Annotated in this window: 37 protein-coding genes (2 of these 37 running past the window's edge); 4 read left to right on the top strand and 33 right to left on the bottom strand. The window is 47.2% G+C overall.

What is annotated here, in order from left to right:
• The 13 genes from BC351_RS06950 to BC351_RS07010 form a co-directional block, all read right to left on the bottom strand.
• Window positions 1–521: the 5' portion of an ABC transporter substrate-binding protein gene (locus BC351_RS06950; protein WP_079410019.1), read on the bottom strand. 460 nt of this gene lie to the left of the window's left edge; only the first 521 of its 981 coding nucleotides appear in the window; it begins with the start codon at window positions 519–521; its stop codon lies beyond the left edge, outside the window.
• 705 nt (window positions 522–1,226) lie between these two features.
• Window positions 1,227–2,063 carry a carbohydrate ABC transporter permease gene (locus BC351_RS06955; protein WP_079410021.1) on the bottom strand — a complete coding sequence of 279 codons (837 nt, stop codon included), beginning with the start codon at window positions 2,061–2,063 and terminating at the stop codon, window positions 1,227–1,229.
• Between the two features lie 15 nt (window positions 2,064–2,078).
• Window positions 2,079–3,017, bottom strand: a complete 939-nt coding sequence (locus tag BC351_RS06960) for a carbohydrate ABC transporter permease (protein ID WP_079410023.1) — start codon at window positions 3,015–3,017, stop codon at window positions 2,079–2,081.
• 71 nt (window positions 3,018–3,088) lie between these two features.
• Window positions 3,089–4,423, bottom strand: coding sequence for an ABC transporter substrate-binding protein (locus BC351_RS06965; RefSeq protein WP_079410025.1), 1,335 nt, complete (start codon window positions 4,421–4,423; stop codon window positions 3,089–3,091).
• A 375-nt stretch (window positions 4,424–4,798) separates the two neighbouring features.
• Window positions 4,799–5,920, bottom strand: a complete 1,122-nt coding sequence (locus BC351_RS06970) for a GntR family transcriptional regulator (protein ID WP_079410027.1) — start codon at window positions 5,918–5,920, stop codon at window positions 4,799–4,801.
• Between the two features lie 280 nt (window positions 5,921–6,200).
• Complete coding sequence (locus BC351_RS06975) at window positions 6,201–7,502, bottom strand: ABC transporter substrate-binding protein (protein ID WP_079410029.1); 1,302 nt, start codon at window positions 7,500–7,502, stop codon at window positions 6,201–6,203.
• 80 nt (window positions 7,503–7,582) lie between these two features.
• Window positions 7,583–9,163, bottom strand: a complete 1,581-nt coding sequence (locus tag BC351_RS06980; protein WP_079410031.1) for a response regulator — start codon at window positions 9,161–9,163, stop codon at window positions 7,583–7,585.
• A gap of 10 nt (window positions 9,164–9,173) precedes the next feature.
• Complete coding sequence (locus BC351_RS06985) at window positions 9,174–11,018, bottom strand: cache domain-containing sensor histidine kinase (RefSeq protein WP_079410033.1); 1,845 nt, start codon at window positions 11,016–11,018, stop codon at window positions 9,174–9,176.
• Between the two features lie 35 nt (window positions 11,019–11,053).
• A complete protein-coding gene (locus tag BC351_RS06990) occupies window positions 11,054–11,866 on the bottom strand; it encodes a carbohydrate ABC transporter permease (protein WP_079410035.1) in 813 nt (270 codons plus the stop codon).
• Window positions 11,867–11,879: 13 nt separating this feature from the next.
• Window positions 11,880–12,800, bottom strand: coding sequence for a carbohydrate ABC transporter permease (locus BC351_RS06995; RefSeq protein WP_079410046.1), 921 nt, complete (start codon window positions 12,798–12,800; stop codon window positions 11,880–11,882).
• A 97-nt stretch (window positions 12,801–12,897) separates the two neighbouring features.
• The gene (locus tag BC351_RS07000) at window positions 12,898–14,211 is read right to left on the bottom strand and encodes an ABC transporter substrate-binding protein (RefSeq protein WP_079410048.1); all 1,314 of its coding nucleotides are present in this window, start codon (window positions 14,209–14,211) and stop codon (window positions 12,898–12,900) included.
• Between the two features lie 550 nt (window positions 14,212–14,761).
• A complete protein-coding gene (locus BC351_RS07005; protein WP_079410050.1) occupies window positions 14,762–16,405 on the bottom strand; it encodes a 3-keto-alpha-glucoside-1,2-lyase-like domain-containing protein in 1,644 nt (547 codons plus the stop codon).
• A gap of 342 nt (window positions 16,406–16,747) precedes the next feature.
• On the bottom strand, window positions 16,748–18,319 hold the full coding sequence (locus BC351_RS07010) for an FAD-dependent oxidoreductase (protein WP_079410222.1): 1,572 nt from the start codon (window positions 18,317–18,319) through the stop codon (window positions 16,748–16,750).
• Between the two features lie 206 nt (window positions 18,320–18,525).
• Between BC351_RS07010 and BC351_RS07015 the strand changes: the two genes are divergently transcribed.
• A complete protein-coding gene (locus BC351_RS07015; RefSeq protein WP_079410054.1) occupies window positions 18,526–19,290 on the top strand; it encodes an ABC transporter ATP-binding protein in 765 nt (254 codons plus the stop codon).
• Window positions 19,291–19,323: 33 nt separating this feature from the next.
• Here BC351_RS07015 and BC351_RS07020 read toward each other — a convergent pair whose 3' ends face one another.
• The gene (locus BC351_RS07020; protein WP_079410058.1) at window positions 19,324–20,229 is read right to left on the bottom strand and encodes a LysR family transcriptional regulator; all 906 of its coding nucleotides are present in this window, start codon (window positions 20,227–20,229) and stop codon (window positions 19,324–19,326) included.
• A gap of 118 nt (window positions 20,230–20,347) precedes the next feature.
• Between BC351_RS07020 and BC351_RS07025 the strand changes: the two genes are divergently transcribed.
• From BC351_RS07025 to BC351_RS07035, 3 genes are read left to right on the top strand one after another with little or no spacing between them, the layout of a single operon-like run.
• Window positions 20,348–21,394, top strand: a complete 1,047-nt coding sequence (locus BC351_RS07025; protein WP_079410061.1) for an aliphatic sulfonate ABC transporter substrate-binding protein — start codon at window positions 20,348–20,350, stop codon at window positions 21,392–21,394.
• A 26-nt stretch (window positions 21,395–21,420) separates the two neighbouring features.
• Window positions 21,421–22,413, top strand: coding sequence for an Ldh family oxidoreductase (locus BC351_RS07030; protein WP_079410065.1), 993 nt, complete (start codon window positions 21,421–21,423; stop codon window positions 22,411–22,413).
• Between the two features lie 30 nt (window positions 22,414–22,443).
• Window positions 22,444–23,229, top strand: a complete 786-nt coding sequence (locus BC351_RS07035) for an ABC transporter permease (protein ID WP_079410069.1) — start codon at window positions 22,444–22,446, stop codon at window positions 23,227–23,229.
• 1,157 nt (window positions 23,230–24,386) lie between these two features.
• Here BC351_RS07035 and BC351_RS07040 read toward each other — a convergent pair.
• From BC351_RS07040 to cydD, 19 genes are all read right to left on the bottom strand, one after another.
• Window positions 24,387–27,191, bottom strand: a complete 2,805-nt coding sequence (locus BC351_RS07040) for a discoidin domain-containing protein (RefSeq protein WP_079410073.1) — start codon at window positions 27,189–27,191, stop codon at window positions 24,387–24,389.
• Between the two features lie 88 nt (window positions 27,192–27,279).
• Window positions 27,280–30,393 carry a glycosyl hydrolase family 95 catalytic domain-containing protein gene (locus tag BC351_RS07045; protein WP_079410078.1) on the bottom strand — a complete coding sequence of 1,038 codons (3,114 nt, stop codon included), beginning with the start codon at window positions 30,391–30,393 and terminating at the stop codon, window positions 27,280–27,282.
• Between the two features lie 12 nt (window positions 30,394–30,405).
• Window positions 30,406–31,278: a carbohydrate ABC transporter permease gene (locus tag BC351_RS07050; RefSeq protein ID WP_079410081.1), complete on the bottom strand. Its 873-nt coding sequence runs from the start codon at window positions 31,276–31,278 to the stop codon at window positions 30,406–30,408.
• Window positions 31,279–31,290: 12 nt separating this feature from the next.
• Entirely contained in the window at window positions 31,291–32,172 is an 882-nt protein-coding gene (locus BC351_RS07055; RefSeq protein WP_244208911.1) for an ABC transporter permease, read from the bottom strand.
• Window positions 32,173–32,346: 174 nt separating this feature from the next.
• Window positions 32,347–33,987: a type 2 periplasmic-binding domain-containing protein gene (locus BC351_RS07060; RefSeq protein ID WP_079410087.1), complete on the bottom strand. Its 1,641-nt coding sequence runs from the start codon at window positions 33,985–33,987 to the stop codon at window positions 32,347–32,349.
• A gap of 528 nt (window positions 33,988–34,515) precedes the next feature.
• Window positions 34,516–36,873, bottom strand: a complete 2,358-nt coding sequence (locus BC351_RS07065; protein WP_079410224.1) for a helix-turn-helix domain-containing protein — start codon at window positions 36,871–36,873, stop codon at window positions 34,516–34,518.
• Between the two features lie 138 nt (window positions 36,874–37,011).
• Complete coding sequence (locus BC351_RS07070; RefSeq protein ID WP_244208907.1) at window positions 37,012–38,136, bottom strand: alginate lyase family protein; 1,125 nt, start codon at window positions 38,134–38,136, stop codon at window positions 37,012–37,014.
• 25 nt (window positions 38,137–38,161) lie between these two features.
• Window positions 38,162–39,289 (bottom strand): glycoside hydrolase family 88 protein, encoded by a 1,128-nt coding sequence (locus BC351_RS07075; protein ID WP_144028308.1) that lies wholly within the window; start codon window positions 39,287–39,289, stop codon window positions 38,162–38,164.
• 17 nt (window positions 39,290–39,306) lie between these two features.
• Window positions 39,307–40,341: a zinc-dependent alcohol dehydrogenase gene (locus tag BC351_RS07080; RefSeq protein WP_079410091.1), complete on the bottom strand. Its 1,035-nt coding sequence runs from the start codon at window positions 40,339–40,341 to the stop codon at window positions 39,307–39,309.
• Window positions 40,334–41,323, bottom strand: a complete 990-nt coding sequence (locus BC351_RS07085) for an SGNH/GDSL hydrolase family protein (RefSeq protein WP_079410094.1) — start codon at window positions 41,321–41,323, stop codon at window positions 40,334–40,336. The genes BC351_RS07080 and BC351_RS07085 overlap by 8 nt, the downstream gene beginning before the upstream one ends.
• A gap of 562 nt (window positions 41,324–41,885) precedes the next feature.
• The gene (locus BC351_RS07090; RefSeq protein ID WP_079410097.1) at window positions 41,886–43,337 is read right to left on the bottom strand and encodes a sulfatase family protein; all 1,452 of its coding nucleotides are present in this window, start codon (window positions 43,335–43,337) and stop codon (window positions 41,886–41,888) included.
• Between the two features lie 44 nt (window positions 43,338–43,381).
• On the bottom strand, window positions 43,382–45,025 hold the full coding sequence (locus tag BC351_RS07095) for an ABC transporter substrate-binding protein (RefSeq protein WP_079410102.1): 1,644 nt from the start codon (window positions 45,023–45,025) through the stop codon (window positions 43,382–43,384).
• A 13-nt stretch (window positions 45,026–45,038) separates the two neighbouring features.
• Window positions 45,039–45,932, bottom strand: coding sequence for a carbohydrate ABC transporter permease (locus BC351_RS07100; RefSeq protein WP_079410106.1), 894 nt, complete (start codon window positions 45,930–45,932; stop codon window positions 45,039–45,041).
• A gap of 15 nt (window positions 45,933–45,947) precedes the next feature.
• Entirely contained in the window at window positions 45,948–46,922 is a 975-nt protein-coding gene (locus BC351_RS07105) for an ABC transporter permease (RefSeq protein WP_079410110.1), read from the bottom strand.
• Between the two features lie 96 nt (window positions 46,923–47,018).
• Window positions 47,019–48,824 carry a cache domain-containing sensor histidine kinase gene (locus BC351_RS07110; protein WP_079410113.1) on the bottom strand — a complete coding sequence of 602 codons (1,806 nt, stop codon included), beginning with the start codon at window positions 48,822–48,824 and terminating at the stop codon, window positions 47,019–47,021.
• The gene (locus BC351_RS07115; RefSeq protein WP_079410117.1) at window positions 48,824–49,846 is read right to left on the bottom strand and encodes a response regulator transcription factor; all 1,023 of its coding nucleotides are present in this window, start codon (window positions 49,844–49,846) and stop codon (window positions 48,824–48,826) included. Before BC351_RS07115 ends, BC351_RS07110 begins: the two co-directional genes overlap by 1 nt.
• Before the next feature lie 211 nt (window positions 49,847–50,057).
• The gene (locus BC351_RS07120; RefSeq protein WP_079410120.1) at window positions 50,058–52,265 is read right to left on the bottom strand and encodes a glycosyl hydrolase family 95 catalytic domain-containing protein; all 2,208 of its coding nucleotides are present in this window, start codon (window positions 52,263–52,265) and stop codon (window positions 50,058–50,060) included.
• Window positions 52,266–52,623: 358 nt separating this feature from the next.
• The gene (locus BC351_RS42090; RefSeq protein ID WP_158082004.1) at window positions 52,624–52,875 is read right to left on the bottom strand and encodes a hypothetical protein; all 252 of its coding nucleotides are present in this window, start codon (window positions 52,873–52,875) and stop codon (window positions 52,624–52,626) included.
• A 1,525-nt stretch (window positions 52,876–54,400) separates the two neighbouring features.
• Window positions 54,401–57,671 carry the 3' portion of a thiol reductant ABC exporter subunit CydD gene (gene cydD, locus BC351_RS07140; RefSeq protein ID WP_079410132.1) on the bottom strand. Its footprint extends 503 nt past the window's final position, so the window shows 3,271 of its 3,774 coding nt (coding positions 504–3,774); the start codon falls outside the window, past its right edge; it ends in the stop codon at window positions 54,401–54,403.

The raw sequence follows: 57,671 nt of genomic DNA on the forward strand, positions 1-57,671 counted from the left end.
TCCACCTTCTCAGGAATACCAAGCAGATCAGCAACAGTTCGCAGTGTCGCTGCAGGGTTCGTAGTCACATCGCGAGTCAACCGATAGGTTGGAGCAATCTTCGAATACATTTCGTAGCCCGCTTGATCTATCCCCGCATTCAAAATAATTAAATCGAGATTCTGCTCAATCAGCGGCTCGAAGCTGCCAGTGATATCGAACAATGGAACATCAGCATCCGGCATCCCCAAATAATCCTGCTTCCCCCACGATGGATGATACCACTGCACCATCGGCTTCACGCCCAGTGCCAACATATAATCCTCCAAGTAAATGCCTGCCACTCGCTTTGGATTAATGGGAATTTTCACTTCACCAAAAGCATCCTTGACTATTCTTGTCCCACTGTCTGACTGTTTATTGGCTCCCGCGTTCATTGATTTCCCCTGCTTATCGCTGCAGCCTGCCAAACTCACCATAATAACAAGGAGCACGACCAGCCAATGCGTCCCCCGTATGTGCCCTTTTAATTGCTCTGCCATTCTTTGTGCCAACTCCCTCAGCTAATGTCGGTTATCATGCAATGAATTTTATCAGTAATAATGATAATCGTTATCATTACATGCATAGCCCATTATAACCTGCCGATTAGGCTGACTCCATACACATTTTCAATATCATTTTGCACAAACGCAACGATACTGTCTCAAAAGTAACATTGTTGAAATGCAAGTCAGTTTTAATCAGTAGACATCGGCAAAATCCCTCCTTTTGTTCAAATGGTTGGGTGGTGCCTCCATTTTGTCAAAGAGAGATATCCTTGTGGCCTCTTGGAAGGCGTTTTTTGGCATTTCACTGGATAAACTCCAGTCAAAGTTGCATTTCCTCCTTCCAAACCCGATAACACTGTATTAATTCCAGTGGAATTGGGGTTTGCGGCCTCTAGGAAGGCGCTTTTTGCATTTCACTGGATAAACTCCAGTCAAAGCAGCATTTCCTACTTCCAAACCCGATAACACTGTATTAATTCCAGTGGAATTTGCCAACAGGGTTGGGGTTGGGGTTGGGGTTGGGGTTGGGGTTGGGGTTGGGGTTGGGGTTGGGGTTGGGGTTGGGGTTGGGGTTGGGGTTGGGGTTGGGGTTGGGGTTGGGGTTGGGGTTAGGCGGCACCCGGCGAGCCTCTAAAACAGAAGAGGCTGCCTCATAGTCATTTTCGACTTTTGAGACAGCCTCGTTGATTTAATGATTTAACCTTTTATACCACTAAAGGTGATTCCATTAATGAACGTTTTCTGGAGAAAAAAGAACAAGATAATAACGGGTAATGTCATCAAGGTTGAGACGGCCATTAGCAGGCCCCATTCGGTACCTTTTTGGCTTTGGAACTGCTGTAATCCCAGTGAAACTGTATAGGATGGCTCATTGGTTAAATAAAGCAGTGGACCAATGAAATCGGTCCAACTTCCCATAAATTGAAACAGCGCCACAGCTAAAACGGCAGACTTGGCTAATGGGAACATAATTTGCAAATAAATCCGGAACTCACTGGCACCGTCTATGCGGGCCGCTTCGCGAAGGGCATCGGGCAGCCCAAGAAAAAACTGCCTTAGCAAGAAAATGTAAAACGGCACACCAAAAAATTGCGGAACAATGAGCGGAAGAGATGTCCCAACCCACCCTATTTTAGTGAACAAAAGGAAAAGGGGGATCATGGTAACTTGTCCGGGAATCATCATAACCGCAAGCGTAATGAAAAACAGCACGCCGCGACCGCGCCACTCCAGCTTGGCAAAACTGTAGGCTACCAAAGGACAAGATATGATCACACCAAGCGTACTACCAATTGTAATAACCGCCGTATTTCTCAAATATGTCCAGAAAGGGATGTATTCTACCGCACGGGCATAGTTGCTCCACTGAAATGGATGTGGAATCCACTCTGGGGGAAACGTAAAAATCTGTGTGAGCGGTTTAAGAGAAGTTGAAACCAGCCAGATAAAAGGAATAATGAAAAAGAATGCAGCAATAATGAGACATAAATGGGCTAAAGTTCGGTTTATTCTTTTAGCAACTAGAGGATTCATTCTTTATTGCCTCCTTTATTTCCCTTGATAATGAACCCAGCGTTTAGATGAGACGAAAATTAACGCAGTTAATGCCATAACAATTACAAACAAGATCCATGCCATGGCGGAAGCATAGCCCATTTTAAAATATTTAAAACCATTTTCGTATAAATACATGACGTAAAATGTCATGGAGTTTGCTGGGGTTCCTTGGCCTTTAGTCATCGTGTACGGGAGGGTGAACTGTTGGAACGCTCCAATCGTTCCCATGACCAAATTGTAGAAAATAACAGGAGTTAGCAATGGTACTGTTACTGTTTTCGTTTTCTGAAACCAACTAGCCCCATCGATTTCCGCAGCTTCGTAGTACTCATCGGGAATGTCTCCTAAACCAGCAAGATAAATGACGACTGCATGACCAATCCCCCACAGAGACATAAGGATGAGGGAAGGTTTAGACCACGATTCACCACCCAGCCATGGGGGGCCATCGATCCCGATACTTGCTAACATCCCATTGACCAAACCGAAGTTTGGATGCAATAACCACATCCATAAGACAGCCAAAGCCACCTGCGGCACAAGGGTAGGCAAGAAGAAGATCGTTCTGTATACGGACATACCTTTGATCTTCAGATTTAACATCATAGCGAGTGCCACACCAAAAAATATGCTTAACGGTACAAAAAAGACGGCAAAATAGATCGTGTTGTAGATAGATTTCCAGAACAAGGGATCATGAAAGAGATCCTTATAATTATTCAAGCCCACAAATTCACCAGGTTGCAAAATGCTATACGTCGTGAAGCTGAAGTAGATCGAGGCAAACATTGGAATTGCATAGAAGAAAAGGAGACCTAGAGCCCAAGGTGAGGCAAAGATCCACCCAATTACGTTAGTCCGACGAAATGATCTTTGTTTTCTTACGATCGTAGTAGCTAATACAGGAATAGAATCAGCTTGCTTTTCCATTTACGTCCTCCCTCCGAATCTTATACACGAATAGGCAAGGAGAGAGTAGCTCTCCCTGCCTATGGCGTATCTTATTTATTATATTTTTCCAATGCTTTATTTACGGTCTCCGTCACTTTATCTAGATTCTCCTTAGGGGTGCCATTGCTGCGAGTAGCCTTTTCCGTTGCGGAAGCCAATTCATTCCAGAGCAGTTGCCCTTCAGGTATAACCGGACGGTTATGCGAATTAGGAAGAATTCTAACGAATTCTTTCATAATTGGATCGTCCTTGTATCCGAATTTGGCGTTAACTGAATCGATAACTGACATACCGGAATTGGCGTTCAGCAAATATTGCCCTTCTTCTTTGCCTAGAAATTCAAGGAACTTCCAAGCAGGTTCTGTGTTCTTAGCCCCTTTAGGGATAATTAAAGACATACCGCCGGACCACGTTGTGAAGTCAGTTCCTGTCGGTGTCGGTATCGGTGTAACGCCATAATTCAGATCCGGTTTAAATTTCTTAATACCCGCTACCGTCCAGTTTCCACTAATCTTCATACTGATTTGGCCGGTGATGAAGGGGTCCATTTCATCCGCCCCTGCTGCGCTTGTGAAGCCAGCAATATCCTCGACATTGTATTTTTTACCAAAATCGGTCATCCACTGAAGTGCTTCTACGACCTTAGGATCATTGGCAGTGATTTTCCCTGTTGATTTATTTTGGAAATCTCCTCCGAACGACCAGCCCCAGCCGTACAGCCAGCCTTGTGAATACCATGGAATAAATCCGATCCGTTTGAACCGTTTGCCTTCCTTACTGGTCAGTTTCTCTGCAGCCGCTTCGAGCTCGGCAATGGTTTTTGGCGGATTGTTCGGGTCAAGCCCAACTTCTTTGAATTGATCTTTATTATAAAAGAGTAAGCGAGAGTCCGTACCTAACGGAATGGCATATAACTTGCCTTTATAACTGGACTCATCCCAAGCAAATGGATAATACGAATCCTTATTAATTCCAGCTCCAGCGGCCATTGCGGATAAGTCAGTCAATGAATCTTGCGCAGCCCAAGAACCGACTTTAAAACGGTCAAAATAGGCAATGTCTGGCGGATTACCGCCTGCGACCGCAGTAAGCAGCTTCTGATCGGAGCCCTCAGAGGACTCTGTATATACCAATTTGATTTTGATCGTAGGATTTTTCTCTTCAAATGTTTTCACAACTTTATTCATATTTTCTAAATCGATGGATGTAAGACCATGCCACATCGTGACAGTAGATACACTACCTTGTCCCCCTTTAGCATCTGTAGCGGAGCTGGTTGAAGTCGTGCCACCAGTGGTTGGAGTCGATGAGCAAGCGGTTGCAAGAATTGAAATAGAGAGTACAGATACCCATGTCGGAAATACGATCTTCCGTGATTTTCTCATGCATAATTCCCCCTTAAGGTAGGTTTTATTATTTCAACTTAACTTCCTGTGAAGCCTAGCTCACATCCTGTAAGGATCAGATGCGCATGAGCTCAAATGAAATTTAATCTTACGTACCACTATGTATGTATGCGTTTACATTGCGTTGAGAAAACCCACCCCATCCCCACTAATTAGTATGTTTGTATATACTAAGTATATTAATATACACATACATACCACGTCAACTTCAATTTCGCGACATGAATTTCCCAAAAACTGCCTGTTTTAGCTTTCTCCAAAGGATTCATGTCCGTATATTGCATAAAAACAAAAATAAAAAAAACATAGCGTAACCCATGTTTTTTTCAACCGCTATTGCGCTGCCGTTGCCGGTTATTTTTTCACAACCATTCGATGTTCGATAATTCGCTGTTCGGGAACGGCTTCTCCGCTTAACTGCGAGACGAGCAAACGCACTGCTTCTTCGCCCATTCGTTTCTCATCTTGTTGAATATGCGTGAATATCGGCTTCCCAAAGTGATCGTTCAATGAGTCGAAGCATACGATGTCGTAATCGTCCAGTGATCTTCCTAACGCGTCAATTACCTGAGCTAGCATTGTTGCGACCAAATATTCCGAGACGACGAAAGCTTTTACGTCAGAATATTGTTCCAAAAAGTGCTTAACTGTATTTTTGTCGCTTTCGCTTGCCGTTCCATGCATATTTATGGGGAGAATCCCCTTTAAATTCGTCAAGCAATAATCCTCATTTAGCTTCAAGCCTTCTTGGGTAAAGGCTAAGGTATAGCCCAAAAGCCTTTCTTCCAAAGTTGATGTATTCTCCACTGGCGGAGACAAAAAAGCAATTTGCTCATGACCTCTCTCGATCAAATGAAGTGTGAGCTCCTTGGCGGCTTTTTTATTGTCCGTGTAAACCGAGCAAACTGGAATTCCTTTCAAGTATCTGTCGACTAATACGACAGGAAACTTGTCCAATACAAGACGAAGCAGTCCCTCATTATAATGTTCGCCATGGATGGGCGTCACAATTAACCCCTTGATGCCTAGACTGCCAAGCAGTTGGATAGCGCGTTCTTCTTCTTCTCTGCTCCCCCAAGTTCGTTTGATAATCAGATCATACTTGTGCTCAGCGCTCTGCTTTTCCATCGAACGAAGCAGTTGCAAGCCAAATTCATCGGAAAAATTCGAAATAATGAACCCGATCAACTGTCTGCCGTTTTCTTCGGGCATCCGAATTATTCGTTCCTCCCAATGCCGCTTTTGCTCCAATTCCCCAGCAGTACCATGCGCCACGAACGACCCTTTTCCCTGAATGCGTTTGATGACCCCTGCTTCAGCCAGCTTTTCCAGCGCTTTTTTGGACGTGATGCGGCTGACACCAAACTGTTCGGCTAGTTCTTTTTCAGAAGATACACGGTCTCCTGACTTCAATTTCCCTATTTGAATCTCTTGAACAATATGCCTATAAAGCTGTTCATATAAATGTACTTCCATCTGATTCACCCTAACGCCGTTTTGTTAATATACTAAGTATATCATTTCATAGATGATTAGCAATGCTAACAAACTAATTCCGTCATTTTCTTTGGAAAATTGCACTGCACAATCAACACAAAAAGTGCTTTTGCCAATAGACAACGTTTCAGCTTTTTAACAAAAGCAAAACACAACTATTACAAAAACACTCTTATGGCTGCTGCTATTTCGATAATGCTATTATAGTGACTTATGGCCTATAAAGCAAGGTAAGGATTCCCTGAATAAGACCAACGAACTAATTAGCTATAATATCGTTGATCTTCTTCTCCAGCATGGCAAGTCCTGCTTCAGGATCCAGCCCGCCCAGAACGATGCTTTGGAGATCCTCCGAAAGCGTTGTAAAGATCGTCGCATACTTGTCGGTTTGCGGCGCAAATTTAACATGATGCTGATCTTCGATAAAGAGCTTCCTATAGGGCAGTTGTTGATACTCCTCGCTTTGCAGAACAGCTCGATTCGCCGGCACATGTCCCGCAAGCCCCCAGGTCTTGCTGCCAACTTCAGAGAAATACTTCATGAAGACCATTGCTGCACGCTGCTTCTCCTTCGTCACATAGGCAGGCACCACTAGCGTATGCGAGCTTCCCCAATGCGAGAAACTGCCGAATATGGGAGGAAGGGGCATCATGCCGACCGGCAATGACTTCTCGCTGAGATGGTGACCTGCTTCCCACACGCCTCCGAACCATAGCGCGGCTTTCCCCTCGTGGAAGGAGTCCCATGGCGTTTTATCGTTTAAATCGGACAAATGATTCGCGTAAAGCTGCTGATAAAATTTCAACACGCTGAGCGCTTTCTCGTTATGGATGGCTGCTTTCGACATATCGGAATTAAGCAGTTCACCCCCTGCTTCATAATATAAATTCAGGAATGGTTCCTGAAAGTATGGCGTGTTCACTGCGAAAGGCTGAACACCGGGTACTTTCGCTTGAATTTGCGTCAGCATGCGAATGAAACCCTCCGGCGACGCCTCGCCAAGTTTCGGCGTGTCATCCTCATTCAACAAACCAGCTTTTTTCAGAATCGCCTTGTTGTAATACAGCATGTGAAAATGCGTATCAAGCGGTACAGCGTAAGGTTTGCCATTAAAGCTCACACTCCGTAAATTGGACTCCTCGATTTCTTTGAAATCGAATCCGTTTTCACCTGCCAAACCGTCAAGCGGCACAATCTGCTTCGCCTTAACGAACGGCGACATCCGATCGACATGGGCAACTGCGACATCCGGTCCCTTCCCAGAAGAAAGTGCTGTACTCAATTTCACGTAGTATTCATTGGATTCCAGCCGAAGCTGTTTGACGAAAATCTCCCTCTGCGAGACATTGAAGCGTTTAACAATTTGCTCGACGAAATCCCCCTCCCCACCGCCGAATGGATTCCAAAACGAAATCTCCATAGGAGCTTCATTGCCGATTGATGCTGCTTTATTTTTGGCCATTTGCTCGGCACTGCCATCAGGGTTTGTCGAACAACCTGAGACCGTGAGCGCCAGCATAACGATAAAGGATAGAGGCAGAGCCCGGTACTTCCTGAACATAACAGTTCCCCCTCTCTCTCTCTGTTTAACCAATACTAATTTTAGTAAGCGCTTGCAAATATGGATGTGAAAGGAATCGACTAGACGTCGCCTCTAGTCCGATTCCGATATTCCGATGGGGAAACCCCCGTAATCTTTTTAAACACTTTAGAGAAATATTTCGGGTCCTGAATCCCTACCAAATGACCGATGTCCGCCGTTTTGAGCTCGCCTGTTAGCAGCGCCTTCGCTTTCTCAATGCGGATGCGTGTTAAGTGCTCCAAAAAGCTTTCACCCATTTCTTTTTTGAACAGGTTGGCAAAGTAATTTTTACTTAAATGAACTAGCTGGCTGATCGATTGCAAGGAAATTTCCTGATGATAGTACATCTGTATGTATTGGGCTGCCTTAATAATCCCGTTGCGGTCACTGTTATATACGTGAATCATGTGCTGGACAAGCTCCTCGAAAGCCTGGAGAAACCACGCTTTACTCTGCTGGATCGTCTCCAATTTGGCTAGCTGGTCAAAATATTGCTTTTTCAGATGGAGAATATTGTGCTGATCGCTGGAAACGTCCGACCAAAGGGTCGTCAACATAATTAGGAGCTCCAAAGAGATGATTTGTACCATGTCATAATCTTTGCGGGAAGTGAGATGCTCGAATATTTCTTCCAAATAGGCTTGCAGTTCCTCGGATTGAAACGCATAGACCATCGAATGTATGTGATTCGTACTCACCTTGATAGGCTCGGTTTGCTGATTCTGCACAGGAACGTAATCCACACCATAGACAATCACCTTTCCGCTGCCGATAAACATTTTATACTTAGCGGCGGTCATAGCTTGCTCATGCGCATTCTGCAAATCTGACCAAGCCATGATGCCTCTGCTGACCCCAATGGTACAAAGCATCTCATAGTGATCTACCAGATACGTAAGAAGCGATTGCGCAATTTCCCTCACTGCCTTCAAGTCTTGAGCTTTCCTCGAAAACAAAAGCACATTCATTTCGCCTAGTCTATCTGGGAACACTTCGTAGCTAGCCCCATATTCCGCCGCCACAATGCGATCCAACGCACTTCGTATATAGGATTGCCCTTCCGTGATACCCAGCTGAAAAGCATTTTTCCCAATATGCAGCACATAAAGCGGCAGCTTGGCATCCAGAAGTCCCAAACTTTCAATAGCGCTCTGCACGCTTAACTGTTCTGTCCCTGTACCTTCGACAAGATCCAGCAGCAGCTTTTCTTTCCATAATGGCTGGGCGCTTGCCGATTGCTTCTCTTCCCTGTTGGGAGACGCCTCTTCTATGGCTTCCTTCACCTTCATCAAAGCTTGTTCGAAATCTCGCGGCATCATATCCGACTTGATTAAATATTCCGAAACCCCATAGCGGATCGCTTCCTTGGCATATTGAAAATCCTCCAAATTGCTGAGAATCAGGATTTTCATGTGGGGGCTAAATTTACGCACTTCTGAAATTAAACCAATCCCGTCCATTATTGGCATTTTGATATCGGTAATCAGAATATCCGGCGGCTCCTGGCGGATGAACGCAAGGGCTTCTTGCCCGTTGGCTGCTTCCCCAATAACGGTTAACCCCATCTTTTCCCACTCGATCATAGACCGAATCCCATACCTGACAATATATTCATCTTCGACAATCACGACGCTAAACATGAATCTCCACCTACTCCATATAAGGAAGCCGAATACCGATTCGCGTACCGGTTCCAAGTTCACTTTGAATGTCTAAGCCATACATTTTACCACAGATCAGTTTGATGCGTTCATCCACATTCGATAAACCGATGCCACCGAGCTTTTCACCCGATGTCTCTTGATGTGTACGAAGGCTCTTTACAAGCGATGGCTCCATCCCGCAGCCGTTATCCGCTACTTCAAACCTGATGCCGCCCCCGGGATGCAGGCTACAACGAATATGAATCTCACCGCCTGATTCCCGCTCGGTAAACGCATGGAGAATGGCATTCTCCACAATCGGCTGCAAAATCAGTTTCGGCGTTCGGAGTGTGCGAACATCTTCTTCCAGATATACGAACGTTTCAATATGGAAGTTGAATCTGAATTTTTGAATGCCCAGATAACACTGTACATGTTCAATCTCTTCTTCAACCGTAACCGTCTCTTCGCCTTTGCCTAAACTGATACGGAGCAGTCTGGATAACAGACTAACCATTTCTGCGGCATTATTCGCTTTCTGCAACAAGGCTGTCCATTTAATAATATCCAGCGTGTTATATAGAAAATGAGGGTTGATTTGTGCCTGCAGTGCTTTCAACTCTGCTACGCGTTTATGGTTCTGTTCTTCATAGACCGCTTTAAGCAGCTCATCAATTCTGGCAACCATATAATTAAAATTCTCGCCTAATATATCAAATTCATCATTGCGCCGTTTGGCCTTGAATCTAACGCTAAGATCTCCCGACATTACCTGGCGCATCAGACGGATCATTTTCAAGATTGGATTAGAAATCGAATTCGCCAAAAATATGGCCGTTAAGATCGAAAACAGAATACAGATCAACGCAATAATCATAATAATTTGCAACAGACGATTGGTATCTTTATACAACGATGATTCCGAGATGACATTGACCACAATCCAATCGTTCGTATGCAATTTCTTATAATTGACAATCAGCCGCTGACCGTCATGCTTGAGCGGAAAGGCCAACTCCTCCGAAGGCTTACGAAATATTTGGCTGTAACCGCTTTCTCCCAACACCTGTTTGACACTCTTGCCAAGCAGTTGGCTGTCTGGATAAGAAATAATTTGTCCGCTTCCGTCAATAACAAAGCTTTGGATATCCATGTTGCTCTTCGTCGTCTTATCACCGATTTCTTTGAGCACATCTTCGCGAATGTCCAACACGGCAATAATGCCTACCGGACTATCATCTGAAGTCTTATAAATTTGTTTGGCCAAAGAGAACACATGGACATTCTGTGAATTCAAACTGTCTACATACGTACCCAGACGGGTTGGAAACCAGCGAAAATTGCTCCCGTCCTCCAACGTCCGAAGGAACGGTGAAACTTTCTCATTCGAGCGGTCGTTCCAGCGATAAATCCCTTTGATGTAATGCTTCGGAGACAGGAAGGAGATCGACTGCAAATCCTGATTAATCGCAATGATCGTTGAAAGCTTCGTCGTAAGTGAAAGAGAGTCCAAATCATACTGCGCAGCATCTGTTCGATCTAGGACTCGCAGCATCGAGACAATGTCGTTGTTGCCTACGACCTGCATCATCATATCTTTGTATATCCCAAGTCGGGTGTCGATATTTTCGGCTGTTTGCCTCAATAATTGTTCCGAGTACTCCGTCACCTTCTTGTTAATCGTTGATTTGGAAATCGAAAATGACATAAAACCCATGGCGAGCAGCGGCGTTAAGGAAAACAGAAATAAAAGCAGCATCCATTTGTAGCGTATGCTGCTCGTCCATATATTCATCCATGAGATGTAGCGATTCCACTTCGATTTGTTAGTCTTCCCTGCTGTTGGGGTCATCGCAACAACCCTTTCTACGTTAGAGGATCTTTCCTTTACCCTTTAATTCCTGACATTGCCACACCTTGCACGATATGACGCTGCAAAAGCACGAAAACCAGAATAGTGGGTATCGCTGCAATCGCGCTGGCTGCCATAATGAGATTCAAGGACATCGTATTATTCGACAAAAAGGTTGGCAGTCCTGCTGAGAGAATCATATTCTCTTGCGAGGTAATCGACAAATACGGCCACAGGAAATTGTTCCACGATAAGATGAAGTAAAAAATACCCACAGAGACCATCGCCGATTTCGTAAGCGGTAAGCAAATCCGCGACCACAGCCCAAAATTCCTGCAGCCGTCAATTTGTGCTGCCTCTATGTAGTCCTTTGGAACGCCATCCATGAACTGCTTTAGCAGCAAAATACCTATGGGATTCGTCAATCCTGGGAGAATAATCGCCCAGATGTTATCGATGAGTTTCAGATGCAGCGTCGTTTCATACAGCGGAATGAGGATCGCTTCCGTTGGAATAAGCAAGCCTGAAACAATGAGCAGAAAGAACAACCCTTTGGATTTAAATGCTAATTTGGAAAAGGAAAAGGCTGCCAATGAGCTGAAAAATAAGGAAAGAATCGTTGTTATCACGCCGATCGTGAAGCTGTTCCAAGTCCACCTCAATATTTGCGAATCTTTCAACACTTTAGCATAATTAGCCATATTTAGATCAGTGAATTTCAACCAGTCCTGAAGTGTGTATACATAGACACCGTCCGGTTTAAGCGACACCAGCAGCATCCAGATCAGGGGAAAAATAAAGACAAGGGCAAGCACCACGGCGATGACGTTAAGTGCGATTGGTTTCATTGTTCATCCTCCGTCAATCTTTACTCTCTGTTAATTTAAATTGAATAACGGCAATCAGCAGCATGATCACGCAAAATACGATCGACTGTGCGGAAGCTAGACCAAACATATCCTTTTTGAAACCCGTGACATAGATATATCGAATCATCGTATTCGTGGTGTCGCCTGGACCACCGCCAGTCATGATTTGTACTTGCCCGAATAGCTTCAAGCAAGAAATAATTTGATAGAAAACTTGTATTTTCATGACTCTCGACAAGCCTGGCAGTGTAATATGCCGAAACTGCTTCCAAGCTCCCGCGCCATCTATTTTCGCAGCTTCATAATGATCCGTAGGTATTTCTTGTAATCCTGCCAGGAACAAAACCATGACGAACCCGACTGTCCACCAATCGGTCGCAAGCGTGATTGCCCACCAGACAAAGTGTTTATCCGTAAGCCAGTGAATATCTCCGGGAAGCCCAATGACCTTCAGAAGCGCGTTAATCGGCCCATATTTGGAGTCGAACAGACGAAGCCAAATAAAGCTGATAACGGATACGGACAGCACGTAGGGCAGAAAAAACATAGAACGTATTGCCGTGCGAAACCGAATATTTTGATTAATGATAAGCGCCAAAATGAGTCCTAGCACGATGACCGTGGGTGCACAGATAAGAACAAAATAAAAGGAATGCCACACATACAAGTAAAAGTTTTGATCGGTGAAAATCTTCTTATAATTGGCGAAGCCGACATACTTCTGCATGCCCTGAATGCCCCACACATGCAAGCTCATCCAAGCTCCGCGACACACCGGCCAGAGATAAAATATGGCAAACGGAATGAGGAACGGCAGCAGATAAAGGATAGCTTTCAATTCAGTAACGAAACGTAATGAAAATGGTTTGCGGAGGATCAATGTCCTTTCGCGCTCTCTCACATTAATCTCCATGGTTATTCTCCTTGTATCTTTATACAAAGCACGGGTGAAGCTGCCGTCTTCCTAAACCGGAAGCCGCACCCGCTTCTTGCTGATCTTGCTGATTAACTTAATTCGCAATAATATCGTTGATTTGCTTCTCCATCAACTTCAGGCCTTCTTCAGGCGTTTGCTTGCTGAAAATAATATTTTGCAGCGACTCTGATACCGTCGTAATAATTGTCGTATATTTATCGGTTTTTGGCGCGAACTTCACCGTTTTTTGAGCTTCAATAAAGAAGTTGCGATACGGCAGTTTTTTGTACTCATCGCTGTTGGTAACCACGCTGTTGGCCGGTACATGTCCTGCTTGGCCCCACGTTTTTCCGCCAATTTCCGAGAAATACTTCATGAACTTCGCAGCAGCTTCTTGTTTCTCAGGCGTAACATAGGATGGAACGACGAGCAAATGAGAACTTGCCCAATGCGTCTGACTGCCAAAGATAGCCGGCAGCGGCATGGCGCCAATGTTGAGCGCTTTATCATTCAGCAAGAGTCCGGCTTCCCACACGCCGCCGAACCAGAAAGCCGCTTTCCCGCTGTGGAACGAATCCCAAGGGGTTTTGTCATTCAAATCACTGTATTTGTTGTTGTACAGATCCATATAAAATTTCAATACGTTAAGCGCTTTATCATTGTTAATAGCTGCTTTATTTAAATCCGCATTCAACAAATCGCCGCCCGCTTCATAATACAAGTTCAGGAAAGGCTCTTGGAAATAAGGGGTATTCACCGCAAGCGCCTGCACATCGGGTACTTTGGCATGAATTTGGGCCAATGTTTTCTTGAATCCATCCGGCGTAAGATCGCCCAGTTTAGGCGTTCCATCGTCGTTCAACAGCTCCGCTTTTTTCAACAAGTCCTTGTTGTAATAAAACATATGGAAATGTGTATCTAACGGCACGGCATAAGGTTTGCCATCATAAGAGACACTTTTGATATTGGAATCCGAAATCTGTTTCAAATCAAATCCGACCTTTGTCGCTAGTTGGTCGACCGGTACGATTTGCTTCGCTTTTACGAACGGAGAAATGCGGTCAACGTGAGCCACGGCCACGTCAGGCCCTTTGGAGGAAGATAGAGCTGTGCTGAGCTTCGCATAATACTCATTGGATTCTAGGCGGAGCTGCTTGACAGTCACTTCCTTTTGAGAATCATTGTAGCCTTTAATAATTTGATCTACGAAATCACCTTCGCCACCGCCAAACATATTCCAAAATGTAATTTCAACAGGACTGGTCGATTTGCTCTCTGCCGCTTTGGTTGTCTCTTTCGCTGAGGCACCCGTTGTATTGGTTGCGCTTTCTTTTGTGCTCGAGCAGCCTGAAACTACCAACGCAAGCGCAACACTTGCCGTTAGCATACTAGTTAACTTTTTTTTCATTGTCTTTACAACCCTCTCTCTTGCTGAATTATGATTTGCGAAAGCCTTTCCATAATCGTGTAAGGGCTTCCTTGGTTATTACTTTACATCGATTAGCGCTCTCCCTAAACCGATAAAAAGATTATCTTTGGGAACAAATTTAAGGTCTGTCCGAGACAAGCATGTGCCAAAAGTAGACGATCTTAAGATAAGGTGTCAAAAGTAAGATTAAGCAGATTTCAGGTTGCAAAGCATGTGGGTCCAACATACCTAGCAGCAGGACACGGGTATTCTTCTCATTGTAGTTTGTCCAATGAAATCAGCCCTCAAAGGGCTGGGTGCAAGCTTTCATTGGAATTCATGCAGTGGAAACTTCCATTAAACCTCAAAATGTCTGCTTTTTCAGATAATCCATTGGAGTTTTTCCAGTGAAACCGACTTTCAAGCTCTTCGAACTAGCTTGTATTGGAATTAATCCAGTGGAACGAGCTTTCACTTCGTCCTTTCTAATAAAAAAAGACCGTCAGGGACTAATATGTCCTGACAGTCTTTTTGTATATTTCGGTATGAATCAATTCACTTTGATATTATCAAAGCTCACACTATTGCCGAAGCCGCCGCGAACTCCAATCGTGCCGCTTGCATAAGCAGCATCATTGAAGCTGATCTTCGCTGTTGTCATATCGCCAACATATACTTTGATATTCCCGTTGTTCACAACGACCTTCATATGATACCAGGTATTCGTCGCGATCGGGGTGTTGACCAAGCTTAGCTGCGTCCAGCTGTTGTTGAAGCGTCCCAACCAGACTGAGCCCGTTGAATCAATACCCGCTCCATATCCGAGCAGGCTGTCGGCTCCCGTTGACGGATTCGTCACGTTGAAGATCAGGCTTCCCTGCCCGGCATTATTGAGCTTAATATCCCCTTCCAGCGTATAGTTGCGGCCAGACGGGTACGGCGTCAGAATCGATTTATCTGCGCTGCTCGATGTCAGATTGTACGTTCCGCTGCCCACGTTCCATGTTCCGCCAAAGCGAACCCAACCGTTATCGTTCGCAGAAAAATCGTTGGTGTACGCCGTAGTCAGTGCGCCAAATCTGATTTGCACATTGTGCCCGCCAACACTGCGGTCTACGGAATCAATAAAAGCAATTTCATTGGATGCCGTCTGATAGATGGCTCCCCATAACGTGTTGCCAAAGGCTGAGGGATCATTATTGTACCAAGTATTTCCATAATCATTGCTCATGGATATCACATTCGAATTCGAACTAAGCACGAGCCTTCCGTCCGTTAAGGAAATAAGGTAAGGTCCGCCATGCTGATTCGTCGACACTTGCGTACCAATGCCGCTTGCCCATGTCTTGCCATCACTGCTTTTTTTGTAAAATATATTGCAGTTCTGCGTGCCGCACACTTCAAAAGATACGATGTACTGGCCATTGGCCATCTTCGTCCATACAGGCATGCCAGGGCGTGCACCAGCATTGCCAGGATCCCACGCCACATAAATTTCACTTCCCCAACTTGCGCCCCCGTTGGTAGAGATTTTCTCCGAAATAATTTGACTGTACGACGGATTCTCGGTTACGTGCTTCTCATTCGCATACATGACAGCCAATGAACCGTCATCTAATAATCCCATATGCGGTTCGTAGACCCCTTTGTCCGGATTGCCGAGAGAGCCTGGCGCACCGTTTTTTTCATCGATCGTGCTCAAGTAGCTCCAGTTGCTTCCTCCGTTCGTGCTTTTGTACACTTTCAGTTGGTACGACTCTTGCCAGCGAACAGAACGCATCGCAAGTAAAATATCGCCATTCGGCAGTTGGGCGAACTGGCCGTTATCCAAGTCCCGTCCATCCTCCCAAAGTGTGGCCGCTAAGCTCCATGTCCGGCAGTTGTCCGTACTGCGAAACACCTGCTGACGCGTACCTCCCCATGACACTTTGGTGTAGCCATTGTTATCATAGATCGCCGCGACAGCAAGCCAGTCGCCATTAGCTAGTTTGATCATCCGCGGATATTCCGAGCCAAACGTACCAGGACTAATGCCCCTAGCATCCGTGCCACCATCGGTAAATGTGTTGATGTTCGTCACCGTTACTGTAGAACCCCAAGTAATCGGACCATTGGCGGCGAAGGCAGGAACTGCACCAATCATAATCATGAGACATACCATTGCTAACAAGGCAGTTAAACTCTTTTTAAACATTCAAATTCCCTCCTAATGAACAAAATGTGTCCTACAAACTTGCTCCATTCAGCGGCCTCTGATCGTGTCCCTCCTTCTGGCAGAGATAAATGTAAGGGCTTACTTTTTATATTGTAACGACCCTTCTTCCGTACCAAAACCTATAATCTGCACACATTTGGTGAACATTGTTACGATTTCCAGCCCCTTCAGTGCTTACTTTTGCAACTAGGTGGACAATTTTACGATCCTTACACAATGTTAAGGAAGACTTTGGATACAGAACACAAAGAAGAGCTCGACCTAATAATTAGGCCAAGCTCCCTATTGATGATATTCTCTCACTTCCAGTTGGACGCCCAGTTACACGGCCCCAATCTTAGGCCATGCCAGTTCGATGCCGCTGGCCGTAAGCAAATTTTGAAGTTCTGCTAGCTTCGCAGCGTCAGCGCGAACCTCGCTGGGGGTCATGCCTTGGTTCAAACAGAAAGCAGCCGTATAACCTGCCGACTCCCCGATATTCCATTCCACCGGATGAAGCCTGTAGCAGCCATTGGTAATATGCGTGGTTCCTATATTTTTGCAGGCAGCCAGCAAGTTCGTAACCTGTTTGGGAATCAGACTCCCTAATGGAATTTGAAAAGGCAACGAAGAGATATCGAGGAAATTCCGTCCCCTCATACTCGGATGCAAATCGATCCGGTAACATCCAATACCTACGCTGTCCGGGAACTCTTCAGCCCCTTGAGCGCCTCGTATCGCTGCGCTTACATGCTGTTCCAATACCGTGAATTCCGCTTTAATCCTGCGTGATTCGCGAATATACGGTGCCTGGGCCATGCCATCGACGGTCCCGACGACGTCCGGACGCAGCCTCAGTCCTGGATAACCAACTCCGCCGTCAGGCCGTGGAGCTTCCGTCTGCAGCCAGTACAACACAGAAAAGCTCAGTTGCTTGGCTTGATGCAGATGCTTCTCGGCTAGGTGCTCAGGCACATCGTAGATATTGCCAAGAAAGTAATCGTTCTGGGCCCAGTTGACTAACGAAATATCCGACGGGTATGTCCCGGCTGTGAAATTCGCTCGATCCGCAATCCGGCGATAAATAAACAAAGGATATTTATCCGTACCGGGAAAAAGCGTTTCTTCTGTCGGTTCCAACGTCTTAGGATCAGGCGATACCCAATTCAACTGGGGATTCGGCCAGAACGGTGCTTGAAAAGAACGCCAGAACTCGTAATCTACAGGTTTATCTATGACATGATTCTCGCCTTCGAAGTAATCCATCGCAAAACAGTAAGTAAAAGCCTGTATATCATGAGGATCAGCAGGCCCCTCCAAAGCATGGGGCTCATTTGTTTCTGATTTCGATTCTGCTCCGGTTACGTATTCGACTTCCGCAAGCGGCAATACATCCCCGCACTCCGTTGCATCAAGAAAATAAGGCGCGTGGACAGTCAGCTTCTCTCCGTTTTCGCTTTTGACAGTAACCGCTTGAATCTCGTTTCCATGTCTATGTGCTTTAATGACTTTAGTACGTGTATGGATGGTGAGTTTCCCGCTGTTAACGAACGGCGCGAGCATCTGCTGCAATACGGCATGCGTGACGCGCGGTTCGGCGCACAGCCGGCTTACCCCACCGTTGCCAGGATTCAAATAGTACGCCGATCGCCCATATTCCGATAACGGATAGTGCTGACGGTAGTATTCTCTGACCTCGTCGCGGAACTTGCGATAGCTTCGCGTACAGCCGAACTGCTCAATCCATTTATGCTCATCTGGCGGCACCGCCTGACTCGTCAACTGACCGCCAATCCAGTCATATTCATCGGTCATGTATACGTTTTTCCCCATCCTACAGGCGGCAAGTGCGGCTGCGCACCCTCCTACCCCTCCACCTATAATGGAAATATCTGTGTGCAGATCTCTTGACATATTCTTCATAAGTTACTCCCTCCTTAATCCATATTTGTTTAATTAAACCTATTCAAATAGACGTAAGAAGTCTTCTTAAAGTTGCAAACCGGACTATCAATATCATTTCACCATTAATTTCCCTTGACTTTCCCCAACACTTAAATTAAGATTTCAACTCATATAACTCCAATTGTTTAAGCTCCTACACACGAGGTGAAATCAGAATGGCGAACGTGACATTTATGAATGTGAACAAAACGTTTGTGTCGAAGGAAAGTACTGTCCAAGCACTGCGCAATGTGAATTTGGAATTAAAACAGGATGAGTTTGTAGCCATCATTGGTCCAAGCGGCTGTGGCAAAAGCACAATGTTGAAAATTGCCGCTGGACTGGACGTCAAATATGAAGGTTCTGTCCTCCTAGACGGTCAACCGGTAACCAAGCCAAGCATCGAAAAAGGATTCATCTTTCAAGAACATCGACTATTCCCTTGGTTAACGGTAGAGAAGAATATAGCAGCCAATCTGTCTTTAAAAGATCCGGCCGTCCGGCAGCAAGTAAATAAAGTGATTGAATTAGTCAAGTTGTCCGGTTTCGAGAAGGCTTTCCCCAAACAGCTCTCAGGCGGAATGTCCCAACGGGTGGCAATTGCGCGCGCACTCATGCATCAGCCGCAGCTTCTTCTACTGGATGAGCCCTTTGGAGCTCTCGATGCCTTTACCCGGAACCATATGCAGGAAGCACTGCTGGACATTTGGCGCGAGCACCGGATGACGATGCTGCTTGTCACTCACGATATTGACGAAGCCATCTTTTTGGCCGATCGCATTGTCGTCATGGAGGCCAAACCCGGAACAATTAAGGAAATTATTCCGATTGAGCTGCAGCATCCTCGTACTCGCGTGTCCACCTCTTTCATGGATTATCGCAAACGCGTGCTGTACGCACTAGGCGGACATGAAGAGATGGAACCCGCTTACTCCATTTAAACCATACCGATTCGCCCCTGAGGCGGATCTTTTTTATTTTTCGAGCGAATGAATTTCGGTTAATAAATATTTCAAAAATACTTGGTGCGTTCTTGGGAAGTTCTGCTTCTTGGATCGTACGCAGCCAAAAGTTACGATATTGCTCTCATCGCTCACCAAAGGAATGGCTACAATTTCACCACTCGTTATAAGCGGATCCTTTTTAATGCTAAATTCAATGAAAATACCGATGGCTGCCCCCTCGGCGATCGTTCGCTTCAGCACCTCTTGATTGTTGGATGTAAAAATAATGTTGACCGGGCCATATTTCTCTTTAAATTGCTCCATGTAACGCTTTGAAAAACTCCCGTTTATGCTGACGAACGGTTGTGTAAGCAATTCTTTCCGGGTAACGCTGGTTTTGGAGGCGAGCCATGAATGCTTGCTTACGCAAACGACCACCCTCGATTCGAACATCTTCGTTAGCCACAATTCTTCCGTAACTTTAGGCTCATGATTCAAATAAATCAAACCCATGTCCGTTTTGTTTTGCTTAATGTCCTCGATAATATCAATGGAATCTTTCTCCGTTATTTCTAAGCGAACATAGGGATAGTAATTTTTGAAAGAAACAATGGACTTCGGTAATACGGCCATGAAATTCGGGCTCACAGACAAGCGGACTTCGCCATCGATGTGGTCATTCTGCATGAGCACGGCATCCCTGACATCTTGAATTTTCAGCAGAGCCTCATTCGCTTTCTCAATGATGATTCTCCCTCGGTCGGTAGGCATCGTTCCTATTCGCGTGCGTTCAAACAGCTCAAATCCAATTTCACTCTCCAGCCTCGCCAATGATTTACTAATCCCAGCCTGAGAAACATGCATGATTTCAGCGGTAGCAGATATCGATCCTGTCCTGGCAATATTAACAATATATTCTAGTTGCTCAATATTCATATCCAAACCCCTTTTAGCTATAACCTGAAGTTATCTTATCATAACACATAGTTAATATACTTGTTTACTCGGATATAGTAAACTTTAACTACTTCAAGATTAGAAAGGGAGATTCCTTATGAAATTATCCAAAATTGCCGTTCCCGCTTTGACACTAAGTCTTTTACTTGTTTTGTCCGCATGCGGCAGCAAGCCAAGCCCTACTGCATCCAGCAGCACTGCGCCAAGCCCTAGCTCAAGTTCACCGGCTTCGCAAAAAGAAGTTGTCGTGAACATCGGTGTTCAGCACGCCGTGGCTCCGCTAGTTCTAGCACAGCAAAAGAAATGGTTCGAAGAGGAATTTGCCAAACATAACGCAAAAGTAAACTGGCTCGAGGTGCAAGGCGGACCGCCCCAATTTGACGCCATCCTTACGAATCGCCTTGATTTGGCTGTAACGGGCAATACACCTGTTATTACTGCGCAAATGGCAGACATCCCGTTCAAAGAAATTGCCGTTGGCAGCACAGGTTCCAAAAACAATGCCTTGCTCGTTCAAAAAGGCAGCGCAATTAAAAGCGTGGAACAATTAAAAGGCAAAAAAATCGCCGTTGCCAAAGCAACCAGCGGCTACGATATGTTGTTCCGATTGATCGATAAGGCGGGCTTGAAGCCTGGAGATATTCAAACTATTCAGCTTACTGCCGACGATGCGAAAGCGGCATTCATCAGTGGTTCCGTTGATGCTTGGGCCATTGGAGAGCCTTACCTGTCTACTTCCGTGGTCAACGACGGGGCTACCGTATTAGCTGACGGCTCTAACATTAACTACATTAGCCCAGCTTTCCATGTGGCCCGTACCAAATTCGCTGAAGAGCATCCCGAGCTAGTTACAGCCTATTTAAAAGTACTGGAGAAAACCTTGCAGTGGCAAAATCAGAACTTCGATGAAGCTGTGAAAATTTACTCTGAAGGAACAAAACTCAATGCAGACGTCGTCAAATCTGTCATCAAAAATGTCAGCTTCGCAACTTTGCCGGTTTCTGATGATTTCGTAAAAGGCCAGCAAGAACTCGCTCAATTCCTACTCAATGAAAAAGCGATCAACAAACTGGTTGACCCCTCCAAAGTCGTTGATAACACTTACATAAAACAAGCTTTGGAAGATATCAAAAACAACAAATAATCCATAAGGCAGGGTGACCCTACATCATGAATACAGTAACTCTTCCTATTCAGGAGCTGAGAGAGCTTGGCAGACAAGTCCTCCTCAAACACGGAGCCACGAAGCGTGAAGCGGAAATCGTAACCGAAGACTATTTGGAAGCCCATCTAAGAGGCCGCTCCTCTCATGGCATTACCTTCTTCAGAAATGCTGTCGAGTCCTTCGAGGACAAGGGCACCTATCAAGTTGGTCCTTTCGACGGAGCTTACATGCATATCATCGGCAATCGGGACATTGGGCATATCGTTGCCCGTGAAGCCATTGATCTGGCTATCCCCTTCCTAACAGACCGCAAAATGATTACGATTGGACTAACCGATATTACCCGTTTTAATTGTTCAGGCACGATTGCCAGATATGGCGCCGAGCAAGGTGCGATCACACTCGTATTCGCTTATGGCGGGACAAGCGTAATGACTCCCCCGGGAGGAACAGCTGTTGCCGTGAACAACACGCCAATTGGTATAGCTTTTCCGCATACGGATCCATTATTTGTTCTGGATATGGCCACTTCCGAGCGTGCTTGGGGTCATGTGACATTAGCCAAATACAATGAGGAGCCCATCCCTGACACATGGGGTGTCGACCAACAAGGGTTGCCTACAACCAACCCTGCTGAAGTTAAATATTTGTCTCCTTTTGGCGGCTACAAAGGCTTTGGACTTGCGTTGGCATTTGAAATGCTAAGCGGCGCACTTGTTAATGTTCCTATTGGCTCCAAAGGACCCGGTAAGGGCAGAGGCGCGTTGATCCAGCTCATCGATCCTACCGCCTTCGGTCACACCGTGGAATCTTTCCGAGAACAAATCACTGGATTTTTGAGCGAGATTAACAACATCCCAACACTCGATCCAGACAAGTCCATCACTTATCCAGGCCAAGCCTCCGAGCAGCGCTACCGTGAGAGTCTGGCGTCCGGCGTTATTACCGTCCATCAAACTGTTATTGAGTATCTTAACAATCAACTTCGAGATGAGTAACATCAGCCTACTACTTCAGAGGACCTTCTTATGAAAACTCGCGAGAATTATAAGAAATATATGTATGGCCTCATTTTGCCTGTCATCATTTTGACCGTCTGGCAATTGGTCGGATCGCTGCACTTGGTGCCTCCCCAATTGCTTCCTACTCCCATCGCAATTATCGAAGCCTTCATCGGCTTAACGAGAGATGGTGTTTTATTCGATAACCTCTCTGTTAGTATGTATCGCGCCGTTATAGGCTTTATCATTGGCGGCGGTCTGGGTCTGCTATCAGGGCTGCTTGTAGGGTTTTTCCGCAAAACGGAGTACACCTTGGACCCCACTTTACAAATGATTAGAACTGTGCCTCATTTGGCTATCATGCCTCTATTCATTCTATGGTTCGGCTTCGGCGAATTTTCGAAAGTTTTATTAATTGCAAAAGGCGCCTTTTTCCCTCTCTATCTCAACACCTTTCTAGGTATACGAGGCATTGATTCCAAGCTGTTCGAGGTTACCCGTGTGCTCGAATTCAGTCGATTCAAGCAGATTACCAAGCTGATCTTGCCTTCCGCGATGCCCAACATTCTGCTTGGTCTGCGACTTTCGCTTGGTATGGCTTGGCTGAGCCTGATTGTCGCAGAATTGATGGGAGCCAACTCCGGCGTAGGCTACATGATCTCGGATGCGAGACAATTCGCCCAAACCGATGTTGTCTTCGTCGGAATCGTCATATTTGCTCTAGTGGGCAAGCTGACAGATTCCCTTGTCCGCAAGCTCGAGGATCGGCTGCTTCGCTGGAGAGATAATTATGATGGCGTGGATAGTAAGTAAGGCAACATGAGTTTCAGCTGATTATTAGGCCTCCCACCCAAAGCCGATTCCACTGGAGTTATTCCAGTGGAATTTGGGTCGGTGCCTCTAGGAAGACGGCTTCTTGCCTTTCACTGGATATTCTCCAGTCAAAGTTGCATTTCCACCTCCCAAAACCGATTCCACTGGAGTTATTCCAGTGGAATTTGGATTTGAGGCCTCTAGGAGGACTGTTTCTTGCCTTTCACTGGATAATCTCCAGTCAAAGTAGCATTTCCACCTCTCAAAACCGATTCCACTGGAGTTATTCCAGTGGAATTACGCAACAAGGTTGGGGTACCAGTTATATAGCTCCTGCTGATCGCGTGGATATTATCAACTGAACCTGGTTTTGCAGTACTCTACCCAGAAGTGAGGCTGTCACATAAGCCAAATTTAGTAGGTAAGCGTCGATCGATGATGGGGTTGATTACTTTCATGTGGAATGAAGGGGCTTCCAGATCAGATCAGTTCTCACCCGAGTGTAAAAGCCTGCAAAAATACAGGAATTTCCGAGCGAATTCGGTTAAAAAGTGGAAATGCCTGCAATTGTGCAGGTATTTTTGTCTTTTTCGGCCGCTCATCCAGAAAAAGCCTCAAAAGCCTGCACAAATGCAGGCTTTTGATAGTTAAGGCTACTCCAAGAGCAAAAAAGATGCATAATTGCAGGTTTACAGAAAGCAGCTGGAGCTAAACAGAGAAAGTAGGCGGCTCATCAAGAGATTATCAGAACCCATAGCAGCTATAGTGAAATAGATCCGAACGCCATATTCATACGCATGAAAGAAGATCACACGCAGAACGGCCAGAACAGCCAGTTTGTGTCAGGTATCATGTACAATTCCGAGCTGCCAGTAATCGAATAGTAAAAGTAAGTTTGGTATAGGCACGATCGAGCCTCTCCGAATCCCAATCAAAAAAGCAAAAAAGCTGTCCCTCAAGTAGGTTTATCTACTTATGGGACAGCCCCTTATTCGTGGCAGTAGCGAACCTAGCCTAGCCTGCTGCTAGGTTCGCTAACTATAGCTTTATTTCCTTACCTACTTGGATCAAGCACGAACAATTAGCACGCCTACCTTGCTAATAGATTCAAAACAGCAGCTGCCTTATTCTTAGTGCCTATACGAGCACGAGCCTCCTTAATTATACACCTTGAATTCATAGGCCGAAGCACTTCCGCCACTGTAACTGGAGCCCGTTACGGTAATTCTGACATATCTGCAAGCAGCTGAAAACGCATCGGTGGTCAACCCTTGCGTCGTATTACTCGTCCTGTCAAGAATTGTCGTATAGGTGACATCGTCATTGCTGCCTTCTATTTTGTACTGGTATGACCTAGGATAGGTTGTGCTGTTGTACCAGTAGCTTTCAAGCTTCGAAATCGCCATACTGCTGCCAAGATCGACTTTCCACCACTGCGGATACGTGTTAGTCACAGCTGCCCAGCGAGTAGAAGAAGTGTTGCCGTCATTGGCATTGCTAACGTCATTCCCTGTTTGTACGGAGCTTGCCGTAGCTGTCTTCCCTTGGGATACAATGCCCGTTGGGGTTGTCGCACTTACCAATGAACTCCATATGCTCGAGCCGGAGCTATTGCGGGCCCTTACCCCATACGTATGGGTTGAGCCTGCAGTAAGTCCAGTATGTGAATAAGGACTGCTTACGTTAGTTGCCATCACGCCGTCAATCAGAAGATCATAGCCCGCAGCGCCTGTTGAGGCATTCCAACTGACGTTGATCTGGGACACGTTGACGGCAGTGGCGGTCAAACCAGTCGGGACAGACGGTAGGTTCGGGTTTGCCGCTGCTGGGGTGATCGTCATGACTTGCGGATTGCCTGCGCCTGCGCCAAATTTCATGCCTCGAATCGCCGCTTGACCGGAAGTAAACTCTACGGCAAGTGCGCTTGCCCGATTGACCAGTCGATAGGCCGTTACTCCACTTAAACTCGTGTTCGTTGCAGCCGCAATCGCAGAGGCCGAAGAAGATGGCGTGAGGTAGGCTGGTGTTGCATTCCCAACAGGCAAAAGATACCATTGGTCACTGCCGCTTGCAGTTCCGTTGCCGCCATTTCCACTTGGGTTGGCATTGGCATCCGCTGCGCCGGAAATAACAGTTGCCCCCATCGCCCGTGTTGCTGCCGCTGTTGATCCAGCTACCTTCAGATATTTCCCTGTGGATGTGTTCTGCAATCGGTAGAAACCGCTATTTTGGGAACCATCAAATTCATCAGGAACCGGAACAAATTGCCATTGATTCGCTGCGCCATCCTGAAGAGAGTTTCCACCTATTGAGATAGTATAAGCTGCGGACGGCGAAATTGCCGTTCCGTTTTGGTCCTTCGGCGGATTGTAGGCCGAATAGTACGTCTGCCCAGCGCCAGGAGCAGCGGTAGAATAATTTTTCTGTGATCCCGATAAATCGGAGATCGTTCTAAAGGAGTAACCGCTGACTTGTTGATTCGTCAAACTGCCTGTGTCGATTTGCGACAAATAGCTGCCTACTGTAGCTGGAAGTTTGCCAACGACTTTAAACGTATCCGGAGCGCCTAAATCATCCGTCTCGTAAATGTACCCGTCATAACCTACGGATCGGTACTTGCCACTATATGCATTATAGGAAAAGGCATTCTCATATTGCGTATTGACCGGAAGGAACAACCTTTGTGTCGCCGTATTTTTGAAAACCGGGGTGCTGCCGCCTTGTTTAACTGACGTCAAATAGCCAGTCGCGTTGTTTTCTTGGCTGATCCAGATCTGACTGTTTTGGATGTAGACGGTAATCGTAGCATCCAGTGCCGGATCAGAGTAAGAGACGGATGGAATACTTGTGCCGCTGGCATTTTTTAGCGTACCGCTGACCGTATTCGCTGTGTATGTGCTGCCTGCGGGATCTTTGAAGATGAAATCTCCACTGCTTGGCACCTTCGTGTAGCCGATGTTCAGGGATGAGCCATCCATTCCTGTTCCGGTTAAGGTAAGACTATCCGTGACCGGCGTGTAGTTTACGCTCAGATTATGATCGCTGCCAGCCCCCATAGGGCTGCCGATCCAACCTGCATTCCCTTTAAGTGCGGATCGGGACCATGTCCCGTTATACCAAACATCCCATGAACCTTCGGCCATCTTGGCGCTGATTGGAGAACGGGCAAGACTAAAGTAGGTGAGTATGTTGCTATAACCAGGTTTCCAATTAATGTGATTGTTGTAAAGCGCATAGAAATAACCGTTTGCATTATCGACAAAAAGCCTTGTGCCGGCAACCCCATACGACCAAGTGGTACCTGGGAAATTCGTATTCGTCGCTGCTTCATTGCTGTCATTCCATGGTGAAGTGGCCACCTGCCCAATCAACTGCCAGGTAGCTCCTTTATCTGTTGAGTAGGTAGCCAGAACACGATTGTTATGAACACCTGTGGCAATTCGCTCATTGGTAGTCGGATTGTTCGTTGCAAAAGGAGAAAATTGATATTCGTCATTGGTTAATGCATACCAGTAACCTGTATCAGGATCAATCCAGACGCCGATTCCATCGTTGTGGTCATCCTGGTAGGGAGTTGGAATACCGTAGGTTTGATCAAGCTTATAATTGAATGTTCCAGGCCTATTCCAGTAAGAATTGTAGACGGTTGCCGCGCCCCAGTTCGTGTTGAGTGTACCCAAGTCCTTATTGATATTGAACTTGATCCAAGATCCGCCGTTATCCGCCTGCTCGTAGTTGGCTACCGAATACATCCAGTGAAACTCTCCTTCCTTGTCGACGAATGCAGAGCCGGCAATATCAGCGGTTCCTGTCGTGAGGCTTGGGACCGTTGCTTGTTGTACATAAGTCGGAAATTTCTCTGCTGCTGCCGAAGCTGTCTGTAGCCCGCCCAATGCTTGCCCGGTGAGGAATGTCAGAATAGCAAGTGATCCTGTCCATTTCGCTCTCTTTGTAATACGCATACGATTACCTCCATGTTTTGTATTTGTTGAAATCCCTCCACCTACCTTGTTCTCTACCTACAAACTCACCCCCCTTCCATGGATTCGTCTATAAATACGTATAGTTTTTATTGATAATCAGCGCATTCACTCGCCACTGAGAGCCTTTGAACGTGCTGAATCGGATTCTCACATATCCGTCCTTCCTCTGCGTTACTGGCAGCATTTCCGTTGCAAATTGGCCAGACTTCAACATTCCCTCAGGTTTCCAAGCGCTCTGCCCTACAATCTCAACTGCCGTGTAGGACGTTTCCTCTTGATCTCCTGTTATGAAAAGCAAATCGTACCTCCCCTTCGGCAGCTCTACCATTAACGTCGCATCACGTTTTCCACCGATAAAATCCCTGCGCAGCTCGTCAGGCTCTCCACGGTCTTCCGCAACAAGACCTTCCACGCTTTCCCATCCGATACCTGAATACGGTTTGAACAACGTCTCAAGTGTTATTGGGCGAAAAGTTTGACCAAGGACACCTTCCGTATGCACCTGTCTTGGCAGCACTTTGTCATAATTTTTAGCTAGCATATCCGACATCAAGCCAAAATCGAACCGGTAGACAGCCAGTCTCGATTCACGGGAATTGCCGGCATAATAGTCGAATGTGAAATGGTCGAGCGTCCTGAAATGCTGTGTATCCTGGTTTTTGCCTAGGAATACGCGCCGATGTGTATGGGCTTCATGAACAAGTGGATACGCCCTTTGCACGGGGGTGGGATTAGGTTTGAACTGAAAAAACTCCGGCAGTACCGATTCTGTATGGGGATAAATCGCGTATTCCCCGTTTTTCTCGGTATCAAACGACATACATCCATTCTCCTGAACATAATTCACTTGGCTCCAGGAATGGCCGGTCTTCTTGGCAACTAACACAGTTTGACTGCAATGAAACGGGTTGCGAATTACAGCCTTTGAACCTGCCTTGCTTCGGATATAGACCCAAGTTGTGCCGCCATTCTTCAACTCAGCACTAATCTCGAAAGCACCTACAGCCAGCAAACCTTGAAACGAACAATCGCTCCATTTCTCATATGTCTTTACTTTGTTCTTCACCTCATGCTCGTACAGCCCAATCGAACGTTCCTGCTCAGATTCACCTGACGGAAGCGCCGGAAATACATGGATCACGCCATCATAGCTTTGCAGCAGCATTTCGTTTACCGCAGCGACCATTTCTCCGGAAGCTTCCATCATGCATGGATGGTACAACGGTTCATTCGTGATGTTGCAGTAGTTCATCCAGCGTTCCGTTTCTTCTGCAAACAAGCCATTGCATCTGAGCGATAGGTCTATGCCTTGCTCATACAACAGTCTAATCGCGGTGTTGCCCTTCCCCAGTCTTGAGGCGGCACAGGAAAGCCAACCGAATTGAAACATCCCGAATTCCGTCTCATTCGCAGCATAACGAAGCGTATTCTCTGCCCTTTGCCTCCATAAGGGATCACTATATTTATCAATTTCTCCAATCGGATAAATCGGCATAAGCAGCGAAGGATGCCGCAAATGCAAGTCGGCAGGCGCCCATTCCGAATCCAGCAGGATTTCACCGTATCGTTTGGACATTGCGGTTGGATATGCTGCCAAGTTTTTCACGATTTGCATCCATTTGCGCTGATCAGCCTCCGCTTCGCCAAGCCGTTGGCCCGCTTCTATGGCTATCTTGAACAAATATTTAATGGAGCCAAGGCTGCAAGTGGAGTTACGAGTCAAAGGCCCCTGTTCCGGTGAAATATCCGGGAATACATCATATCGTCCTGTTTCAGCATTTACCTGCAAATAGCCTTCGAAAAATGTTGCGATCTGCTTAAACAGCGGATAAGCCTTCTCCCGTAAGAACTCAAGGTCCATACTGTAGCGATAATAGTCCCAAAGGAATTGCGCGCACCAAGGCCAAATGCTTACATACAACGCATGCGGATAATCCCCTCCAATGCCATCCAAACCATGAAATTGCTTCGACATTTGCTCGGCAAGCTGAACGTAGGAGAGCAGCCCCTCATTGAACACTTCCGCAGTTTCAAGGTAATTAGCCGTATAAAGCGGCCAAAATGCAGCTTGAATATTAACGTCCCAATACCACATGCTGCCCCACTTGGTTGGCTGTTTAATATCCCACAAGCCGTTCAATCCGCACGCTTGCTCGCGCATTGTTCCGCCTTGACCACTGCAGCAGGCGATTGCGTATAAATTGATGTACCAAAGCTCTTCAAGCATTGCATCCGGCAAGGTGATGGAGGAACGAGACCAGAAGCTTTTCCAATGGGCTTGATGATGCGCAACCATGTTATTGACATGCGTGAAGGGCCTATTCAATCTCATCAAAGCGGTATGAAGCAGTTCCTTGGTTTCCTCCTCCGTCACCACGGTTGTAAGCAGCGTCATGTGCGCATCCGTATCCTGGAGGGCAATTTGAAGGCGATCATTGGAATCGGCAACCATGCTTCCTTTGGCTCCGATGATCCTCATCATCACAATGAACGAAAACGGATCGTATTGCTCCTTATCTTCACCATCAGGATAGAAGGCTCCTTGGTAATAAAACGTCATGTCATCCAATTGATGATACGCCACCTGCATATCTACATATCTACCTATGGGAACAGACATCGCTACTGCTTGCAACAAGGACGCATTGGTCTGATTAATTTCCGTAATGACATAATCGCCATCTTGGGCAATCAACGTGCTCACGGCAAGCTGATCCTTCCCTTTTTCCACACGCAACTGGACAATGGCTTTTTCAATATCCAGCTCTAGGGAATAATCATCTGGTTCTGTGAGCTGCTCCGAAGGAAATAGGTGAATTTCGCCAGTTGGATAATGGGAGGCTCCGCCGGAGGATTTGCCATATTTCCTGTACATACTGCTTGTGGATAACACGTCGCCATATAGAAATATAGGGTTTTGCTCGGGATTACGGTACCGCTCTACCGCCAACTTCCTCAATTCGTCTAACGTTCGTCCATATTGAAGCGAGAAATGACCGTCTTCCCCATTCCGATACTTCTTGCTGTAACGATGAAGCTTCTGATAATAAACTTCATAATGATTGAGCGCTAGCGTCAGCTTGTTATCCTCGAAATATGCCATGCCCCCAAAATGTCCATTTCCGAGCGGCAAAGCCTCATTCCAACTGCTCGGAGCATTCTCGAATGTAACACCTCGCATAGGTATCTCTCCTTATTCCTTAATAGCCCCAATCAACACGCCTTGGACAAAATACTTCTGAAGGAACGGATACAGACAAATGATAGGCAGCGTCGAGACCATAATCGCCGCATACTTAATCGTTTCTCCGAAGGCATATTTGTCGTCGCCCCCGCCTGCCATCATCGAATCCGTATTGTTCGAGATCAGAATTTCACGGAGCACAAGCTGGAGAGGATAGGCTTCACGATTCCGCAAATAAACTAGCGCATTAAAATAGGAATTCCAATGCCCTACTGCATACCACAAAATCATGACGGCCATAACTGGCATTGAAAGGGGAATGACGATGCGAAATAGTATTTTCCAATCGCCTGCGCCATCCATTCTGGCTGATTCCTCCAAGCTGACTGGGATCCCTTGAAAGGAAGTACGCATGATAATCATATTGAACGTATTGATCGCACCTGGAATGAGAATAGCCCACATCGTATTCATCATACCGAGGTTGTTCACGAGCAGATAACTCGGAATGAGTCCACCGTGGAACACCATTGTCACAACGATAACGAACATAATGATATTTTTAAAATAAAGATTCGGCCTGGATAATACATAAGCACCTATAGCTGTCATGAACAGGTTGATTGTTGTGCCCAGCACGACGTAGACAAGTGTATTTTGATACCCTTTCATGATCATCGGGTTCTCAAACACGGCTTTGTAGGCACCGAGATTAAAGCCTGCCGGTCTGAGCATTAGCCCACGATGCTGCAGCAATGACGTCGCATCACTTATCGAAGCGAGTGCCACGTACAAGAACGGGTAAAGGGTTATCGCGCAAAGGACAAGCATCAACAGCATATTGAAGTAGCCAAATGTTCGCTCTCCACGGGTTAGTTTCATGTGCAAATCTCCTTACCACAGTTTTTTCTCGCTGATCCGTTTGACAAAGCTATTGGCCGCTACGATCAGAACAAAGCTGATCACCGAGTTGAATAGCCCAACAGCTGCTGTGAAGCTGTAGCTTGCCTCTAATACCCCTTTACGATAAACATAAGTTGAAATAACGTCCGCAGTTCCGTAAGTAAGCGGATTGTACAGCAGCAGAACCTTTTCACTGCCGACCGTCAGCATATTGCCCATTTGCAAGATAAACAAGATAACGATTGTTGGCATAATGCCTGGAATCGTAATATGCAGCGTTTGCTTCCAGCGGTTTGCGCCATCCATTCGAGCCGCCTCATACAGCGTCGGATCGATGGTCGCCATCGCAGCCAAATAAACAATCGAGCCCCAGCCGATGCCTTGCCATATGCCAGACGAAACGAATAGAAAACGGAACCAGCCTTCCTTTTGCAAAAAGTCAATCGGTTCGATATGAAAGGTACCCAGGATTTGATTAATGAGACCATTACGGCTTAAGAAATCAATCATCATCCCAGCCACAACCACGATCGATATGAAATGCGGCAAATAGGAGATGGACTGTACGACCCGTTTAAACACGCTCTGGCGAATTTCATTAAGCAGCAGCGCGAGAATAATAGCGGCTGGGAAGCCAAACAGCAGATCGTAGAGGTTGATCAAAATCGTATTTTTGATTAATCGCCAGAAGTAAATACCATTAAAAAAGCTTTGGAAATGTTTAAATCCGACCCATGAACTGCCCAGAATTCCTTTCGCTGGCGAGAAATCCTTAAAAGCAATTTGCAATCCGTACATCGGTCCATAATGGAAAATAAGGTAATACGCAATAACGGGAATAGCCATCACATAAATGGACCAATGCCGTTTCATATCAGCTCGTATGGTTTGCAGGACTGTCGGATTGCGATAAGTTTGCGTTGTCGTCACGGCATGTTCAGCTATATTATTTGCAGTACTTTGCCTCATATTCTCCCTAGCCTCTCTCTCTAGTTTCAAAAAGAAATCAGGGGATAAACCTGATTCATCCCCTGATTCAACTCTTTCTTAACGCTTATTGAAACGTTCGAGTGCTCCCTGCTGGATTTTAATCGCTTCGTCGATTCCCATTCCCTGAATCTTTTTCACATACAGATCAAAGTTGTCGAGTGGTTCAACGCCCATGATAAACTTCAAGAGCATCTCATCTTGATAGGTCTGGATGTCGGTCACAATGGAAGCGAATTTACTGCTTTCATCCTGCGTCGGAGATACAAGCGGGATTTTACGCTCAGCCGTTGGCTTCGACCAGATTTCCAAAGCTTTCTTCTGCTGCGGCAAAGCAAGATATTGCATTTGGAAATTGTCGCTTAGGACAAAAGGAGCACTCCATGTTGCGCGATTGTATTTGGCAATGGATTGTTGGATGCTGGTTCCTGCTGGAGGATTTAAAATTTCTGGCAGGAAGGTCGCTTTACCGTTCTCCATTTTGTAGCTAACGCCTTCTACCCCATAGTTGAACAGCAGGTCGCCTTTTTCCCCATACGCATAATCAAGCCATTTTACCGTTTCGATCGGGTTTTTGTTGGCTGCCGAGATCGCTGCTCCAACACCGTTATAAGCAAAATCCTTTTGTCCCCAAATCGCTTTGTCGCCAGCCTTCAAGACAGGGTACGGAGCAGCTTCCAGATCGAATTTAGGCTCCTTATCCTTCATAAGGCCAGCAAATTTGCCAATCCCTCCTCCATTGAATGAAGCCGTTGCACCCACGAGATCGGTGGTCATTTTGTTATCGAATAATTTATCGTTAGGCGCTGCAAAATCCTTATCCAGCAAGCCTTCCTTGTACCATTTATTCATGGTTGCGAGGAATTCTTTGTATTCAGGCTGAATCGGGCCGTATTTCACCTTGCCTCCATCTTGATAGAAGCTGTAGTTGATGCCCCAAGCTCCGAGGAAAGGCGCATCGGTTGCAAACAGATTTTTGTCCAAATAAATAGGAATCTCATCCGCTTTGCCGTTGCCATTGGGATCCTTTTCTTTAAAAGCTTTCAATACCGTGTACCATTCGTCGATAGTTGTCGGCATCTTCAACCCCAGCTTATCCAGCCAATCCTGGCGAATGGATGGACCGAAGAATACCCTGACCTTGTCATCACCGCGCAGGAAGGGGAACGCATAGATGCTTCCTTCATCCGTTGAAATTTGCTTCTTCCAGTCTGGATGTGCCGCAAGCAGCTTCGTAAGGTTCGGTGCATACTTGTCGATAAGATCATTAAGCTTAATGATTTTCTTATCTAAAATCGCCTTCTCCGGTCCGCCAGGGTACCGAATAACCGCGCCGCTTGTCGCTCCCCAACTTGCTTCAATGACATCCGGAAGTTCGTTGGTAGCAATCATTAAGTTGAATTGCTCTTGCGCTTGGGGAACCTCGAGCGGAGGATGCTGGAATTCAACCTTCACCCCGGTTGCTTTCTCAAGCTCCTTGTACATGCCCATTTCAGCATACGTTTTCATTTGAGATGAGGCTGCTGAGTGATTCGGTACCCAATACGTTAATTTCGTCAATTTGGGCGGCTGTGCGTCATTGCTTGACTGCGGCGCTGCCGATGAACTACTGCTTCCCGGATTATCGCCGCAAGCGGTTACCGAAATCGCCAGCGCAGATATCAATACAACAGAGCCTGCTTGCTTCAAACTTCTCTTCATGTTTCTTGCCTCCCTTTATATGAGTAACCCAATTTGGCACCGATGACTGTCATCCAGCACCTGTTCCCAAGTATGCTTATCTCGCGCCGGCATGCCTACTGCCTAGTTCTCATTTCCGTTGTATTTTACTAAGAAATCCAGGCAAGAAGAGAAATAATCAGTCCGTATTAGAAATCGTCAGTAGCCGCTGCGAATTAAGAAAAACGGCTTCGCCGCCCTGAGAGATCAGCCTCTTCGTAGCGACAAAAACCCGTTAAGGGAACTAGAGGACGCTATATAGGCAAATAGCAGGGATGCTGAGGTATTAGCGGAACTACAGGGTCTTATTTTCACGAAAACCGCTGAATTTGCCTTGAAACAGCAAAATAGCGGACTGTAGTTCCCTAACCCCCGCGATATGGATACTTTTGGCTAGAATAGCGGACTGTAGTTCCCTCCCTCTCGCACAAGGCGGCTGGAGTAACTCCGCGTTCACTCCAAAACATATAAACTCTTATATTTAAATAAAGCAGCCCCAAGAGGCTGCTTTCACTTATCTGCGCCGGTAATTTCCGGCAGCATAGTCTCCCGGTATTTGCCCGGCGTTACACCCTCGAGCTTCTTGAACGCTCGGATGAAAACGACATCATTATTGTAGCCGATCTTCTTGGCGATCTGTACGATCGTCAATTCTTTGTTTTCCATTAACTGCTTCGCTTGTTGAATCCGTTTATGTGTAATGTAATCCAGCAAGTTTTGCCCTTGGTGCTTTTTGAAAAACGTGGAGAGATATTGCGGTGTCATCTGAATACGTTCAGCAATTTGGGCAACACCAAGATTGGAGTCATCTAAGTTGTCATGGACTATGCAAACGATCTCCTGAAGTCTCTGAACACTGTGGTCGGATCGTTCCAAATTAAACGAGCGGGTCAGCGTCTCGTAAAACTCTTTTGTCTTGGTATACATCCCTTGCGCAGTTGGATAACTGAACACTTCCTTGATGGGATCGAAACCCGCGCCAAGCACCTCATCTTGATTGGTATTGGTGGAATTAATAATTTTCAAGAGCGTGCTTGTCACATTGAAAAATAGGCATCGGCCCAGCTCTGGCGTGATATGGCTGGAATCGAAGTTCATCGAATAAATTTTGTCCAACAGCTTTTCCACGTTCTCCGTATCCCCGCCGCGAACAAAGTTAATGAGCTGTATCTCAACTTCAAGCGGATAATAATAGTGCTGCTTCACTTCGAGGATATCTTGGAAATGAATCGTCGTATGTTTCCCTAGAATCAACCTATATTCAAGGGCTGCCAGTGCTTCGGGATAAGAATCGCGAATGGCTTTAGGCCCCGAATGAATCCCGCCTACGGCGATCGTCATGCCGATTTGGAATCTTTGCGAGATGATTCTGAAGAGCGAGTCAGCGATTTCCCGGATATCCGATTCGGCGAATTTCTCCCGATTGGCTGTCAAGTTAATGAGAAGTGCAATGCGATCTCGGTCGAGTTCCACGGAAAACCCTTTATGGTTGGCTGCAATCAGATCCGTACCAATATTCGAAATAATGAACCTTGCATGTGCCCATTGCTGTTCATCTTCTTCCACTAAGGCATAGCCATCCTCAATTTTGACAATTAGGACTGCAAAGCAATCGCTTATGAATGTCAAATTCATAAACTGCAGGGATTCTCCATTTTCAATCGATATGTCCACATCCATGCGACCATTCAGAAGACGTGACAAGTAGTTGGCTCGGATAAACGGGATTTGCTGCGTTAAGGCCGTGCGCAGGTTCTTCTCTTCATGAATGGAGCCTTCCATCGTTTGCCGGATAAACTCGTATTCATTCGAGGAAGGACGTTTGATCATTTCTTTTCCGCGCATAATGGCGTTTACCGTTTTCTGCAGAGGCTTATACGTGCGGTAGGCGCCGATACTGACAGCCACTAAACCGCAAATCAAGCAGAGGATGAACAGGCCGATTGACCAGCTTTGAATTTGATTAACCTGCTGCATAAAAACATCGTTGGGCATGATCGATACATATTTCCAGCCTGCTTTTTGGGAAGATGTGACGGAAACGACTTGATCCACACTCCCGAGCCGGTAATCGAACGGACCTGATCTACCTTGAATGCGCCCTAACAAATCGGAAGGAAAGGGGGCTTCGCTGTTGCTCATAATGGTATTGCCTGCGTTGTCAATAATATAAACGGAGCTATGGCTGGCTGACTCCAGCTGCGCGAACAATTGCTTAACTTGGTCGACGTCAATCAATACTGTGAAATTGCCGAGATTTTGGGATTGTGAATGAATGGGAAGTGTTTGTATATAAGTGATAACATCCTTCGGTGCCTGATCTGCCCCGCTGGATAGGGACGCTACCGGCAGGTAAGACATGTTATGCTCCTTATCCATCAACTGGCGCCATCCCTCATAGGCCATATTCTTATAGGCGTAATAGATCGAGTAAAAGGTCCGCGAGTCCGTTACCACATCCGATTTCACAATCGTATCGCTGCTTGCGAAATATACGTAGTAATCGAGGATAAAATTGCTGGTCATGCTGTGATACTTACTCATCTTGTCCCGCATGAATTGGATAAACTCATATTTGTCAGAATCATTCGAGTTGGCCGGGATTCGCAGCATATAATCCAGCTTCGGATCAAATACAACCTGCCGCATCAGCGTATCCACTTCCGACAATTTGTTATCGAGGGATAGTTTCAACTGCTCCAGCATGGCCGCATTGGACTTTGTCGTGCTTCGCTCAAGGCTTTGTTCTACTTTTGCGTACAGAAAAAGCCCCATTGCAAGCGGTATCAAAAGAATAAATAAATTGGAGGCGATTATCGTCGAAAGTGCACTTTTGCGACTGCCGACAAGGCGTAAAATAAAAGGCATTTTCAAAAAAAGATCACCTTCCCTTCCGCGTAATCGAATTTACTAGAAATTGTATCTTCTCTTCATCAAAGTTGCAATACCTGTACGCAAAGCAAAAAGGACCTTCCGCTGGCAGCGAAGATCCTTTCGGTGATACTATCATACCCACAGCAGGGGCTGGCGGATCGCGATGTTGCGACGAACTTCCATGTCCGAAGGGTCCGAATCAAGGCTGTTCCATAGTTCCATATACGCCTTACTGTCAAGCGCCAGCCCAGAGAATAACAGGGATGAAACCTTAGCCGGCCAACCTTCGAAATGCTCTACGTCCGGAGGATACGGCCAAGTGGATTTATCCTGCAAATAAGGGAACAGATAGGACAGGCCTTTGCGGATTCCACGACCATCAGGCAGCTCGAAGTTCCACAAATTATGTTCCGGCGTCGAAAGAATGTGACACAGTGTCACCATATTATCCAGCACGAAAATCGCGTAGCCATACGGTTTCGTGCGTGCTAACTCACGCGGGAAGCTGCCGTCTGGGGCCATTTGGTCAGGGAGCAGCGATTCTTTGTACCTTTGCCTGCAAAAGCGAAGCATTTCTTCGTTATTCGTAAACCAGGCAAATGCAGCCGCCTGCACAAACCAGCAAACCCCATGGTTATTAGGCGCATTCATTTCTTCGATGCCATTCTCATGTGTGCTCATCCATGTTAAATAGTCGGCAAACCATCTCTGAAGTCCCTGATACATTTCGGCGGTCATAGGAGATGAGGCTTTCAGAGCTTCAATAGCAACCGGCACATCGATCAAATGCAGGGTATCAATAATACCGATGCCTCTGCCGGAGCAAATACCGGGTATAGCTTGCGCATAGAGGAGATGCGGATTCATCTTCGTTGCTTCATCCAGGAAAAACTCCTGTAAAAACGTTACCGCTTTCTCTGCGTAAGCCTCGTTTCCAGTCACCGAATACCCAGCGGCCAAGTTCGCCACATGGGTTCTCATGCTTCGCAATAACAGCCGATGGCTGTCGAAATTATCGGGATTGCTTTCGCCATCCAGGCGTACATAAGGCAGTCCGTCTGCGGTATCGGGGTTTGGCCACCAGTAATCACCGTTCGAATAATAATCGTTCAAGCCGCCTTCGCTTTTGGCAGCTCTGGCACTCGTAATAGAAATGAGGTTTTCCTTCATCGACGCATCAGCTTGCCTGATAATCCACTTCGTGTCAAATAAGGAGAAGCGTTCATTCTGCTCGCTTGCTTTTGCTAGATTCATCATAGTCTATACCCGCTCCTTGCACTGTTTAAAATATATCATTGTCCCAGCCCATCAGCTTAGCCATCGCTTCCAAGTAGTAATAATCACCGTAAATCAACGATACGTTGACATCCTTATTGACGGGCTTGTTGCCTGTAGCTTCAAGTAAAATGCCTTCGAATTCAGGCCGGTCCAGTGTGCTGTAATTTTGCGACAATGATTGCATGATCGATTCTGCGGCTTTACGGTACACCTTTCCTTCTTCCGGGGGCAGCTGCTCTGCAATTGTCAGAAGACCGGAGGCCCCGATGCTTGCGGCTGACGTATCTCTTGGCTCACCGGTTACATCCGGCACACGGAAATCCCAATAGGCGACGCAATCATCGGGAAGACAGCTAAGATAATAATTCGCCGTACGCTTGGCGGCGTCCAAATATTTGCTGTCCCCCGTATACTTGTACGTATTGGCCATGCCATACAATGCCCAAGCCTGCCCCCGGCTCCAAGAGGAGGTCGGCGAATACCCTTGACCTCCCAAGTATTCCTTCACATCACCTGTATTCGCATCGAACACGGTAATGTGATGCGATGAACCGTCTTCGCGGAGCGTATGCCGAAGCACCGTATCCGCGTGTGCACGCGCGATTTGAGCAAATCTCGGATCGCCCGACTCCTGCGATGCCCAAAACAAGATCGACAGGTTCATCATCGTATCGATGATTGAACCTCCGGGACGGTCTGCCTGATTTTGCGCCCTTAAGAATCCTCCGGCCAAGTTAAAGCGGCCAGCTAATAGGTTCGCAGCCTGCAGCCCTCTGCGCCTGGCGTCAGTGTCACCCGTCAGCTTATATTTAATCACAGCCGTGCTTAGAAATTGAAAACCTACATCATGATGAAACCGATTCTCCCGCAAAAAACACTGTTCGATCCGCTCATCCCATGACCATGCAGTTTGACGATACGATTCTTTGCCCGTCATATCATATAAGATCCACATCATGCCTGGCCAAAAACCGGAAGTCCACCAGTCTAGGATCACATCGTCATAAACACCAGACACGGACGCATGCGGGCATTTCTCCCCCATTTGTTCCATCATCCGATCCACTTTCGCTTGAAGCTGAATCCACCATCCAGACCATGGTTCTTCCTGCATACCTGTAAAGTTAGCCATCGATCTTCGATCCCTCGTCATACGTTCGTTTCACAATCAATCATGACATGAATCGTGTCGCCTTTATGCTCATTACGCAGCTTAAACGCTTCGGCAATGTTGCTTAAGTGGACCACATGCGTGATCATTTCCTCCGTATTGACAAGTCCATCCAGCACCAGCTGCAAGCCTTTGTCGAAATAATGGCGATTATCGATATCCCGCTTCGGTTCCGTTGAGAAAATGTCGAGCCTCTTCTTATGAATTTTGAAGAAATCGACAGGCTTATGGCAAGTCCCAATGCACCCGTACATGACGATGCGTCCATTCTGGGAAGCAACATCAATCGCATCAACCATCCCGTCTCCCTCCAGCAAGCAGGGAATGACCACATCGAAGCCATCCGGGAAATCTTTGCCCACAATGTCCATCGTATTCGCGTCTGGCGACGGCATCTTATAGGTATGGGTCGCCCCGTACTTGCGGGCCAGCTCCAGCTTTTCATCGAACAAATCCGTTACCACAAGGTTCCGCGGACTATACAAGCTAACTACCTGCGTCATCACCAAGCCGCTGACGCCTTGTCCGGTGATCAGCACATTTTTGTGAGGCGAAATATCGCCAAGCTCTGCCGCATGAATAATGCCGGGAAGCACCTCAATCAGCGAACCTTCAATGAGAGGAAGCGCCTGCGGAAGAACTTTGACAGAAAAAGGGGTACAGCAAACATATTCAGCGAAGGCTCCCCAAATATAGCGAAGCGCTACAGGATCTCCCACCTTAAGACCGATGACATTGGGTCCTACTTTATCGATAACGCCAGCCACTTCATGCCCAAGCCGTGTCGGATACGAGACAAACTCGGGCTCGCGAGCCCCGCGAAATACTTCCACATCACTGCCGCATATCCCTACCCATTTCACCTTTACCCTTACTTCGCCTTCAGCAGGTTCGGGAATTAGCGCCCTTTTTAACGTAATAGACCCAATTTCCTCCACAACGGCGCACAACTGCGTACCCTCACCATCATAATCGACCAACTGCATGGGTGGAACAGACATTTTTCTAACCATTCTTATTAACCCCTATCCATTTATCCAGTATATGATTTGCCATTATTTTATTGCCTTCCGTGTTCGGATGCAGGTGGTCTGGCAGCATGCCAACATAAGCTTCTCCAAGAATATCCAGACCGTTTATATAAGTAAGATTGGAATCCCCGTAAGAAGCTAAAATAGTCACCGCTTCCTCGATTTCTTGCCTCATTGCAACCAAGTTCATCCCTACTATGTTTTCATCCGTTTCCCTGTGAGGGCAATAAATAGGCGAAAATATAAATAGGGGCGTGTTGCGATGCTTTTCCCGAATGATCGACACCATGCCAATAATAGCCGAACGAAACGTCCGGATATTTAAACTATTGCCTCCCATCACATTAATGCCGAGGCACAAGGAAATAACGTCAGCGGGAAGGTCACGGATGACGCGAGCAACCATCGGTTCCAAATGGCATTGTCCAGCAAATCCCAAACAGGTCAGATCCCAACCTTTGCTGCGTGCTACGATTGCCGGCCAAGTCAGAGCTGGACTTGCAGCTGAGCTGCACTGCGTAATCGAGCTGCCATAGGCAACCCAGCGGGGCTGATTCTTTGGCAAGGGATCGGCCGATGCCCCTTCATCGACTTTTAGTGCTTTCACAATGACGGCAGCTTCTTGTGACAAATAAATGTCAACTCTCTTCATGCTGCCTGGCAAGTTTGTAAATAAACAAATTTCTTCTCCAGCAAGAAGCGATTTGGTTGCGACTAATTCATCTTCAATCACGATGTCAAATCGTAGATCTTTATCCATTCTAGCGACATGCAGCTCCACTGAAGTCGAATCGCTTATAAAAGCAACTCGAACACCCGCTGCTTCCCCTGCCTTCTCCACCAATTTAGAGGCGTACAAGCTGAGCTGATCATGCGGCAATCGCCATGGCCGGAGTCCAGCATCCGTCGTTTCGATGGAAACGGCCCCTCGGAACCACTCTTTATTTAGTTCAATCGTTTGCATGCTTCCATTCACCTCTTTGTAAAATAGGCAAGCTAGGAAGTCCTATTCTGCCAATGCGGGACATTTTGTAATATGTGCGTTCAACTGCCTTATTCTCTCTATATAAGGGAACTGTAGGACGCTATTTAGGCAAAAAGTAGAGATTCCAGAGGGTTAGCGGAACTACAGGGCCTTATTTCCGCGAAAAGCGCTGAAATTTCCCATCAAACAGCAAAATAGCGTACCGCAGTTCCCTCAACCTCGCGATATTGACGCTTTTGACTGAAATAGCGTACTGTAGTTCCCTTTCGCGCAAGGCTGATGGGTTGCTCTGCGCAAGGCAGCTGGTTCCCTCTCGCGCGAGGCAACTGGGTTGCTCTGCGCAAGGCAGCTAGTTCCCTCTCGCGCGAGGCAACTGGGTTGCTCTCGTAAGGCAGCTAGTTCCCTCTCGCGCGAGGCAACTGGGTTGCTCTGCGCAAGGCTGCCGGATAGCTCCGCGCGAAACAGCCGAATAACTCCTGCTCACTCCAAATGTTAAATTAAAATAAAAAGCCGCGATTTCCGCGACTCTTTATGATATGGCTCAAGCCAAGGGTGCAGCAGGAATCACCGGCTTATCCTGCATGATATCGCCGCTAACTTGCATCCATGAAGCCAATTCGGAGGCAAGCCGTTCGATGACCCCGGCATTTGCCGGTTCTGCCGACAAATCTTGCATTTCCCAAGGATCGCTCAGCAGATCGAACAACTGGATTCGTTCCGTTCCTGTGTTCGTTTCTGGCGAGCGATAATATCGGATCAGCTTCCATCTTCCGTCCGTGACCATCCGCTGGACATCTCGATAAACCGAGCCCACGACAGCGCGAACGCTACCAATTTCCCCAGCAAAAATGGGACATAGACTCATGCCTTCCGTCTCCTCCGGCAGTTCGACGCCGCATAACCCGGCAACGGTAGGAAAAATATCGATATTGCTGGCCAGCGCAAGCTCCTGCTTGCCCTGAGGCACGCCTGGCCCACGGAAGATAAGCGGTATGCGCACGCTATGCTCGTAAAGGTTCTGTTTGCCCATCAGTCCGTGCTGCCCGACCGCCAAGCCATGATCCGCCGTATATACGATAAGCGTATCGTCATAGATGCCCTTAGCCTTCAGCGCTTCGATGACTCTACCGATTTGCGCGTCCATATGGCTTATCATCGCATAGTAATCGGCTATATGCCCACGAATTTCGTCTTCGTCCCTCGGCCATCTTGCAAGCTTCTCGTCCCTAACCGTCATATCGCCGGTATCGAATGGATGCTCCCGCACAAAGTTCGGTGGCAGCGGAATACCCGATTTGTCGTACATGCTTGCATACGGCTCTGGCGCGGTTCGGGGATCATGCGGCGCAGTATAAGCCACATACAGGAAAAACGGCCGATCTTCCTCGTAATCCTCGATAAAGTTAACGGCGGCGTCCGTAAACAACTCCGTCGAGAATGTATGTTCCACATACTCCTGTTCCTTCGGATAAGCACCGGTTACGTCAAAGTCGTGCACAGGCACCTGCGTATGCTCGCTCATTCCGCGAAAAGCCAGCTTATCTCCTCCCTCGAAACTTCGGGCGAAGCTTGCCTTGTCGTTATGCCATTTGCCGATCGCATGCGTCAGGTAACCGGCACTCTGCATCGTTTGCGGCATGAGTCGAACATCCGGCCGAATAACGCTCGAATGCTCCCGGTTCATCATGTCTTTGCCGATCATCGCCCGGAAGATCGGGATGCCCGTATGGACGCACGCTCTGCTCGGCGCGCAAACCGCTCCGCTTAGACCGCCGAATATATGCGTGTTGCGGCAAGATGTCCCGCTGGCAGCCAGCGAATCCAATACCGGCGTCTGCACCGTTTCATCGCCGAACGCGCCAATGGCTTCACCACGATGATCGTCCGCAATGAAAAACAACACATTAGGTTTACTGGGTGAAGCCTTACTGGGTAAAGGTTTACCGAGTGAAGGTCTTCCGTGCGAAAGCTTCTTCGTGTGCTTTTCTTTCATCTTCTACCTCACTCTCACGAGACAGGATTGCTCTTAGGATGCGGCTACTTTTTTGATTTATACTGGGTATAGGCTTGCTGATAAATTTCCAGATAGCGTTTGATGTTCATTTTGTCCAGAGTGCTCAAATAGTTGTTCCACTCCTTGTCAATGTCCAGCGATCCTGTAACCGTCTTCGCAAAAAATTCAGTGCGGTAGTCCGTAAGCGTCTTCTCGAGCGTAGAAAGCTCCTCCGCTTGTTCGTTGGTGAAGAACAATGGCGGCACAATTTTGCTCGGGTCGGTTGCGTAAGGCTCGTATTTTTTGGTTTCATTATACAAAATAAGTTCAAGCGAATTTTTCGGATCCGCTACCACGCTTAATCGCAAATCGTTGGTTCGCAGCGACGGCCCCGCCTGTGCCCAGTGGATGTTCTGCAGCTTGCCAAATGTGGCAATCGGTTTCCACTTCGCTTGCTTGCCGTTAACGCCTAGCTCACCTTGCGCCGGACGCACCCACTCCTGATCAGGACGGCCCTGCGTGCTGCGCAGCGTCGCTTCTTCTGAAAGCAGCAAGTCAGCCATACGGAATGCGGCAGCGGGATTTTTCGCCTTATTGGTAATGACGTATTGTCCTGTAGATACCGCATATGGATTGTACGCAGTTGAGCGTATGCCAGACGGTCCTTTGAGTGGCGGCACGGATACATAGTCTTTGAATCTCGGGTTATCCGCATCGACAAATACCGTTTGGTTTTGGGAGGCGATAGCTCCTGCGATCGGGATCTCCGGGTTCATGCCCATTTGTTTCAACTGGTTTCTATCCTGTGTAAACGATTGCGGAGATATTAAACCTTCAGCAAACAGCTTATGAATATACTTCAAAGATTCCTTCCACTCCGGTTGATTATAGGCAACTTGAATCTTGCCGTCCTTAACAAATTTCAAGTTGAAATCCTTCTCGATAAAAGCGCTGGTCAGAAACAGTTCCAGTGTCGAGGAAGGGCCGTTGGTAGCGCCGACAAGCGGGATTTCATCTGCCTTGCCGTTTCCGTTAGGATCTTTTTCTTTGAAAGCTTTGAGTACTTGATAAAACTCGTCCGTCGTTTCCGGCATTTTTAATCCGAGCTTGTCTAGCCATGTTTGATTAATCCACATCTTTTGACCAAGCGAGCAGTGGTAGCAATCATTCACCTGAGGGACCGAATAAATTTTGCCGTCAGGCATCGTAATCAAATCTTTGACATAGGAAACCTGCTCGAACATTTTTTTCATTTCCACGCCGTATTTATCAATATATGGGTTCAACGGAATAAATACGCCATCTTTGCCGTAAATCGACTGCTGAACCGGCGTTACGTTCATATTAAGCAGCACGTCCGGATAGTCACCGCTTGCGAGTGAAACGTTAAGCTTCTCTGCAAATGTTTTTTCCGGAGCGACTTCCCAATCGATGTGAATGTTCGTTTTCTCCTCCAGCCACTTGGTGAACTCGTTCGTTGCAAAGTTTTCGACGATGCTCGAGCCTTTGACCATGACCTTTAGCGTCGTCTTTTCTTTCGTGATCGGGAATACACCTGCTGCGGTTACTTGATCGTCACCGCCTGCTTCCGTCTTAGGAGCTGCCCCCTTTTGTCCACTGTCCGCACATGCACTTAGAAGCGCTAGAGAAGCCGTAATCGCTACTAAAACTGTTAACCCCTTTTTCATGTAAAAACCCCCTTTAGCCTTTGAGTGATCCAATCATCATGCCTTTGACAAAATGCCTTTGTATGAATGGATAGATGATGAGCACGGGCAGCGTAGACACGACGATAAGGGAAAACTTCAAAAGCTCCCGCAGGCCATCCCTTGCTGCTTGATCTGCAACGTCGGTGATCATCGACGCATCGACCTCGTTTTGCACCAAAATATCCCGTAATACCAATTGAATCGGGTACAACTCCTGATGTTTTAAATAAAGCAGTGCGTTAAAATATTGGTTCCAATGTCCGACTGCGTAAAACAAGGAGATGACAGCTATGATTGGACCTGACAAAGGAAGCACGATTTTCCGTACAAACGTAAAATCACTGCATCCATCCATATGAGCGGCTTCAAGCAATTCATCTGGAATGGTCGTTTGGAAATACGTGCGGGCAATGATCATATTCATAACAGCAAGCGCCCCCGGAATAATTAAAGACCACCTTGTGTCAATCATTCCGAGCTCTTTCACAACCAAGTAAGACGGGATCAATCCGCCTGAGAACATCATTGTGAATACGAACAAAGCCATAATGGCATTGCGTGGCATAAAATCTTTCCTGGACAGCGGATAAGCCGCAATGAGCGTAAAAAGCACATTGATCGTCGTGCCCACTACGGTATAAAAGACTGAATTCAAAAAGCTCGACATAATTAAACGATGCTTAAATACCGCTTCATAACCCGCTAGCGTCGGCTCTACCGGATACAACCAGACTTTGCCGGAAATAACCGCTGTGGATGAGCTGAAGGAAGCACTGACAATGTAAACCAGAGGATACAGAATCGTAATCGTAAAAATGAATAGGATGATGTAATTCAGAATTGTAAAAAGCCTGTCATCCGCACTTTCTCTAATGCTTCCCGTCATAGACGTGCCTCCTTATTACCACAGACTGGTTTGCCCCAACTTTCTGGCTATCCGATTGACGAGAACCAGCAGGACCAGATTAATGACTGATTTAAACAATCCAATGGCAGACGAATAGGAATAGTTGATGGCTGTTGATGCCAAGCCGACTTTGTACACAAAAGTATCAATGACCTCAGATGAGCTCATATTCAGCGGATTCTGCATCAGCAATACCTTCTCGAAGCCTATGTCCAGCACATGGCCAGTGTTCATGATCAGCAAGATAACGGCAACCGGCATAATACCCGGCAAGTCAACATGCCACATTCGCTGCACTTTATTTGCTCCATCCACAACAGCTGCCTCATGGAGCGAAGGATCGACTGCTGCAAGCGCTGCCAAATAGATGATGCAGGAAAAACCAACGTTTTGCCAAATACCGGACCAGACAAAAACGTGTGAAAACCATTCAGGTATACCCATGAAATTGATTGTCGGCAAGCCGAAATATTTCATAATCGTTTGAACGAGGCCAACTCGTGGGTCCATCATTTGCAGAATGATGCCTACCATCACGACGACAGAAATAAAATGCGGCGCGTAAGTGATCATTTGCACGGTTTTCTTAAAGAACCGAGCGTTGACGTAATTCAAGGATAGCGCAAGAATGATTGGGAACGGAAACCCTGCAAACAAACTATAAATGCTGAGCAGGATCGTATTTTTCATAATCCGCACAAACTCATACGAATGGAAAAAACGATCAAAATGCTTCAGACCTACCCATTCGCTGCCCCAAACCCCTTTGGTCGGAAGATAATTTTTGAACGCAATCAAAGCCCCATACATCGGCACGTACTTGAATATGAGCAAATAAATAATCGGCAGCAGCATAAACAGATAGAGCTGCCAATGGCTGGATGCGTTTTTCTTCAGTCTAGACAAGTAATTTTCCTTTTTACCGACAGTTGCAGACAAGATATTGCTCTTGCTAGCCGAAACTTCCATAAATCCCTCCCTCTCTCGATGTCCATGACTCGGTATGTTTGATGTCTTTCTATATGTAGCATACAAAAAATAGGGACAACCGAGCATTGTGCTGTTTTACACCGGCATGACTTTTTTTGCGCTGGACGACGGCATGCGAATCGTAACCTTCGTGCCTACGCCCAGGTCGCTTTGTATCGAAAGCCCATACTGCTCTCCGAACACCATCTGAATGCGATTATGCACATTGAGCAGCCCGATGCTGCCTTCGGATGTGGGTGGTGTATCCAGCAGCCTATCCACCCGGCTGTTCTGGAAACGCGTATTTAATTGCAGCAGGGATTCCGTTTCAATACCGCAGCCGTTATCTTCCACGGTGACATAAAAATCCGCTTCATCCTTCCATGCGTCAATAATAATCGTGTGAGTATCCTCGATCCCATAAGGAAACGCATGCTTAAACACATTTTCGACCAAGGGCTGCAGCGTCAAGCGAACCATGCTGTCCAGCAAATAATCCGTACTGATGCGAACATCAATTTCAAATTCGCGCTGGTTGCGGTATTTCATAATAGACATAAAATACAGAATGTGTTTAAGCTCGTTGGCTACCGTAATTTCTTCCAAATCGGTGCGTATGGAATAGCGCAGCATATACGACAGAGAACGAACGATGTCTTTGATTTCGCTTGATTTCTGGATAACCGCGTAACAAATAATAATTTCCAGCGTGTTGTACAAGAAGTGCGGATTAATCTGCAATTGCAGCGCTTGAAATTCGGCCAGCTGCCGTTTCATTAAATTGTCCTGATTGCGCAGCTCGGTTTCATAAACCCGCTCCACAAGCTCTTCCAGCCGGGTGACCATCGTATTGTAGCTGGTAATAAGCTGATCCATTTCATCACGGCTTCCAGTCAGAGGTACTCGGGTCCATTGGCCTTTGGCCGTCTGACGCATCCCATTTTCTAAGAGCCGCACTGGACGAACGATAGATTGACCGAAACGATAAGCTAGAAATAAGGCCAAAATCAATGTGAAGATACCTACGAGCAGCGTTGTTTGCCGCAAGTCTGAAATCGGCTTGCTCTGTTCAGCAACCGACATGCTGGCCACCAGCGTCCATCCGGAGTAATCAGACTTTCGACTAAAGAAAACCCGCCCCGGTTCCCCAGGCAGTTCAAATATTTGGTCTTTATTGGCTTCAACCGTATTGAAATGCATGCCATCAAGCTGTTTGCCGATCCGGCTCTGATCTGGATGATATAAGATTCTTCCACGATCGTTGACGATAAAAAAATACCCGGATTTTCCGAGTTTTATGCCCTTCCAGAGCGTGTTCAACTCCCCAATCTTGAGTTCGAAGCCCATAATGCCTTTAAATGATTTCGATGAGGTTCGGTCCGCCAATTTGCGAATGAGTGTGAGATGACCGTCCAGAAATCCCGACTCCTGAATCGTCAGATTCCCGTTAATATCATCGTCTTCCTTCATCTGTTCGATATATTCTTCAAAACCTTTGTAATTAAAAGGAACAATATGGATATTGAAATCCGTTGCCTTAAAACCGTTATACCCGACAATGTACGTCATGGATATTTCCGGATTGTTGATGAGAACCGGTTGAAAGACCCCCTTCATAGCATTTTCGGATGTATAAAAGCCAGTAGTCGAGTTGCTCGGAAGATCAAGAGCCTCTTTCACGACAGGAGAGATCAGAATAGAAACCGTAGCCCGCTCGTAGCTTTTCAGAAATAAATCGGTTTCATGCAAAACATTATCAACGATTTGAGTCAGCAGCCCTTCATACTGATTCTCCAATTCGTTGGACGACCGCCAATAACCGGTAACCCCCACCGTCACCAAGGTCAGCGCAATAATAATGACAAAGTAAAGGTAAACCTTGCGTACTAAGCTGTTTTTCATTACTTGATCCCGAGCAGCCCGCGATATTCGGTAGGGGAATAGCCTGTTGCCTTTTTGAAAACTCTGGAAAAGTGGGGGTAGCTTTCGTAACCGACCTCGGCTACAATGTCGATGATTTTGTAGTGCGGAACGGCAAGCAGTTGTTTGGCTTTATCGATTCGTTTGCGCATCCGGTATTGCACGAAAGTCTCGTTCGTATTTTTCTTAAAATAATGGCTGAAATAGGTCGGCGTAACACCTAGCTTGCCAGCAACCATGTCCAGTGAAAGCTCCTCCTCAAAAAGATGCTCATCGATGTACTGAATAGCCGCCTCCAAAACATTGATTCTTTCATGCTTGCGATACTCGCTCAGTCGCTGCATCCATATGCCAATTTCGGCCTGAAACCATTCATACGTAATCGTGATGACCGTGCTCTCCTCAATAAGCGGCTTTACCTCCAACCTGTACGCCCCTCTGGCATTCAGTTTCTTGCGAAGCAGCCTGACAGCGTCATATACCCGCTGGTACTGCTGAGTGTCCGTATCAACGGCGAACAACTCTCTCTTTCCTTCCTCAAGCAGTTCACTTGCCCGAACCTTGTCCAACATCCAAACCGCTTCCTCCAATTGATCGATCCACTGTTCAAAAAGGGTGAAGGAAATAAGCGCCGTTTCCCGCATGGCGAGCATTTTATCCAGCACTGGAAAAAGCTCGATTTCTGTAATAGGCTTCAGCAAATATTCCTGTACGCCGTACGACATGCATTTTTGCGCATAGGCAAAATCCCCGTAACCCGAAAGCACAACGACTTTGGTGAAGAGCTTTAGCTGCTGAATATGTCGGCAGAGCTCCAGACCGTCCATCCGTGGCATCCGAATATCCGTCAACACAACGTCAGGAGGGTTAGCCATGATGCTCGACAACGCTGACTCACCGTCTGTGAACGTGTCGATCTCACTAAACCGTTTATATTCCCAAATTAACGTTTTGAGGCCAATCCCGATAATCGGTTCATCGTCAACAATAAAGATTCTGGCCATTCGCTTGCCCCCCTGTTTAAAAAGGTTAACCACCTTTATTATTTTACATTTCCGGTTCGCCTGGATACCCCTTAAAACCTGAACAGAGTCATCAAAATCATAAATCCCCTAAGTTAATAATCCAAATGGGCATGCAAAATGAAGACAGACCATTCGGCAAGCCTGCCGAGCGGTCTGTACAACTTCGTGAGCTATGGCTAATATCAGCTCTTTATTGAATTGGCAGCCCATATAGACGCCATGGTTTGCGTCCTCCAAAATATCCGCACAAATGGCTCTCCGCCGGTACAGGCTGAATTTCCCATGAATGTGCAGCGGTATGGTTGGCGCTATAGAGCACAGCTTCTTCACCCTGCGCCAGCTCAAGCTCGTAGACGCCGCCACCCAGAGAATGAAGCTGCACCGCCGAGCTTGCGGACACACGAATGTCTCCCAGCATGTCCGTTTTAATGCGGCATGGCTGTCCGGCCAAGCTTTTGACCCTGATCCATGCCGTAGCTCCTTCGGATCGAGTCGCGCTGACCACAAATGCGCCCTCGGCTCGTAAATCATGGAACACAACTTCCTTCCATTCGGAAGGAACGGCAGGGAATACCCTGATCTCTTCTCCCCAGCTTTGCAGCAGCATATCGTGGATCGCTTCCGCGCCGGCGAGCGGCGACTCGATGACTGGACCCGCCTCCTTGTACATCGTGTTCGGTTTCAGAAGATGCATCAGCGTCTTCAAATACTTAAGCGCTTCGTCACCTTCTCCCACTGCGGCAGCGATGGAAGCGGCGCCGGTAAACGTGAAACCGCGCAAGTCTCCCTCTCTCGATAACCAATGGCGAAGCGAGCGTACGATAAGCTCTCGTTCCTCCGGCGCATCGCCACTCATCAAATGCAGCGGGAAGACAGCCATCAAATGGCTGAAATGCCGATGCCCGAATTCCAGCGGCTGGCCACCGCCAACCATAAATCCAGTCTCATCGACAGGCAGCGGCGTTAATTGCTCCAGGGTCTCTTCCCAGCGGGGCCGGCCAGGGTCCTCTAAGCCAAGGATGCTGCAAATACGCAGCAAAGTTTGGCAGCCCCAGCGCAGCAATGCCAAGTCATAGTGTGTATCTGGTACAGCTAACTGCAGGAACGAGCCATACTCGGGCGAAATCATCGGAGGCAGATGCAATTTCCCGTCATCGCCCTCTTCCAGCAGGTGCAAATAGTACTGCACACTTCGCTTCAACAGCGGAAAGAGCAGCTCCTTGAGCATAGGCGTGTCCATCGCGTGGCGGTAATGCCTCCATAAGTTATGGCATACCCACGTCAAGTTGCCTACTTCTGTGCCGACAGGGCCCACCAAATCATAGCTCATACTGCGGCCCAGCCCTGCCGAATCTTCACGGTACTGCTCAGGTACGTTGCGGATTAACTGCTCCATATTGTCGCGAAAAGCACGAACGAGCGATTCGCCCAGTTCCAGGCGGCCTGATGTATAGACAGGTGAATAGCTCATTTGCACATTCATGTTAAACCAGACACCTGCCCATGGTGTCGTCGTGAGCCATGGTCCTTGGTTGTCCATGATCATTCCGTCGGAACGGGTTGCGGAAGCCAGCTTGTACATTTGCACCCAATAAAAGCCTTCCAGCATCGTATCGGGGATGGAAACAAAGCTTTGGGGATAGTAATCATGCCACCAACTCCGGTGCGCTTCCACCCAAGCCATCCACGGCTGCGTTGCCGCCTTCCGAACGTTCGTTTCCGTATTTTGCTGTACCTGATCACTGAAACCGTTCCCTATCGAAAGCCATAACCGGCGCAGGTTTGCCCCCTCATCTGCCTGCGCTTCCATCCATGCCGTCGTACAACCTCCATCATATTCGAACCTTTGCACGCCAACCGTCAATCCATCCTCCTTGGCCTGCCTGGTAACTTCTGCCTTTGGGATAAATTGATTCAGGTTGCTGCCATCGGCGTTCTTGAGCACTGGGTCCACTTCACTGTGGGCGTACCACTCCATTCGAGCATCTTTCTCGCCTTCGCTCGTTTCCAGCTCCACTGCCAGCACCCTATCCTGGCTGTGGACGAAAGCGCGGACCTTCACCGTGCCTACCGTCGTTGTAATATCCGCCCGCAGCTCCGCATTCCACAAATCAACCCGAATGCTTGACGGTTGATAATACCACCCAGCCAGCTCAAGGTGCAGCTCGCCAACCGGCACGCGAGGCGGGAATCCGCCTCCAGGTTTATGCGCCGTGACGTCTGTGCAGCCGAGCACAAAACGCAGCACATTGCGTTTATCGCGATGCTCCTCACTATATATCATGGCCCCGATCACTCCGTTGCCGATAAAAGCCCCCTCGTCCCACGAAACTGGCTTAACAGACCAAGTCATATCATGTCTCGCCATAAATGATGGCCAGTCCACCGTTGTCTTCATCAACAAAAATCCACACCCTTTCTGCAAGCAAATTATTGTTTTGTACGAATGATTGATTTATGATTGATTGATTGATCATAAGGATGCGCTGTTTGGTCGCACCTCGCTCAATGTAAATATACCTCCGCACATATGGACTATCATTGTGTTTATTTGCTGCGATATGACTTTTTTTGCTTTTTTTACTGGCCAGCAGCCTCCTTCTGCTCATGCTGGCAGATTGGCCTCAGGTCCGCCCGCATCCTGAGCAAAATTCCTGCGATTATGCATCCTTTTTGTCACGGAATGAGGGAAATCGCGAAAAGCCTGCGATTATACATCCTTTTGAGACCTTTTTTCGATTTCGGGAAGGAAATGCTTAAAAAGCCTGCACAATCGCAGGCTTTCTCATGTTTTCACCCGATTTGGTCGAAAAAGCCTGCACTTCCGCAGGCTTTTCAAAATAGGTAAGCCGCGGATGGTAGTTTTGGAGGTATTTTGTAATGTTAGTTGGGACGCGTTCAGTGCATATGCGGATACACCTGTGGGATAGTCCCACCGCCACCTCTATCTCCACTACCACTAGCAGCATCAGTAGCAACAGCACCGTCATCATCATCATCATCATCATCACCATCACCACCACCACCACTAACCACTAACCACTAACTAGCAACCATTAAACACCAACCACTAAACACTAACCACTAAACACCAACCATCAACCACCAACCACCAACCACCAACCACTAACCATCAACCACCAACCACCAACCACTAACCACTAACCATCAACCACCAACCACTAACCACCAACCACTAACCACTAACCACTAAACACCAACCACTAAACACCAACCACTAAACACCAACCACTAAACACCAACCACTAACCACCAACCACTAAACACCAACCACTAACCACTAACCACCAATCACCATCACCAACCACCAGCCACTAACCACCAACACCTTCACCATCACCATCACCAATCACCAACCACCAACCACTAAACACCAATCACAAACCACCAATCACCAATCACCAACCACCAGCCACCAACCACCAACCACTAACCACCAGCCACTAACCATCAACCACCAAGCGCCAACCATCAACACCATCACCAACCAGCAGCCACTAACCACCAACACCATCACCAATCACCAATCACCAACCACTAACCACCAACCACTAACCACCAATCACCAACCACCATCACCATCACCATCACCATCACCATCACCAACCAGCAGCCACTAACCACCAACACCTTCACCATCACCAATCACCAATCACCAACCACCAGCAACCAACCACTAACCACCAACCACTAAACACCAACCACTAAACACCAACCACTAAACACCAATCACCAACCACCATCACCATCACCAACCAGCAGCCACTAACCACCAACACCTTCACCATCACCAATCACCAATCACCAACCACTAACCACCAACCACTAACCACTAACCACTAACCACTAACCACTAACCACCAATCACCAACCACCAACCATCAACCACTAACCATCAACCACTAGCCACCAACCACTAACCACTAACCACTAACCACTAACCACCAATCACCAATCACCAATCACCAATCACCAATCACCATACCACCAACCATCAACACCACTCGGAAACACAGCTGGCAGCAGGGTTATACCTATTTTTCTGTTTATGCACACTTTCATGGTAGGCTGGCTTGAGTCGCTTGATTGGTTTGAGTCTGCTAATGCTGGCAGATTGCCTTGAGCTCGTCCGCATATCGCATAATTCCTGCAATTATGCATCCTTTTCGTCTTGGAAATGGGGGAAATCGGGAAAAGCCTGCGATTATGCATCCTTTCGTGAGCGTTTTTCGATTTCGGGAAGAAAATGCTAAAAAAGCCTGCACAATCGCAGGCTTTCTCATGCTTTCACCCGATTTGATCGAAAAAGCCTGCACTTCCGCAGGCTTTTCAAAATCGTTAACCGCGGCTTTCTCTTATATGATGGCGCATTCGCTAATGATGGCTTTGGGCCAGCCACATTCAATCCCGCCGTCAACTTTTCCACAAGTAGAAGCCCCAAAGGCCACTTAATCTACTGAAATGCGAGCATCTGTCGGAACTGCTTGAGCAATACCGTCCATGTCACTTCATTCATACCCTCGCATGAACCTCATGAGGTTCATTCACATGAATGTGCTGCCAATCCTTTTCCTGCTCAAGCTGCCAGAGACGATAGTAATAGCCCTGGCGATGGAGAAGTTCCAAGTGTGTCCCCCGTTCTTGGACACACCCCTCATGCATGACGATGATTTCATTCATGCGTTCCAGACCTGTCAGTTTATGCGTGATCCAAAGCACCGCTTTGTCCTTCAGCAGCGTATCCAAATTGCTCCAAATCGCCTTTTCTGTCAACGCATCGAGCCCTGTTGCCGGTTCATCGAACAACACCGCTGGACTTTTGCGGAGCAGCGCACGTGCCAATGCCAGTCGCTGCCGCTCGCCACCAGACAATAAACTGCCCATTTCGCCAATCATAGTCTCATATCCGTTCGGGAACTGCTCGATCGTATCGTCAATCTGCGCCAAGCGTGTCGCCTCTCGCAGCTCATCTTCGGTCGCTTCGGGACAGCTTAACCGCAAGTTTGCATTCACAGATGCGTTAAACAAGTGAACGTTCTGCGAGACAACGGCAAATTCCGAGCGGACGAAAGCCGCTGGCAAATCACGAAGCTCAGTACCATTCATCGTAACGGAACCCTCGGTATAAGGACGCAGCTTTAATAGCAGATGCAGCAGTGTACTTTTCCCAGCTCCGCTCTCACCGACAATGGCGGTCATCGTTCCACGTTTCAACGTCATCGAAAGGTTTCTAATGGCATAAGGCTCCTCAGGGCCGTACTGGAACGAGAGCCCACGAATGGAAGTCGTCCAGTCATCTTTGAGAGAGCCGTTCCCTTCACGAGCTGCAGCGGGCTCAGACAAGCTAATTTCTCTTGTTTTGTGGTTTTTCTTGTCAATCTGCTTTTTCTCGTAAATCAGGCTTTTCTCGTCAATCTGCTTTTTCTCATCAATTCTCTTTTTCTCGCCAATCTGCTTTTTCTCACCAATCTGATTTTCCTCATCACGATTCTCGTCTGCCAATCGAAACAGTCTATCTGCGGATGTAAGTGTAAGACCCATAGACTGAAATGCGTTCGGCAGCGGCATGACTGCTTCAAAGCTAGCTAGCGTAACCATAACTAAAGCTGGAATCGCGATACCCTCTAGCTGGCCGCGGCTGACGAAATACACCGAGGCCGCAAGGACCAACCACATCGCCAAATGCGCAGCCGCCAGCATGCTCCCACTTGCGTAGGCTGCGACCTTATGCTGACTCGTTTGATACACATTCGAACGAGCTTGTATCTCATCAATTCGAAGAACACGCTCGTTGACACGACCGTATACGATCAAATCTTTGATCCCAGCGATGAGATCCGCTGTTTCGGCATACATGGCTGCTCGCGCTTGCACGATAGCCTCGCCATGAGATTTAGCGCATCGAGCGCTAAGCCAAGGGATGCCTATGCCAGCCAACCCCAACATACAAGCAAGGAGAATCGCCAATTCAACTTGATGCGCAGCCATCACGATACAGCCTAGAAGTCCTGTGAGCACAGCAACAAGCGGGGGCGCAAGAACGCGTAAATACACATTTTGCAATTGCTCCACATCGCCAATGACCGCATGAAGCAGTTCTCCGCTTCGTCCTTTTTCTAGCAGCTTAACTCCATTTGGTTCCAAACGTTCGTATAACCATACGCGTATTCGATGCAAGATTCGGAACGTCAGATCATGAGAAACAAGCCGCTCGAAATACCGAAACACGCCTCTGGAAAGGCCGAAAAATCGGACTCCCACAATCGGAATCCATAGCATTAGCACAGATTCGGGGCGCAGCGCCGCTTGAGCAATAAGGTAGCCTGAGGTCCCCATCAGTCCCATATTAGCGCCGATGGTCAAGCAGCCGAGCAGCACTGCCAAAGCTGTCCGTCCTTTGTAAGGGCGAACGAACTCAAGCATCCGTAAGAACGTCCCGCTCCGATGGCTAGTTCGTTCTCGCTCATTTGAAGCAGGGCGGGATGCAGGGCGTCTAACCGATTCAGTCTCCGTGTCTTCGGAAGATCCATGAACTTCAGCCCCGTTTAGGAACGCCTCTGAGTGGGCTGAGCTGTTAGCTTCCATCATGCGGGCATACAGCCCACCAGCGGCTAAAAGACCATCTGGCGTTCCGATTTCCGCAATCCGCCCGTTCTCCATCACAATGATGCGATCCGCGTTTTGTACCGTTTCAAGACGATGCGCCACTGTTATTGACATCCGATCTTGCAACTGCTCATTCAGTCCCTGTCGCACGACAGCTTCATGAAGGAGATCTAGCCCTGAGGTTGGCTCGTCGAGCAGCAGAATTGGCGCTTGCTTAAGCAGTGCGCGTGCAATAGCAATACGCTGCACTTGACCGCCTGAAAGACGGACAGACTCCCCCATCATCGTCTGATCGCCTTGCGGAAGCCTGTCGATGAAATCGACGCCTGATGCGAGAAGCGAAGCAGCCATATCTGTTTCTGTAACATCACCGCAGCCCATGATCAAATTTTCTTTCAAAGTGCCATGATAAAGCCTTGGATTCTGATTGACGGTGGATAGCTGATCGCGCCACCACGTCATCGACAGCTCGGACAACTCGATGCCATCGACTAGAATTCGTCCTTCCGTTGGCCGAATGAAACCCTGAAGAACATCTAAGAGCGAGCTCTTGCCAGAGCCCGATGGCCCAATTACGGCCACTCGCTCTCCAGGTTCAAGCGTGAGCGATACGTTTGAAATTGCAGCTCTATTTTCCCCAGGGTAAGTAAGGCCGATCTCTTGAAATTCGATTCTGTACCCCTTCGTATTCCAAAGCGGGTGCCGACTATCCTCCCGTTCCGTCCAGCCTGGGGATTCTGTTTCCAGAATATCCATGATGCGGGCAGCAGCAGCCATGCCATTCGTGCTCGCATGAAACTGGGTCCCTAGCGCGCGCACAGGCACATAAAATTCTGGCGTCAAGAGAAGCACTAGAAAGGCATGTTCAAACCCAATTTCTCCAGCAACCAGCCGCAATCCTAGAAATACAGCAACGATGGCCGTACTAAGTGTAGCGAACAACTCCATAACAAACGCCGACAAAAAAGCTAAACGCAAGGTCCCCATCGTCGTTTTGCGGTATTCTTCACTAATCCGGGAAATAATTTCAATTTGCGCGCGACTGCGGTTGAAAATTTGCAGTGTCGGTAAACCGCGCAGGATATCGAGAAAGTGGCCGCCTAATCGTCCGAGCGTTTTAAACTGCTTTTGTGCCTTCGCTTTAGCGGCCATGCCAACGAGAATCATAAAAAGAATG

This window comes from Paenibacillus ferrarius (assembly GCF_002027705.1).
GTDB classification, from domain to species: domain Bacteria; phylum Bacillota; class Bacilli; order Paenibacillales; family NBRC-103111; genus Paenibacillus_E; species Paenibacillus_E ferrarius.

Bases quoted from the DNA above. Each gene is read 5' to 3' on its own strand.
- BC351_RS06955 (WP_079410021.1), bottom strand. From the start codon at position 2,063: ATGAATCCTCTAGTTGCTAAAAGAATAAACCGAACTTTAGCCCATTTA.
- BC351_RS06960 (WP_079410023.1), bottom strand. From the start codon at position 3,017: ATGGAAAAGCAAGCTGATTCTATTCCTGTATTAGCTACTACGATCGTA.
- BC351_RS06965 (WP_079410025.1), bottom strand. From the start codon at position 4,423: ATGAGAAAATCACGGAAGATCGTATTTCCGACATGGGTATCTGTACTC.
- BC351_RS06970 (WP_079410027.1), bottom strand. From the start codon at position 5,920: ATGGAAGTACATTTATATGAACAGCTTTATAGGCATATTGTTCAAGAG.
- BC351_RS06975 (WP_079410029.1), bottom strand. From the start codon at position 7,502: ATGTTCAGGAAGTACCGGGCTCTGCCTCTATCCTTTATCGTTATGCTG.
- BC351_RS06980 (WP_079410031.1), bottom strand. From the start codon at position 9,163: ATGTTTAGCGTCGTGATTGTCGAAGATGAATATATTGTCAGGTATGGG.
- BC351_RS06985 (WP_079410033.1), bottom strand. From the start codon at position 11,018: ATGACCCCAACAGCAGGGAAGACTAACAAATCGAAGTGGAATCGCTAC.
- BC351_RS06990 (WP_079410035.1), bottom strand. From the start codon at position 11,866: ATGAAACCAATCGCACTTAACGTCATCGCCGTGGTGCTTGCCCTTGTC.
- BC351_RS06995 (WP_079410046.1), bottom strand. From the start codon at position 12,800: ATGGAGATTAATGTGAGAGAGCGCGAAAGGACATTGATCCTCCGCAAA.
- BC351_RS07000 (WP_079410048.1), bottom strand. From the start codon at position 14,211: ATGAAAAAAAAGTTAACTAGTATGCTAACGGCAAGTGTTGCGCTTGCG.
- BC351_RS07005 (WP_079410050.1), bottom strand. From the start codon at position 16,405: ATGTTTAAAAAGAGTTTAACTGCCTTGTTAGCAATGGTATGTCTCATG.
- BC351_RS07010 (WP_079410222.1), bottom strand. From the start codon at position 18,319: ATGTCAAGAGATCTGCACACAGATATTTCCATTATAGGTGGAGGGGTA.
- BC351_RS07015 (WP_079410054.1), top strand. From the start codon at position 18,526: ATGGCGAACGTGACATTTATGAATGTGAACAAAACGTTTGTGTCGAAG.
- BC351_RS07020 (WP_079410058.1), bottom strand. From the start codon at position 20,229: ATGAATATTGAGCAACTAGAATATATTGTTAATATTGCCAGGACAGGA.
- BC351_RS07025 (WP_079410061.1), top strand. From the start codon at position 20,348: ATGAAATTATCCAAAATTGCCGTTCCCGCTTTGACACTAAGTCTTTTA.
- BC351_RS07030 (WP_079410065.1), top strand. From the start codon at position 21,421: ATGAATACAGTAACTCTTCCTATTCAGGAGCTGAGAGAGCTTGGCAGA.
- BC351_RS07035 (WP_079410069.1), top strand. From the start codon at position 22,444: ATGAAAACTCGCGAGAATTATAAGAAATATATGTATGGCCTCATTTTG.
- BC351_RS07040 (WP_079410073.1), bottom strand. From the start codon at position 27,191: ATGCGTATTACAAAGAGAGCGAAATGGACAGGATCACTTGCTATTCTG.
- BC351_RS07045 (WP_079410078.1), bottom strand. From the start codon at position 30,393: ATGCGAGGTGTTACATTCGAGAATGCTCCGAGCAGTTGGAATGAGGCT.
- BC351_RS07050 (WP_079410081.1), bottom strand. From the start codon at position 31,278: ATGAAACTAACCCGTGGAGAGCGAACATTTGGCTACTTCAATATGCTG.
- BC351_RS07055 (WP_244208911.1), bottom strand. From the start codon at position 32,172: ATGAAACGGCATTGGTCCATTTATGTGATGGCTATTCCCGTTATTGCG.
- BC351_RS07060 (WP_079410087.1), bottom strand. From the start codon at position 33,987: ATGAAGAGAAGTTTGAAGCAAGCAGGCTCTGTTGTATTGATATCTGCG.
- BC351_RS07065 (WP_079410224.1), bottom strand. From the start codon at position 36,873: ATGCCTTTTATTTTACGCCTTGTCGGCAGTCGCAAAAGTGCACTTTCG.
- BC351_RS07070 (WP_244208907.1), bottom strand. From the start codon at position 38,136: ATGATGAATCTAGCAAAAGCAAGCGAGCAGAATGAACGCTTCTCCTTA.
- BC351_RS07075 (WP_144028308.1), bottom strand. From the start codon at position 39,289: ATGGCTAACTTTACAGGTATGCAGGAAGAACCATGGTCTGGATGGTGG.
- BC351_RS07080 (WP_079410091.1), bottom strand. From the start codon at position 40,341: ATGGTTAGAAAAATGTCTGTTCCACCCATGCAGTTGGTCGATTATGAT.
- BC351_RS07085 (WP_079410094.1), bottom strand. From the start codon at position 41,323: ATGCAAACGATTGAACTAAATAAAGAGTGGTTCCGAGGGGCCGTTTCC.
- BC351_RS07090 (WP_079410097.1), bottom strand. From the start codon at position 43,337: ATGAAAGAAAAGCACACGAAGAAGCTTTCGCACGGAAGACCTTCACTC.
- BC351_RS07095 (WP_079410102.1), bottom strand. From the start codon at position 45,025: ATGAAAAAGGGGTTAACAGTTTTAGTAGCGATTACGGCTTCTCTAGCG.
- BC351_RS07100 (WP_079410106.1), bottom strand. From the start codon at position 45,932: ATGACGGGAAGCATTAGAGAAAGTGCGGATGACAGGCTTTTTACAATT.
- BC351_RS07105 (WP_079410110.1), bottom strand. From the start codon at position 46,922: ATGGAAGTTTCGGCTAGCAAGAGCAATATCTTGTCTGCAACTGTCGGT.
- BC351_RS07110 (WP_079410113.1), bottom strand. From the start codon at position 48,824: ATGAAAAACAGCTTAGTACGCAAGGTTTACCTTTACTTTGTCATTATT.
- BC351_RS07115 (WP_079410117.1), bottom strand. From the start codon at position 49,846: ATGGCCAGAATCTTTATTGTTGACGATGAACCGATTATCGGGATTGGC.
- BC351_RS07120 (WP_079410120.1), bottom strand. From the start codon at position 52,265: ATGAAGACAACGGTGGACTGGCCATCATTTATGGCGAGACATGATATG.
- BC351_RS42090 (WP_158082004.1), bottom strand. From the start codon at position 52,875: ATGATGATGATGATGATGATGACGGTGCTGTTGCTACTGATGCTGCTA.